This is a genomic window from Nonomuraea sp. NPDC054003, assembly GCF_055585125.1.
Genome location: NZ_JBVJKR010000002.1, coordinates 54652 through 110081 on the forward strand (window position 1 = coordinate 54652; position 55430 = coordinate 110081).

Below are 55430 nucleotides of genomic sequence, written 5' to 3' on the forward strand. Positions count from 1 at the left end.
AGTCGATCGTGCCCAGCGTCAGCATCGGCTCGATGGTGAACGTCATGCCCTGCACCAGCTCCACCCGGAGCGACGGGTCGTCGTAGTGGGGCACCATCAGGCCGGAGTGGAAGCTGGTGCCGATGCCGTGGCCGGTGAAGTCACGCACCACGCCGTAGCCGAACCGCTTGGCGTACGCCTCGATCACCCGGCCGACCACGTTGAGCTGGCGGCCCGGCGCGACGGCCTTGATGGCGCGCATCATCGCCTCGCGGGTGCGCTCGACCAGCAGCCGCGACTCCTCGTCGACCTCGCCGACCAGGAAGGTGGCGTCGGTGTCGCCGTGGACGCCGCCGATGTAGGCGGTGATGTCGACGTTGACGATGTCGCCGTCGCGCAGCACGGTGTCGTCGGGGATGCCGTGGCAGATCACCTCGTTGATCGAGGTGCACAGCGACTTGGGGTAGCCCTTGTAGCCGAGCGTGCTCGGGTAGGCGCCGTGGTCGACGAGGAACTCGTGGCCGATGCGGTCGAGCTCGTCGGTGGTGACGCCCGGCCGCACGTTCCGGCCGACCTCTTCGAGCGCCTGGGCGGCGATGCGGCCCGCGACCCGCATGCGCTCGATGATCTCGGGGGTCTTCACGTCGGACTCGCCGGTCTTGGGGCGCTTCTTGCCGACGTACTCCGGCCGCTCGATGTGGGCGGGAACCTTTCGCATGGGCGAAATTCGGCCGGGCTGGAGCAGTGTCGTCATGAAACCTGAGTCTACGGGGCAGAATCGACCTCATGACCGATGGCCAGTGGTGGTTCTGCCTCAAGCACATGCGGGTCGAGCCCGACGTGGGCTGCCCCAACAAGGACCGGATGGGCCCGTACGCGACCGAGCAGGAGGCTGCCGGGGCGCTGCAGCGCGCGGCCGAGCGCAACAAGGCGTGGGACGAGGCCGACCAGGACGACGACTGACGGGAGTGCCACGGGTTCCGGCCCGTGGCCTCCGGCTCTCAAGCTGCGATAACGTTCCCTCATGGCCTCATCCGCTCAGCCTCCGACGATCCACGACGTGGCAAGGCTGGCCAAGGTGTCCACCTCCACCGCGAGCCGCGTGCTGGGCAACTACGGCCGGTTCAGCGAGGCGACGCGGAAGCGCGTCCTCGACGCGATAGAGACCCTGGGCTACCGGCCCAACAGCGTGGCCAGGAGCATGGTGACCCGGCGCACCGACACCCTGGGCGTGGTGTGCGCCGACATCAGCAGCCCGTTCTTCTCCGGCGTGGTGCGCGGCATCACCGACGAGGCCAGGAAGTCGGGCTACAGCATCCTGCTGACCAACACCGACGAGGACGTCCGCAGCGAGCGGGAGGCCGTCAACCTGCTGATCGACAAGCAGGTCGACGGCCTGATCGTCGCCACCGCCGACGTCGGCGACGTCGAGCACCTGCGGGCGGTCCGGTCGCACGGCAAGCACGTGGTGCTCTTCGACCGGCCGAGCAGCGCCGTCGGGGCCGACGCGGTCACCGTCGACGACGTCGCGGCCATGCGGGAGGCCGTGACCTACCTCCTGAGCCACGGCCACCGCCGCATCGGCATCCTGACGGAGCTGCGCATCGAGCGCGAGGCCGACTGGGCCACGCTGCTCCGTCCAGGGCTCGACCGCCTGCGCGGGGAGATCAACGCCAGCGCCGCCCGGCTGCTCGGCTACCTGCGCGCCCACCGCGACGCCGGGGTGGAGGTGGACCCGTCGCTGGTCGGCCGGACGGGCGGCTACGACGTCGAAGGCGCGGCCGAGGCCACCCGGCGCCTGCTGGCCTCGCCGGCCCGGCCGACGGCCCTGGTCACCACCGACAACATGATGACGCTCGGCGCCTACCAGGCCGTGCGCGAGCTCGACATCGAGATGCCGCGTGACCTGTCGTTCGTGGGCTTCGACAACCTCGACTGGACCACGCTGGTCCGGCCCGCCCTCACCGTCATCGAGCAGCCGGTGCACGAGATCGGGGCCAGGGCGGCCCGCAAGCTCATCGACCGGCTCAACGGCGACGAGGGCCCGCCCGAGCTCATCGAGCTGCCCACGTCGTTCCTGGTCCGCGAGTCGGTGGCGGCCGTCTGAGAACGTGCGGGGGCCCGGCGGACATCTCCGCCGGGCCCCGTGCGCGGTCAGGCGTGCTCGCCGCCCGCCGCCCAGCTGTCGAAGCCGGGCTTGTTGGCCAGCAGTCCGAGCTCGATCCGCAGGCCGAGGTCGTTGAGCAGGTAGCGGAACCGGACGCTGTCGTCGGGCTCCAGCCCGTCGGCCTCGACGCGGTACCTGCCGGTCGCCAGGAGCCCGGCCGTGGCCTCCTCGATGTCCGCCACCCAGTAGGTGAGGTGGTGCAGCTGCTGCACCCCGCCGGTGGGGGCCCAGACGCTGCCCTCGGCCGACTCGATCATCTTGACGTGGGCGGGCCCGCTCGCGGCGGTGACGAACCGTACCGGACGCTCCTCGCGCGAGCCGTCGGGGAAGCGGACCACGGTGTCCCACTCCAGGATGTCGCTCCACCCGCCGGCCACGGGCGTGGTGGCCGCGACGGCCTCCTCCAGGTCGTCGACCACGATCCCGACGTGCGCCACGCCCAGGAACCCGGCGGCCATGTCAGCGCGTCCTCTCGTAGGCGGCCGCGCCCGCCGCGGTGATCCGGCCGTCCCTGAGGTCGGCCTCGACCAGCTCGGCCGGGCGCTCGGCCGGGTCGCCGTAACCGCCGCCGCCGCCCGCGCGCAGGCTGACGATCTCACCCGGCAGGGCCGAGCCCTGGCCCTTGGAGGGGAGCGCGGTCTCGGTGCCGTCCTCGTGGATCAGCGCCAGCGACGCGGGCATCCCCGGCCGGCCGCCGGTCAGCCCTTGCGGCGCGAACTCCGGCCGGGTCTGCTCGGCCTCCGACAGGAAGCCCAGCGGCTTGCTGGAGATGTTGCGGTAGTCGGCCCGGATGCCGAGCCCGCCCCGGTGACGGCCGGCGCCCCCCGAGTCGGGGATGAGCGCGTACCGCTCCACCCGCAGCTCGTAGGAGGACTCGATCACCTCGGCCGGGATCAGCTGGCAGTTGGCCATGTGCACGTCGAGGGCGTCGGCGCCGTCGTGGTCCACGCAGGCGCCCGCGCCGCCGGCGACGTTGGCCAGCAGGACCACGCCGTCTCCCGACTTGGGGGAGCGGGACTCGCAGATGAGCACCGGCCAGCCCACGAACCACTCCGCGGACGCGCGGTGCGGCGCCGCCGCGGCCAGCGCCCGGGTGACGATGGACGCCAGGCGCTGCGAGGCCAGGTGCCGGTCCCCGACCGCGGCGGGGAACTCGGGGTTGACCGCCGTGCCGCGGGGCGCGTGGAAGGAGACCGGATCCAGCGAGCCCTCGTTGAACGGCACGTCGGAGGGCATCAGGCACTTCACCGCATAGTGCACCACGGAGCGCAGGGTCGAGTCGGGGATGTTCATCCCGCCGCGCATCTGCGGGTCGGAGCCGGTGAAGTCGAAGTGGATCTCCTCGCCCGAGATCACCGCCTTGACCACCATCCTCACCGGGGCGTCGAGGTCGAGCCCGTCGTTGTCCAGGCAGCCCTCCGCCGTGTAGTCGCCGTCCGGAAGCTTGGCGATCTCCGCGCGGGTCCGCCGCACGGTGTAGGCGAACAGCTCCTCGAACGTGTCGAGCAGCAGGCCGGTGCCGAACTTCCCGGCCAGGCCCGCGAACCGGCCGGCGCCGGAGCGGGCCGCCGCGATCTGCGCCCGCAGGTCGCCGTGGTTCTGGGCCGGGTGACGGGTGTTGGCGGTGATGATGTCCAGCAGGCCCCGCTCGGGAACCCCCTTGACCTCCACCTTCAGCGCCGGGAGGAGCACGCCCTCCTCGTACGCCGACTCCGACCGGGCCGCGGCCGTGCCGGGGGTGCGCCCGCCCCAGTCGGCGTGGTGGGCGATGACGCCGGTGAACCCGACGAGCGTCGCGGCGGCGTCGAAGACCGGGACGAAGATGTTGATGTCGTTGGTCTGGCAGGCGCCCAGGTAGGGATGGTTGTTGATGAAGACGTCCCCGGGATGGATGTCCTCACCCCACTTGTCCAGGCAGGCGCGCAGCGCCGGTGCCATGGACGCGAGCAGGCTCGGGATGTCGAGCGCGGCGGCGAGCATCCGCCCCCGGGCGTCGAACAGCGCGCAGGAGTAGTCGCGCATGTCCTTGACCACCACGCTGAGCGCGGTGCGGCGCAGCGCGGTGCCCATCTCCTCGGCGATGGTCTCCAGCGCATGCCGGACGACCTCGGTGGTGATCGGGTCGGCGCCGTTCTCGCGCGGCGTCATCATGCCTCCTCGCCGGGCTTGTCGTAGGTGATGACCAGGTTGAGGTCGTCGTCGACCCGGAGCGTGGTGCCGGGAACGACCACCGTGGTGGCCTCCCGCTCCTCGACGATCGCCGGGCCGCGCAGCACGGTGCCCGGCGCCAGCGCGCCGCGCTCGTACACCGGGGTCCGCACCCGGCCGGGGCCCTTGAAGTAGACCTCGCGGTGGCGGGCGGGCTCGCCGCCCGCCTCGTCCGTACGGGCCGGGACGCCGGGGCCGTGGTCCAGGATCCCGTACGCCTCCAGGCCGACGGCCACCAGCTCCACCCGCTCCTCGGGGTTGCTGTGACCGAACTCGAACCGGTGCTGCTCGTGGAAGCGGTTGACCGCGTCCGCCAGCGCGCCGGCGTCGAGTTCCGGGGCGTCGATGAGCACCTCGACGTCGTTGTCCTGCCAGGCGTAGCGGAACCGGGCCAGCCGCACGTGGTCCACGCGCTTGACGCCGGTGCCGGCGAACCGCTCGGCGGCCGTCTCGACCATGCCCTGGTACAGGGCCTCGACGTCCTCCGCCGGCACGTCGCCGACGCCGGCGTCGACCACGCGGGCGAAGGTGTACTTGATGTCGGAGCCGGCCAGCCCGACCGCCGAGAACGTGCCGGGGCTCGGCGGGATCAGCACGCCGCCGACGTCCACCAGGGCGCCGACGCTGAGCGCGTGCATCGGCCCGGCGCCGCCGAACGGCAGCAGGTAGAAGTCGCGCGGGTCGTGGCCGCGGTTGACGCTGACCACGCGGACGCCGCGGGCCATGATCGCGTCGGCCACGTCGAGGATGCCGATGGCCGCGGTGTCGACGTCGACGCCGAGCGGGTCGGCCACGTGCGTCTTCACCGCCCGCCTGGCCGCCTCCACGTCCAGGGGCATCTCGCCGCCGAGGAACGCCGCCGGGTCGATCCGGCCCAGCACCAGGTGCGCGTCCGTGGTGGTGGGACGCGTCCCGCCCCGGCCGTAGCAGGCGGGGCCGGGCATCGCGCCGGCGCTCTCGGGCCCGACACGCAGCCCGCCGGCCTCGTCGACGCTCGCCAGGGAGCCGCCGCCCGAGCCGATGGTGTGGATGTCGAACTGGGGCACCAGCATGGGCCGCCCCTCGAACACGCTCTCCCGCTCGACCCTGGCCCGGCCCTCGTGGATCAGGCAGATGTCGGTGGAGGTGCCGCCCATGTCGAACGTGATCTGGTTCGGGTACGCCGACTGCCTGGCCACCTGGGTGGCGGCCAGGACCCCGGCGGCGGGCCCGGAGAGCACCATGCGGTGCGCGTTCGCGGCGGCCTCCTCCGCCTTCATCACGCCGCCGTTGGACTGCATGATGAAAGTGGGACAGGTGACCCCGGCCGGCTCCAGACCGCTCAGGATGCCGGACATGTAGCGGGCGACCAGGGGCCGCAGCGCGGCGCTCACCACGGTCGTGCAGGCGCGCGGATACTCCTTGATCTCCGGCGCGACCTCGCAGCCGACCGCCACGGAGAGCTCCGGCATCGCCTCCCTGAGCGCCGCGGCGAGCCGCCGCTCGTGCTCCTCGTTGCGGAACCCGAACAGGAAGGTGATGGCGCACGCCTCGACGTCCGCGGCCCGTACCTCCTCGACCAGGCGCGCGATCTCGGCGTCGGTCAGCGGGGTCACCACCTCGCCCAGCCGGTCCACGCGCTCGGTGGCCTCGAAGACGAGGGACCGGGGCACGTACGGGCGGGGCTTGGCGACCCGCAGGTCGAACAGGTCGCCGCGGAGCTGGGTGCCGATCTCCAGCACGTCGCGGAAGCCGCGGGTGACCACCAGCGCGGTGCGGGGCAGCTTGGACTCCAGCAGGGCGTTGGTCGCCACCGTGGAGCCGTGGCTGAAGGTGTCCAGCGCCGCGACGTCCACGCCGCGGGTGCGCCGGATCTGGGCGATGCCGTCGAGGATGCCGATCGAGGCGTCATGCGGCGTGCTCGGCACCTTCTCGACGACCCGGCGGCCGTCCTCGTGCAGGACGACGACGTCGGTGAAGGTGCCGCCGACGTCGATTCCCAGCCTGGCCATCGCTCACTTCCCTTCCGGCTTGACGTACAGGTACTGGCTGATCTCGGGGGTGTCGAGGTTGTCCTTCGTCGCCACGACGAAGTCGTAGAGCTTCTCGCCCTGCGGGCGGGTGCCGTCCTTGGTGTACGCGGTCAGCGCCTCGACCGCGTCCTTGCCCATGTCGTACGGCTTCTGCACGACCAGCGCGTCGACCAGGCCTTGGCGCAGCAGGTCGACCTGGTCGGGGGAGGCGTCCACGCCGACGACCTTGATGTCGCCGGTCTTGCCGGCCTGCTGCACCGCCTTGGCCGCGCCGATGGCGGCGTTGGTCCAGGAGGCGAAGACGGCCTTCAGGTCGGGCACCCTGGAGATCAGGGCCGAGGTCTTGGCGACGTTCTCGGAGATGTCGGCGCCGGCGTACTCCTCGCCGCTGTTCTCCAGGCCGGCGTGCTTCTTCAGCTGCTCCTGCCAGCCCTTGAGCCGGATGTCCACGCTCTGGATGCCCGGGATGTAGCCGACGTAGCCCACCTTCCCGGTGCCCGCGAGCAGCTCGTTCACGGTGTCGGCGGCCATCTCGCCGCTGACGACGCCGTCGGACTTGAAGGTCGCCAGCCGGGCGTCCTGGTCCTCCACGTCGGCGTCGACGGTGACGATCGGGATGCCCTGCTCGTTCACCTGCCGCATCGGGGCCGACATCGCCTTGGCGTCGAGGGCCGACATGATGATGCCGTCCGGCTTGGTGGCCGCGATCGACTGCAGCAACTGGGTCTGGGCGGCCACGTCGAGCGTGGTCGGAGCCTGCCAGGAGAATTCGACGCCGAGCTCCGCCGCCTTCTCCTCGGCGCCCTTGGCCAGCGTCAGGTAGTAGGGGTCGAACTGGTCGTTGAGCAGCATGACGACCCGCGGCTTGGCGCCCGCGCCGTCCGTGCCGCCCGCCTTCGCGGCGGTGTCCGGCGCCTCGGTGGCGCACGCGGCCAGGGTCAGCCCGGCCAGTGCCAGTACGGCGACCTTCTTGATATTCCGCAACATGATGGAGTTCCTCTCATTCGCCGGCTCTGGGCCAGGCAGGGGGGTTGAGCCGGGTGTTCAGGTGACGTTCATCGCCCGTCTGCGGTACTGGTCGACGAAGACGGCGAAGATGAGGACGCAGCCGACCGCGACGTTCTGCCAGAACGGCTGCAGGTTCATGATCACGAACCCGCTGGTGAGGGTCGCGGGGATGAAGGCGCCGACGACCGTGCCGGACATCTTGCCGCGGCCGCCCCACAGCGAGGTGCCGCCGATGATGACCGCGGTGATGCTCTGCAGCGCGATGTTCGCGTACCCGGAGACCGACGCGGTGGAGAAGCGCGAGATGTCGATCATCCCGACCAGCCCGGCCAGCAGGCCGACCATGCAGTAGATCGCCAGCAGGTGCCGGTCGACGTTGATGCCGGCCCTGCGGGCCGCCTCGGGGTTGGCGCCGATCGCGTACGTGCGCAGGCCGAACCGGGTACGGGCGAGCACGACCCACAGCAGGCCGGTGACCGCGGCGGCGGTCACGACCGGCCACGGGACGCCGAGCAGGGTGCCCATGCCGAAGGCGTCGGTGAGCGCCTGCGGCACCCCGCTGACGTTCATGCCGCCGGTCCAGACCTGGGCCAGGCCGAGGATGATCGTGCTGGTCGCCAGCGTCACGATGAAGGACGGGATCTTCGACTTCACCACCAGCATGCCGTTGACCAGGCCCCAGGCCGCGCCGGTGACGACCCCCGCCCCGACGCCGGCCAGGATCGGCAGCCACAGCTCCGCGCCGCCCTGGGCGGTGCTGGCCAGGCCCGAGGTCAGGCCCAGCATCAGCTTGGCGGCCAGGACCGAGGAGAAGACCACCACCGCGCCGACCGACAGGTCGAGCCCGGCCGCGATGAGCAGGAAGGTGACGCCGGCCGAGAGGATCAGCAGCTGGGACCCGGCCAGCGCGATGCTGGTCAGGTTGTAGTTCGAGAAGAACGTCCCGGACGGGGTGACCACCGTGAAGAACACGATGATCGCGACCAGCAGTCCGAAGATCGTCAGGTTGGAGAAGCGCTGGCTGGCCAGCAGCCGCGCGGTGAGCGAAGGCCCCGCTTCGACGCCGGGGCGCGTGATCGTGCTCATGTCGTCGGTCCACCCGCTGGAATTCCCGCGCCGGTCATGGCGGCGATGAGGTCGTTGGTCGACAGGGCCGAGATCTCCTCGGTCAGCACGGTCTGGCCCAGGCGCAGCACCGTGACCCGGTCGGCGACCCTGAAGACGTCCGGCATGCTGTGCGAGATGAGCAGCACCGACAGGCCCCGCTCGTCGCGCAGCTGCTCGACGAGCTTGAGCACGAACTCGGTCTGGGAGACGCCGAGCGCCGCGGTGGGCTCGTCGAGCATGATGAGGGCGCTGCCCCACAGCGAGGCGCGGGCCACCGCGACCGCCTGCTTCTGGCCGCCGGACAGCGAGCCGACCTCCGAGGCCAGCGACTGCAGCTTGGCGCCCAGCGTCGACAGCTGCCGCTCGGCCGACCGGTTCATGGCGGCGCGGTCGACGAAGCCCAGCCGGCCCAGCAGCCCCGGCTTGAGCACCTCGCGGCCCAGGTACAGGTTCTCGCCGGCGGTCAGGGTCGGCGCGAGCGCCAGGTCCTGGTAGACCGTCTCGATCCCGGCCGCCTGCGCGTCGGCGGGCCTGGCGAAGGTCACCGGGCGGCCGTCGACCGCGATGGTGCCGGAGTCGGGCGACACCGCGCCGGCGATGATCTTCATAAGGGTGGACTTGCCGGCGCCGTTGTCGCCCACCAGGGCGTGCACCTCGCGGGGCCGAACCTGGAGATCGACGCCGCGCAGCGCCTGCACGTGGCCGTAGCTCTTGGTGACGCCGGCCACGTCCAGGACAGGTGGGGGTGCGGTCATCTGGCCGCCTCCTTCCGGGAGTCGCTGATGGCGGTGGGATGGCCGAAAGCACCGAAGTGCTCGCAGACCGCGGCGGCGTACGCGGCCGCCCGCGCGGTCGCGTCCGGCAGAGCGAGCCCGTCGGACAGGCCGCACATGAGCGCGGCGAAGTAGGCGTCGCCCGCGCCCAGCGTGTCGACCGCACGGGCCGGCACGGCGGGCTGGACGACCAGCTCGCCCCGCCGCCAGACGATCGACCCGCGGGTGCCGCGGGTCACCACGACCGTGTCCGGCCCCAGGCCGCGGACCTCCTCGACGAGGCCGAGACACTCGGCTTCGGTGTCGTCGGCCCGGGAGAACATCGCAGCCGTCACGAACGGCAGGACCGGGGCCGCGACGTCGAGGCCCTGGTACGAGAAGTCGTAGGCGACGGCGGTGACCGCGTGCATCTTCGGCACCTCGGAGACCGTGAAGCTGCTGTGCCCGGTGTGGACCCAGTCGCAGCCGGACAGGTAGGCGAGATCCCGGTCGTCGAGCTCGATGCGGGTCACCGGCGGTTGGAACGTTCCGAAGAAGCGGTTGCCCTCGTCGTCGAGCGTGACGTCGGCGAAGGAGTTGGGCTCCGCCCGGTGCCGCACCCGCGTGACGTCGACGTCCTCGGCCAGCAGCGCCTTGAGCACGTGCGCCGCCGCCTCGTCGTCACCGAGGACGCCGAGGTAGCCGGCGGTCGCGCCCAGGCGCCGGGAGTGCACCGCCACGTTGGCCGCGCTGCCTCCCGGATACATCAGACCGGCGTGGAGATAACGATCGACGACGTTGTCCCCCACGCCGCACATGCGTGTCGTCATCGGGCTCAGTACTCGACCTTGTGCATGTATCGGCGGATGTCGAGATCGTGACCGGTCAGCGGCTCGAAGTGGTACGCGATGCGGGAGGCCACCGACGCCATGGCGATGTGGGCCACCTTGCCGCGGACCGCCGGGTCGATCCCGGGGAGGGTCAGCTTCGCCGGGTCCACGACGTAGTGCTCGCGGCCGTACCGGGAGAGGAAGGCGTTGACCCGCTCCGAGATCGGCCGCGTCTCGTCCTCGCTCATGAGGTGGATGACCCGCGTGCTGCGCGGGTCCACGATCTCGAACGGGCCGTGGAAGAAGTCGGCGCTGTTGAGGTGGGTGGACTTCTGCCGCTGCATCTCGACCAGGTAGCAGACCGACAGCATGTACGCCAGGCCCAGCAGCCGGCCGGTGCCCAGCACGAAGATGTTGTCGGCGTCGTAGAGCCGCGCCACGGCTTCGGCGGTGGCCCGCTCGGTCTCGTCCACGGCAGCGGCGGTGGCGTCGGGGATGAGGTCGAGGGCCGTTCGCACCTCGTCCACCCCGTCCTTGAGGCCGTGGGCCTCCAGCAGGGAGCAGGACATCTCTTCCAGGAGCTCGTACTTGCCGCCGGTGGCGGTGCTCTCGCTGCCGTAGACGAGGCTGAACTCGGCGGCCCGCGCCAGCTCGTTGTCGGCGTCCCTGGCCACGCTCACGACCAGCGCGCCGGCCTTGGCGGCGGCCTGGGCCGCGGCGACGGTCTCGGGCGTGCCGCCCGAGTGCGAGGAGGCGATCACCAGCGTGCGCCGCCCGGTGCGGCCGAGGTGGGTGAGCGGGAACTCGCCGGCGTTGACGTTCTGCACGCCGAACCCGGTGGCCTTGGCGCCGAGCGACATGGTGGCGGCGACCGACGACGCCCATGACCCGCCGACTCCGGCGAAGAGCACGGTGTCGACGTCACGGCGCACCGCCTCGGCGGCGATCTCCTGAGTGAGCGCGCGCTGGCCCACGGTGGTGCGCAGAGTCGACGCGATGTCCGACGCGATGGGGCGCAGGGGCAGGGCAGGGGAAGGCATACCTATCCTTGAGCTGGTTGTTTTGTCCTAGTTCGACCTTGCGAGAACGTTCCCGCGTTGACGTCAACGCTGCCACCCCCAGGTCAGCGTCGGCCAGAGAAATTCAATAACGTTTGGGTAACCGTCTTGACGTGAGCGGTGTCACTCGTTCAAGGCGGGAGCGGAATCGCCCGTACCGTCAGCGCGTGCCGACCGGGCCAGCCTCATCAACTTGACCAAGGCGACCACGCCGATGGAGGCCCACACCAGGTTCAGCCCCGCCGAGGGCCAGGCGTCGTTGTAGGCGCTGTTGACCATGAGGCCGACCGCGCCGCCCAGGTTGATGAGCTGATAGAGGAGCCCGTCGCCGTGCACCCGGGCGGACGAGACCAGGGCGTAACCGGTCAGGAGCAGGGCGGCGCCGAGCCAGCCGATGGCCTCAAGGAGAAGATCCATCAGGACATTCTGCGGATCCGCCGAGCTGAAGGGCAATCAACGGAAATCGCGGACACGCGTAAGGTCGGCTTCATGGACATCGACCCCCGGCGGTTACGCGTGCTGCGCGAGGTCCACCTGCGCGGCGGCGTCATGCGGGCCGCGGAGGCGCTGCATCTGACCCCCTCGGCGGTCTCCCAGCAGCTCGTGCAGCTGGAGCGGGAGGTCGGGCTGGCGCTCGTCGACCGCTCGCAGCGCCGCGTCTCGCTCACCCCCGCCGGGCGGGTCCTCGCCGGATACGCGGAGCGGGTCGAGGAGGAGCTGGCCGAGGCCAGGCGGGAGCTGACCCGCTTCACCGAGCGGCTGGCCGGGCCGGTGCGCATCGCCGCGTTCCCCACGGTGATCCAGCACATCCTGGTGCCGGCCCTGCGCGACCTCGCCGCCCGCCACCCGAGGATCGAGCCCGCCATCCACGAGGTGTTCGGGCCGCCAGCGCTGCAGGAGCTGCGGCTGGGGGAGGCGGACGTGCTCATCACCGAGCAGGACATGAGCCGGCCCGTGCTCGCCCAGCCCTCGCTGGCCACGCGCGCCCTGTTCGTCGACGAATATCGCGTCGTGGTGCCGCCTGACTGGCCGGAGCCGCCCCAGCATGTCTCCGAGCTGGCGGACGTGCCGTGGGTGGCGAGCGAGCCGCACCTCGCCTGTGGGCAGGCGCTCGACCGGCTGGCCGGGCTGCACGGGTTCGAGCCGCGCAAGCTGCACGTCATCACCGATTTCGCGCCGACCCTGGCGCTGGTGGCCGCCGGGCGCGGGGTGGCGATCGTGCCCACGCTGGCGCTGCTGGACGTGCGGGAGGGCGAGGTGCTGGTCAGCGACATCCGCGACGTGGGCGCCCGCCGGATCGACGCCGTCACGCGGGTGAGCCGGACCCGTTCGGGCGAACCCGACCCGGTGCAGGCCGTGGTCATCGCCGCCATCGAGCGCGCCACCGCCGAGCTGGAATCCTCGCTCAGCGCCCGCCTCGGCCAGCCCCGCGACGAGGTCCCCGGCTGACCACCGCGGAGCGGCGAGATGCCGCTCGCTGTCAGTCGGAGACGCGGGGGCCGCTCATCTTGTCGAGCAGGCGGGCCAGCCGCTCGCGTAGCCCGGGTCGTTGCGGGATCTCGCCCGCGGCGATGCTCACCAGGTGCTGGGCGCCGTCGAAGCTGACCGGCGCGTGCTCGGGGACGGCGATCGCGTCGTGCGCCAGCCCGGCCAGCTCAGCGTCGCCGCTCTCCAGGGCCAGGATGGTGGCGCCGACGCGGCGGGCGTCGTCGACCCGCTCCAGGAGCGGGGCCGGCGCCTGCTGCCCGGCCACCACGAACAGCGTCTCGCCGCGCGCCGTACGCTCGATCCGCTCCAGCCCCACCCGGAGGTGGGCGGGGGCGCCGGCGGGCGGTGACCAGCGGACCAGGGTGGGCGCGAGCTGCGGCAGGCTGGACAGGCGGGCCTCGTCGGTGAGGTGCGCGGTCAGGTGCCAGGGCTCGTCGCCGGGCGTGCCCACCAGCAGCAGCCCACCGGGGGAGCGGGTGGTGCGCAGCGCCCGGCCCAGCTCGCGGGTGCGCTCTACCCAGCCCGTTTCCGCGAGGACTTCCCGCAGGTGTGCGACCGCCCCTGAATCCATATCCCCATCGTGCCTGACAGGTGCGTCCGGGGTGAGAGGTTTCGCGGTGACCTTCTCCCGGCCTTGTACAGCCGGTGGCGTCCGCCGCGCCGGGGGCGTGTGTGGGCGCTGATGGCGTGCTGGCATGATGCGTCGTATGACTGACGTGAGCGGGCTGAGCATCGGCATTCTGGGCGGCACCGGTGACCAGGGGAAGGGGTTGGCGCGGCGGTTCGCGCTGGCCGGGCTCAAGGTGGTGATCGGGTCGCGGCGCGCCGAGCGGGCGCGGGAGGCGGCCGAGTCCATCGGGGCCGGAGCCACCGGGGCGGAGAACGCCGTCGTGGCCGCCGAGTGCGACCTCGTGATCGTGGCGGTGCCGTACGACGGGCACAAGGCGCTGCTGGAGTCGCTGGCCACTCAGCTCGCCGGGAAGATCGTGGTCGACTGCGTGAACCCGCTGGGCTTCGACAAGCAGGGCGCCTACGCGCTGCCCGTCGAGGAGGGCAGCGCGGCCCAGCAGGCGGCGGCGGTGCTTCCCGAGAGCCGGGTGGTGGCGGCGTTCCACCATGTGTCGGCCGTCGTGCTGATGGACCCGGCGGTGGAGAAGGTGGACCTCGACGTGCTGGTGCTGGGCGACGACCGGGAGGCGACCGACACCGTGCAGGCGCTGGCCGACCTGATCCCCGGTGTGCGCGGCGTCTACGGCGGGCGGCTGCGCAACGCCTTCCAGGTGGAGGCGCTGACCGCGAACATCATCTCGGTCAACCGCCGCTACAAGGCCCACGCCGGCATCCGCGTCACCGACATCTGACGACCTCCTCCGTACGACCGCGCCTCGGCTCGCGACCGTGAGCCGAGGCAACCGGTATCCGCCCTGAGGGACGCGCACGTCGTCGCGGACGTGGACAGATCCGGCAGCGCCGGACCAAGCGGCCGTCCAGGAGCTCACGAAGCGGAGGCACAGGTGAAGCGCGCCAACCGGCCCTGGCCCAGTGACCTCGCCCGGAGACACACGTGACGCGCGCTGACCGGCTTCGGCCCAGTGACCTTGCCCGGGAGCACGGGCTGTCCGCGCAGGCCGTGCGCAACTACGAGGATGACGGGATCCTGCCCCCGGCCCCGCGCGGTGACCAGGGGTACCGCCGCTACACGCCGGTCCACGCTCAGGCCCTGCGGGCCTTCCTGGCGCTCCGGCCGGGGTTCGGGCACCAGGGCGCGGCCGCGATCCTGCGGGCCGCCAACGCGGGCGACGAGGAGGCCGTCTTCCGACTCCTCGACCAGGGCCACGCCGAGATCCTGCGCGACCGGGCCACGCTGGACGAGGTGACCGCCGCCCTCACCGAGCTCGCTCCGGCGGGCGACGAGCCGGTACGCGGGGCGCCGTCCGTCGGCGCCCTCGCCCGCCGGCTCGGCATCCACCCGGCCACGCTCCGCAAGTGGGAGAAGGCCGGGATCCTCCACGCCGAACGCGACCCGGTGACCGGCTACCGCCGCTACCCGCCCGCCGCGGTACGCGACGCGCACCTGGCCCGCCAGCTCCGGCGCGGCGGCTACCCGCTGCGTCAGATCGCCGGGGCGATCGCGAACGTCCGGGAAGCCGGCGGGATCGGCCCGCTGGAGGAAGCGCTGAGCACCTGGCGCTCCCGCCTCCGGCGGCGCGGCCGGGCGATGCTCGACGGCACGGCCGAACTCGCCGCCTACCTCCGCCTGCGCGGCCTCTGACCCGGCTGGACAGGTCCTTTCGCAGCCGGTTCCGCATGAGACGCGGCCAATTTCCTGAATCCTCGGCCTATTTCATTCGGCCGGCGTTCATGGAAATGCGACACGGCGCCGGCAACGTTGTGCGCGCTTTGTGGCGGACTATATGCTCGGCGATCGTGAAACGACCTGCAACTGGTATTCGGAGGCGGTAGTGGGATCTCTGCAGAGAAATCTGATTCGGCTCGCCATGGTCGTGGCAATGACCGCTTCCGGCATGATGACGGCCGGATCCGGTATGTCGGCGGCCGACCCGGAACCCCAAGCGCCTTCTGAGCTGTCGCGCCTGCTGGGCGCCGACCTGGGCACGGTGTTGCACATGGTCCCCGGCGTCTTCTGCGGCAACCGGCTGGTCAACTACAACTCGCCCTCCTCCAATTCTCCCACGAAATGCGTCAACGGCGCAGAAAACAGCGGTAACTCCACCAACAGTGGGAATTATTACAGCGAGGGGGATCCCATCAACAGCGGCAACTTCTCGAACGTGAACGGCTCCACAGCGAGCAACAACGCGACCAACAGCGGGAACACGGCCAACGGATCCCAGTCTCTCGTGCGGTGACCCGGCGGCGATAAGAGCGGGAAACATTGGAGTGTGAATGCATATGACTGGTCTTGCCATCGCCGGTATCGGGCTGGCGTTGCTCGCGGCGGGGACGCCCGCCTCTCCCGCCGAGCCGGCGCTCCGGCAGAATTTCGCGATGCCCAGCGTGGCGGAGGCGGCCCACCCCCTGGACAGAGGCAATTCCCGAAACAGGGGAAACTACTGGAACAAGGGAAAGTCCATCAACAGCGGCAACTTCACCAACGTGATCCGGTCCTACGGATCCGACAACTCCTACAACGGCAGCGGCAACAACGTCAACGGTTCGCAGCACCTCATCGTGCGATCGAACAAGAGATAGCGGGCCGCGTCAGAGCCAACCGGCGTCTTCCGCGATGCGAATGGCGTCGATCTTGTTGCGGGCGCCCGTCTTGGTGATCGCGCCCGTCAGGTAGTTGCGCACCGTGCCGGGCGACAGGTGCAGGCGGGAGGCGATCTCCTCCGCCGAGGCGCCCCGGGCGGCCTCCCTGAGCACGGTCGACTCGCGCGGCGTCAGCGGGCTCTCGCCGTACTCCATCGCCGCCGACACCAGCTCGGGATCGAGCACCCGCAGCCCCGCCGCGGTGCGCCGGATGGCGTCGGCGAGCCGGTGGCCGGGCGCGTCCTTGACCAGGAACGCCCCGATCCCGGCCGCCAGCGCGCGGCGCACCTGGCCAGGCTGCCCGAGAGCGGTCAGCACGAGGATCCGGCACTCCGGGAGCCGCTCGCGCAGCTCGGCGGCGGCGGTGATGCCGTCGACGACCGGCAGGTCGATGTCCACGATCGCCACGTCGGGGCGGTGTTCCAGGGCGGTGGGCACGATCTCGTCGCCGCGCGTCACCTCGGCGACCACGTCGATGTCGGACTCCAGGCGCAGCAGCGCGGTGAGCGCGGCCCGGATCATGTGCATGTCCTCGGCCAGCATCACCCTGATGGCCGTCATGCCGGGACCTCCATCGCCAGCAGGAAGCCGCCCGTCTCGCCGCGCGCCGCGGTGAGGGTGCCGCCCGCCTGGGCGGCCCGCTCAGCCAGCCCGGTCAGCCCGCCCCCGAGGACGACAGGAGCGTCCGGGACGCCGTCGTCGGCCACCTCCAGGCGCACCCGCCCGTCACGGGCCGACGTGGTGATCGTGCAGGTGGTGGCGTGGCTGTGGCGCAGGATGTTGGTGACCGCCTCCCGCACGGCCCAGGCCAGCGCCTCGTCCGACCGCTTCGGCGGCGTCACGTCCGCCAGGTGGGCCTGGCAGCGCACCCCCGACGACTCCAGCAGCGCCACCGCCCGGTCCGTCTCGCCCGCCAGCGACAGCTCGCGGTAGCCGCGCGCCACCTGCCGCACGTCCTGCGCCGCCTCCCTGGCCACCTGGACCAGCTCCGTCACCTCGCCCCGCGCCGACGCGGGGTCGCGGTCGAGCAGCCGGGAGGCCAGGTCGCCCTTGAGCGCGATGGCGGTGAGGCTGCGGCCCAGCCCGTCGTGCAGGTCGCGGGAGATGCGCAGTCGCTCCTTCAGCACCGCCGCCTCGGCCAGCTCCGCCCTGGCCTCCTCCAGGTCGGCGGCGAGCCTGGCCAGCCGCACCAGCGTGTAGATCATGGCCCCGGTGATGGGCACGGCGAGGGTGAAGAAGAAGGACACGATGGCGAAGGGCAGGCCGAGCCAGGTCGCGGTCGCCCCGTACAGCGTCATCACCGCGACGAGCGGCCCGCCCCAGCGCAGCGGCAGGAGCACCAGCACGCTTCCCGCCAGCATCGGCGCCGCCACCGACGAGTAGCCGGACGGCAGCAGGAAGTCGGGCACGTAGGTGACCAGCGCCTGCAGCACCAGCGTGAGCGGGAACAGGGCAGGCCGCCCGCCGCGCAGCCCCGCCCGCATGTTCACGTAGTGCAGGGCCACGACCGTCAGCATCATCGCCGTCGCCATGAGCCCCAGCAGCGCGCCGAACTGGTAGTAGAGCAGCCCGAGCAGCGTGTAGGCGATGGCGACGCCGGTCAGCAGGCCGCTCGCCATGCGCCGGGCGGAGGTGGAGGTCACGACGTCAGATTATGAGCGCCTCGGCTCCCACCGGAACCAGAGCCTCAGGCTCACGACCCCGATCACGGTCCACGCCGCCAGGTTCAGCGCGGGCGCCAGCACCTCGCCGTGGCGCACCGCGGCGACCACGGCGGCGGTCGGCAGCAGGTCGAGCGCCGTCTGGACGAGGGACGGCAGCGGGATCGGCCCCATCGCCCCCGCGCCCACCCCGGCCAGCAGGAACACCGGCATGGCGAACGCGGCCGACAGCTCGGCCCGCGGGATCGCGGCCGTGTACGCGGCGGCCAGCAGCGCCATCACCGCCGAACCCGCCACGACGGCCGCGGCGAACAACAGCGGGTCGCCCGGCAGCGGCACGCCCGCCAGGACCCGCACCGCCACCGCCGACAGCGCGACGATGACCACGGTCTGGGTCACGACGCTGGCGATCTGCCCGCCCAGGATCTGCCCGTCGGTCAGCTCGGTCGTACGCAGCCGCTTGAGCACGAGCTGGTCACGGCGCATGGTGAGGGCGACGACCATGGTCATGAACGTGGTGGTCGCCAGGACGATCGCGATCATGCCGTGGAAGAGATGGGCGACGTCGGCTGCGCCCGCGCTGGTGACGTTCCGCATCAGGACCGGCAGCCCGATGGCCAGGCCCACGGGCGTGACGACCGAGCCGAAGAGCATGCCCCGGTCCTTCCAGAACAGGCGGGTGCCGAGCCGGTAGGTCGCGGCGAGACTCATCGTGCGCTCCTGGGCAGGTCGAGGAAGAGGTCTTCGAGGGTGGCGGTGCGGACCTCCAGGCCCGCCAGCCGCAGGCCGCGCCCGGCGGCCCAGGTCAGCAGCGTCTGGGCGGCCAGGTCGGGGTCGTTGGCGCGGCACACGGCCAGCTCGCCGTCGAGCGAGACCGGCAGCGGCAGGTCATCGGGCCGCACACCGGCGGGCAGCCGGAACGCCACCCGGCCGCGCAGCCTGGCCAGCGTCTCGGCCATGCCGCCCGCGGCCACGACCGCGCCCTCGTCCATGATCGCCATGGCGGCGGCCAGCCGCTGCGCCTCCTCCAGGTAGTGGGTGGTCAGCAGGACCGTGGTGCCCTGCCGGGCCAGCTCGCGCACCACCTCCCAGGTGTCCACGCGCGCCCGCGGGTCCATGCCGGCGGTCGGCTCGTCGAGGAACAGCACGTCGGGCCGGCCCAGCAGGGCCAGCGCCAGGTCGAGCCGCCGTTTCTCCCCGCCGGACAGCTGGCGCACCCTGGTCGCCGCCTTCTCCTTCAGCCCGGCCAGCTCCAGCGCCTCCTCGCGGGGACGCGGCGCGGAGGTGAAGTCGCGCCAGGTGTCGACGGTCTGCGCCACGGTCAGGTCGGGGAAGAACCCCGCCTCCTGCAACATGACGCCGGTGCGCTGCCGTACCGCCGCCCGGTCGGCCACCGGGTCGAGGCCGAGCACCCGCACCGAGCCGCCGTCAGGCCGCAGGAACCCGGCCAGCACCTCCACGGTCGTGGTCTTGCCCGCGCCGTTCCTGCCGAGCAGGGCGAAGATCTGACCGGCGGGCACCTCGAACGAGACGCCCTTCACCGCCTCGAAGGCGCCGTAGCGCTTGACGAGCTCGTTCACCAGGATCGCTGTCATGCCTGCGACTCTTCCCGGCCGGGGCGCGCGGCGGCAGTGAGGAATTCACGACCTGCGGGAGAGCTTGAGCAGCGCGTCGGTCACCGCCTCCGGGTCGACGACCGGGTGGAGGTGGCGGCCGGGGACGCGGAGCACGGGCCAGCCGCGCCGCCGCGCCTGCTCCGCCACCGTGTCGTACGGCGGCCCGAACCACAGGAAGGAGCAGCGCACGGCGTCCCACCCGGCGGGCACCGGCACCGGGTCGGTGTAGAAGCCGAGCGGCAGCCGCGGCTGCTCGGCGACCACCCGGTCGCGCACGGCCGGGTCCGCGGGGAACATGGGCGCCACGTCCTCCTCGCTCCACCAGTCGGTCCAGCGCGGCAGCACGCCGTCATCCCCGGCCAGCTCGCGCAGGAACGGCAGGAAGTCGTCCTGCCCCGGCCTGACCAGCCCGCGCTCGGGCGGCAGGTGGGCGTCGGCGAACACGCACGCCACCACCCGGTCGCCCAGCCCTTCCTTGATCACCGGCACGAACAGCCCGGCGTTGCTGTGGGCCGCCAGCACGATCCGGCCCCCGGCGGGCGTCGCGGCGCGCACCGCCTCCACGATCCGCGGCCAGTGCGGCGGGCCGCCCCCGGTGACTCCGGTCAGATCGGGCACCACCGCCTGATGGCCCCGGCGCTCCAGCGCCTGGGCCACCGGCGCCCACGTGGACGGGCCCACGCTGGGGCTGTGTACGAGCACGAAGGTCATGCTGCACACCTTGCCGTACGCGCGCGCCCGCCCGCCGCGGTGTCAGCTCCTGGCGGATCCGCTCTCGGCCGGTGTCAGACGACGAGGGTCGGCCGTGACGGCAGGCGCTCGGTGGGGTCGTAGGCGTGCCAGGCCGCGGCGAGCGCCCGCACCGCCGCCGACAGCTCCGCCTCGGGGAACAGGAAGTGCAGCCGCATCCGGTCCGCGAGGCCGCCGAGCGGGTCGAAGGAGCGGCCGGGCGGCACCGCCACCCCGTGCCTGAGCGCGACCTGGGCGAAGGAGTCGGCGTCGCCGCGCGGCAGCCGGACCCAGATCGTCTGGCCGCCCCGTGCCGGTTCGAACGACCAGGACGGCAGGTGCGCGCGCAGCTCGGCGCACAGGTGGTCGTGGCGGGCGCGCAGGACCCGTACGCGGTCGCGCCTGATGTCGTCGAGGCGGTGCAGCAGCGCGGCGGCGGCGAGCTGGCCGACCACGTCGCCGCCGAGGTCGTGCACGGCGCGGAGCCGGGCGAGCCGGGCGGCCAGCGGCGCCGGCGCCCTGATCCAGCCGACGCGCAGGCCGCCCCAGACGACCTTGCTCAGCGACGCGATCGTGACCACCTGCTCGCCGGTGGTGTAGGCGGTGAGCGGGGCCGGTGTGTCGCCGTCGAAGCAGAGCTCCGCGGAGACCTCGTCGTCGATCACCGGCAGGTCGTGCTCGGCGGCCAGCGCGGCCAGCCGGCGGCGCGCCGGCCCGTCCATGACCGACCCCGTGGGATTGCTCGCGGTCGGCACCGTGTAGAGCAGCGCGGGCCGCTCCCGCACGGCCCGGACGAGGTCGACCGGCGCGGGGCGGCGGGCGGGTGGTTCTCCGGGGGAGAGGGTTTCCCGGGGGTCGAGGGTGACCGGGCGGATCGCGGCCGCGGCGTGGCGGAAGACCTCCAGGGCCCCGGGGTACGTCGGGGACTCGGTCAGGACCCGGTCGCCGGGCGACACCAGCAGACCGGTCAGCAGGGTGAGCGCCTGTTGGGCGCCGTTGGTCACGATGATCTCCGCCGCGCTCGTCGGCACGCCGCGCCGCCGGTAGTAGGCGGCCGCCGCCTCCCGCAGATCCGGCTGGCCGGCGGGCTGGTAACCCAGGTCGCGCATGCCCGCGAGCCGCCCGGCCGCCTCCTCGTACGCCTCCGCCAGCTCCGGCGGCGGCTCGTCCGGGGCGGCGCAGGTCAGCAGCGTCACCCCGTCCGGCGGGTGCAGGATGTGCAGCAGCAGCGGGTTCGCCGTCACCCCGTCGCCGGTGCGGGTGGCCGGCAGGTCCAGTTCGGCGACGCGGGTGCCGCTGCCCTGCCGCCGCATCACCCGCCCTTCCCGCTGGAGCAGCTCGTACGCGGCCACCACGGTGCCGCGGCCGACCGCCAGCCGTCTGGCCAGCCCCCGGTCCGGCGGCAGCAGCTCTCCGGGGGGCAGCACGCCGTCGTCGACGAGTGCCCTCAGCCGGGCCGCGAGCAGCAGGTAGAGCGGCCCGCGCCCGGACGCCCAGCGGCCCAGCAGATCGACGAGATGGTCGACATTGGCCCCATTCATAGACCAATCTTGTGGGATTGGCTCTGATCTCGTGCGACTTTTCCGGACATCCTTACGTACATGACCGAATACCGTCCTGAAACCCGCGCGGTCCACGTGCCCCACCCCGTGGTCGAGGGCAGCCGCCCGATCACCGTGCCCATCTACCAGACCTCCGGGTTCACCTTCGACGACCCGGCGGTCATGGCCGACGGCATGGGGAGGCCCGACGGCCCGTACGTCTACGGCCGCTACAGCAACCCCACCGTCCGCGCCCTGGAGGAGGCCGTCTCCGGTCTGGAGGGCGGCGTCGCCGCCATCGCCACCGGCTCCGGCATGGCCGCCATCAACACCGTGCTGCTCGGCCTGCTCAAGCCGGGCGACCACCTGATCGCCCAGCGGGCCCTGTACGGCGGCACCGCGGGCATGATCAACGAGCTGGTGTCGCGGTTCGGCGTCGAGGTCAGCTACGTGCCCGAGCACGACCCCGCCGCGCTCCGCGCCGCCGTCGGGCCGCGGACGAAGCTGGTCTACCTGGAGACCATCGCCAACCCGATGTGCCAGGTCGCCGACCTGCCCGCGATGTGCGCGGCGGCCCGCGAGCTGGGCCTGGTCAGCGTGGTCGACAACACCTTCGCCACCCCTCTGCTGTGCCGCCCGATCGAGCACGGCGCCGACGTCGTCGTCCACTCCACCACCAAGTACCTGTCCGGGCACACGGACGTGGTCGGCGGCATGGCGGTGTTCGCCGACGACGCGCTCTACCGCGACGTCTGGCACTTCGCGATCGAGCTGGGGCCGTCGCCGGACCCGTTCGCCGCCTGGCTGAGCCTGCGCGGGATGCAGACGCTGGGGCTGCGCATGGAGCGCCACTGCGCCAACACCCGCCTGCTCGCGACCCGCCTGGCCGAGCACCCGTCGGTGGCGGCCGTGCACTGGCCGGGCCTGCCCTCGCACCCGTCGCACGAGGTGGCGGCCAAGCTGCTGCCCGACTTCGGCGGCCTCTTCTCGTTCGACCTGACGGGCGGGCGCGCGGCGGGGGAGAGGTTCATGCGGTCGGTACGGCTGGCGCTGGTCGCGCCGTCGCTGGGCGGCGTCGAGACGCTCATCCTGCACCCGGCCACCACCTCGCACCGCTCGCTCACCGCCGCCGAGCTGGCCAGGCACGGCATCGGTGAGGGCACGGTACGGGTCGCCGTCGGCATCGAGCACCCCGAGGATCTCTGGGCGGACTTCGAGCAGGCGTTGACTTAGTCCTTAGGCATTGAGGAAAATGCCTAAGTGCTGTCCGAGCTCCGCGCCGTGGCCAGCGAGCCGCGCCTGCTGATCCTCCACTGGCTCAAGGACCCGGTCGCGCACTTCCCGCCCCAGGTCGACGGCGACTTGGTGGCCGACGGGGTGTGCGGCCAGTCCATCGCCGGCAAGCTCGGCATGACCCAGCCCAGCGCCACCGGCCACCTCAAGATCCTGGAGCGCGCCGGCCTCATCCGCGGCAAGCGGATCAGGCAGTGGGTGTTCTACCGGCGCGACGAGGAGCGGATAGCACAGCTCAAACGGACGATCGAGGGGGAGCTGTGACGGTGACGTACGAGGACGTGGTGGCGGCGGCCGGGCGGATCGGGGCGCACGTGCTGCGCACGCCGGTCCTGGAGGTCGCGCCGGGGCTCGTGCTCAAGCTGGAGCTGCTGCAGCACTCCGGGTCGTTCAAGGTGCGCGGGGCGTTCAACCGGATGCTGGCGGCGGGCGAGCTGCCGCCGGGCGGGGTGATCGCGGCCAGTGGCGGCAACCACGGGCTGGCGGTCGCGTACGCGGCGCGGGCGCTGGGGGCGCGGGCCGAGATCTTCGTGCCGGAGGTGACCAGCCCGGTCAAGATGGCCGGGCTGCGGGCGCTCGGCGCCCGGATCAACCAGGTCGGGGCGATCTACTCCGAGGCGGCCGAGGCGGCCGCCAAGCGCGCCGCCGAGACGGGCGCGCTGAAGGTGCACGCCTACGACCAGGCCGAGGTGGTGGCCGGGCAGGGCACCACCGGGCTGGAGCTGATGGAGCAGACGGGCGGCGTCGACACCATCCTGGTCGCCGTCGGCGGCGGCGGCTTCGCCGCGGGCATCGCCCTCGGCTCCGCTGTCCCGCCTTCCTCCCAGGAGCCGCCGCTGTCCGGCTCGGAGGCGTCGCCCACGTTCGCTTCGGGTCAGGGCTACCGCCGGGGACGGCCCAGGATCGTGGCGGTGGAGCCGGAGCGGATCCCCACCTTCCACGAGGCGCTCAAGGCTGGCCGGCCGGTGCCCGTGGAGGTGGGCGGGGTGGCGGCCGACTCGCTGGGCGCCACCGCGCTGGGCGACATCGCGTACGAGATCCTCGCCTCGTCCGGCGCGCGCAGCGTGCTGGTCGCCGAGGACGCCATCGTGGCCGCCCGCCGCACCCTCTGGGAGAGGCACCGCCTGGTCACCGAGCACGGCGGCGCGACCGCGTACGCCGCGCTGCTGTCGGGCGCCTACACCCCCGCGCCCGGCGAGCGGGTGGCGGTGGTGGTCTGCGGCTCCAACACCGACCCCGCCACACTCGCCGCCGAGTGACCCGCCACGGGAACCGGGCGGCGGGTGGAACGGTCGCACGGTGATTTCGGGACGAAACAGGATGCGATGCCGGCATCGCCGGGATAGCGTCGCCCCTCATGAGCATGTCCCGGGAACGTCCCCCTTTCGTCGCCGATGAACGCACCCAGCTTGTGGGCTGGCTCGACATGCAACGCGCGATCGTCCAGTGGAAGTGCGCGGGGCTGTCGGAGGAGGACGCCGACATGCGGATCGACGGCGTCCCCCTGGTGAAGCTCCTCGACGAGTACGAGCGTCAGTGCCGGATCTCGAACGAGATCGTCGCCGCCCACTCGCTGGACGACGTGGGCAAACACCCCGACTACCGCTCGGGCGCGGCGAGCCTGCGCTGGATGCTGATCCACATGGTCGAGGAGACCGCCAGGCACGCCGGCCACCTGGACACCATCAGGGAACTGGTCGACGGCGAGAAGGGCTACTACTGACCCCCACCCGGGCTCAGCTGTACGTGTGTTCGGGGCCGGGGAAGGAGCCGCCGACGACCTCGTCGGCGAACGCCCGCGCGGCCCTGTCGAGCTCGGCGCCCAGGTCGGCGTAGCGCTTGACGAATCGGGCCGGGCTGGGGGTCAGCCCCATCATGTCCTGCCAGACGAGCACCTGGGCGTCGGTGGCGGAGCCCGCGCCGATGCCGATCGTGGGGATCGACAGCGAGGCCGTCACCCGTTCCGCGAGGTCGGCGGGCACGCATTCGAGCACGACCGAGAACGCGCCGGCCCGCTCCAGGTCCTTGGCGTCGGCCATCAGCTCGTCGCCCGCCTCCCCGCGCCCCTGGACGCGGTAGCCGCCGAGCGCGTTGACCGACTGGGGGGTCAGGCCGAGGTGGGCCATGACCGGCACGCCCGCCGAGACGAGCGCCTCCACCTGGGGCACCACCCGCCGGCCGCCCTCCAGCTTGACCGCGTGCGCGCCGGCCTCCTTCATGAACCGGGCCGCCGACTCCAGCGCCTGCCCCGGTGACGTCTGATAGGAGCCGAACGGCAGGTCGGCGACCACGAGCGCGCGAGAGGAGCCGCGCACCACGGCCGCGGTCAGCGACAGCAGGTCGTCGACGGTGACCGGCAGGGTGGAGTCGTAGCCGTACACCACCATGGCGGCCGAGTCACCCACGAGCAGGACGGGAATGCCCGCCGCGTCGAACACCCGGGCCGTCATCGCGTCGTAGGCGGTGATCATCGGCCACCGCTCCCCGCGCTCCTTGGCCGCGGCGAGGTCGCGCACGGTGACCCGGCGGCCGGAAACGCCGCCGTACAGGGTGGTTGAGGACATCAGGTCAACCTCCGAAAGCGTCTCGAGGCGCCCTGGTGGCGTCCCCGGACTCCCTCCGATGATGCCAGGCGCGGCCCCGGCAGGAAAACCCGTGGCGGAAGTGTCGGTGGGGGCTGGAACAATGGGCCTGGAGGTAAGCAATCTAGATGGCAATCGAACCTTACCGGCGTCTCTTCCGGCTGCCGGGTGTGGGCGTGCTGCTGCTGGTGGGACTGGCCGCCCGGGTCCCCACCACGGCCATGAGCATGGCGCTGACACTGCATGTCGTGGAGACGCTCAAGCTGGACTACGTCATGGCCGGGACCGTCACGGCGGCGATCACGCTCGGCATGGCCGTGGGCTCCCCGCTGGCCGGGAGGTTGGTCGACCGTTACGGGCTGCGCCCGGTGCTGATCGTCACCACGGCCGCGCAGGCGCTGTTCTGGTCGTCGGCCTGGAAGCTGCCGTTCCCGGTGCTGACGGGCGCCGCGCTGGTGGCCGGGCTGCTCGCGCTGCCGGTGTTCTCGGTGGTCCGCCAGTGCCTGGCCGCCATGGTGCCGCTGGAGCAGCGCCGCACGGCGTTCTCGTTCGACTCGATGTTCGTCGAGGTGTCCTACATGACCGGGCCCGCGCTGGCGGTGGCGGGCATCACCGTGCTCGGCAGCGGGCCGACGATGACCGCCATCGCGGTCGGCACCGCCGGCGCCGGGATCGGGCTCCTGCTGCTCAACCCGCCGACCAGGTCGGCGGCCGAGCTGGCGGAGCCGGAGGTCAGGATCCCCAGGCGGACGTGGCTCACCCCGCGCATGGTCGCGCTGCTGGGCACCGCCGCCGCCGCGACGTTCGTGCTCACCGCGACCGAGCTGGCCGTGGTCGGCACCATGAAGGACTCCGGCCACACCCAGTGGATCGGCCTGGCCGTCGGCATCTGGTGCTTCTATTCGCTGCTGGGCGGGTTCCTCTACGGGATGCTGTCGCGCGGGTTCTCGCCGCTCGTGCTCATCGGCCTGATAGGGCTGCTCACGATGCCGGTGGCGCTGGTCTCCGGCGGCTGGTGGTGGCTGGTGCTGGCGCTGCTGCCGTCGGGCCTGCTCTGCGCACCCTCGCTGTCGTCCACCGTCGAGACGCTCAGCCGCTGGGTGCCGGCGGGCGCCAGAGGAGAGGCCATGGGCCTCAACGGCACCGCGCTGCTGATCGGCGGCGCGGCCTCCGCGCCGATCGCGGGCAAGGTCATCGACCTGTACGGCGCTTCGTGGGCGTTCGTGGTCGCCGGTGCGGCAGGCGTGGTCATGGTGCTGGTGGCACTGCCGTTCTGGCGGCGCGGCAGGGAGATCGCGCCGGTCGCCGCCGATCCCGCGAAGGTGCCGGAGGAGCTCCCCGCCTGACCTGATACGAAACGATACGGTTGCGTATCGGAACGCCCTGCGATACGGTCACGTTGCGAAACTTGACCGTATCGGAATTTGGGTGTGCTCATGGACGAGAACGCGGGACATCCGCGCCGGTGGGCGATCCTCGGCGTGCTGGTGTTCAGCCTGCTGGCGGTCGTGCTCGACAACACGATCCTGAACGTGGCGATGAAGACCATCGCCGACCCGGTGGCCGGGCTGGGCGCGACCCAGAGCGAGCTGGAGTGGGCGATCAACTCCTACACGCTCGTCTTCGCCGGCCTGCTCTTCACCTTCGGCGTGATCGGCGACCGCACCGGACGCAAGCGCATGCTGTTCGTCGGCATGGTGCTGTTCGGCCTGTCGTCGCTGGCCAGCGCCTACGCCCAGGACCCCACCCAGCTGATCCTGGCGCGGGCGGCGATGGGCATCGGCGGCGCGGCGATCATGCCGGCCACGCTGGCCATCATCTCCAACGTCTTCCCGGCACGGGAGCGCGGGAAGGCGATCGGCGTGTGGGCGGCCGGCGTCGGGCTGGCCGTCGCCATCGGCCCGATCACCGGCGGGCTGCTCCTTGAGCGCTTCTGGTGGGGCTCGGTCTTCCTGATCAACGTGCCGATCGTGCTCATCAGCATGGCGCTGATCGGCCCGGTCGTGCCCGAGTCGCGCGACCCCAGGCCGTCGCGGCTCGACCCGGTGGGCGTGCTGCTGTCGATCATCGGCCTGGTCGCCGTCGTCTACGGCATCATCCGGGGCGGCGAGCTGGCCACCGTCACCTCGCCCGAGGTGTTCGTGCCGGTGCTGGCCGGCGTCGCGGTGCTGGGCGCGTTCGTCTGGTGGGAGCGGCGCATCGACAACCCGGCCTTCGACGTGCGCTACTTCGGCGACGTCCGGTTCACCTCGGCCATCGCCACGATCGGCATCGTCTTCTTCGCGATGATGGGCGGGATGTTCTTCCTCACCTTCTACCTGCAGGTGGCGCTGGGTTTCAGCCCCGTGCAGGCGGGGGCGCTCATGCTGCCGTTCGCGGTCGCGCAGCTCATCTTCGCGCCGCTGAGCCAGCGGGTGAACGAGAAGTTCGGGGCCAAGCTGTCGGCCACCGTCAGCCTCCTGGTGCTGACCGCGATCCTGCTCGGCTACACCTTCTTCGACCTGCACACGCCGGTCCCCGTGCTGCTGGCCGTGTTCTTCGTGCAGGGCGTCGCGATGGCCAACATCATGCCGCCCGCCACGACCGCCATCATGGAGGCGCTGCCCCGGGAGAAGGCCGGGGTCGGCTCGGCAATGAGCAACACCGTCCGCCAGGTCGCCGGCGCGCTCGGCGTGGCCGTGCTGGGTTCCGTGCTCTCCTCCTCCTACCGCGGCGAGATCGCGCCCGCGCTGGCGGGCCTGCCCGCGGACGTCCAGCACGCGGGCGGCGAGTCCGTCATGGCGACGGCCGCGCTGGCGCACTCACTCGGCGAGCGCGGGGAGTCGCTGCTGGGCCTGGCCAACGAGGCGTTCGTGCACAGCATGCACGTCACCTCCCTGGCCTCGGCGGGGATCGCCCTGGCCGGCGCCGCCGTGGTGGCCCGGTGGATGCCCGGCAAGCCACGCCCGGTCTCCCAGCCGGAGCAGCAGGAACCAGCGGTAGTCTGAGATCGACATGACCACCCAGCACCAGGCCCGGGCGGGCCGCCCTCGCAGCGAGAAGGCCGAGAAGGCGATCATCGAGGCCACCCTCGACCTGATAGCCGAGGGCATGGGCGTCGCCGAGCTGTCGATCGAGGCGATCGCGTCCCGCGCGGGCGTGGGCAAGACCACGATCTACCGGCGCTGGGCCAACAAGGAGGATCTGGTCGTCGACGCGCTGGCGACGCTCCGCGAGCCGCTCCCGCCGCTGGCGGGCGAGTCTGTGCGCGACGACCTCATCGCCCTGCTCGACGTCGTCCGCCGCGAGGCGGGTCAGCGGCGGGCCCGCTGTGTGATGAACGTGGCGATGGGCGAGACCGACCGGTCCAAGCGCGTCAGCGAGCGGTTCTTCAAGCTGGCGCTGGAGCCGAGGCGGGTGGCCATGAGGCGGGTGCTCGGCCGCGGCGTCGCCAACGGTGAGCTCCGCCCCGACCTGGACGTGGAGCTGGGCATGGCGCTGCTGTCGGGCGCCATGATCTGGTTCAGCAAGTGGGGCCCCGAGGGCGACCTGCCCGAAGACCTGGCCGAGCGCGTCGTCGACCACGCCCTGGAAGGGCTCGTCTCACGCCGCTAGGGGTAGGCACAAGGTGAGCCTTGCTCTACTCTCGCGATCATGCGTCCCTTACGCAGGATCACGGTGCTCGCCGCGCTCGCCCTGGCCCTGCTGGCGCCCGCCGGCGCGGCGCTGGCGCACGAGGAACGGCCGGTCACGTTCCCCGACGGGTCCGGCAGCGTCCCCGTGCTGCGCACCGAGGATCCCGACCTGCTGGTCTGCAAGACCGACCGGGCCGACTTCGAGCGGCGCGTCGCGGGCTTCCCCGCGGACCTGAGGGAACGCAACCTCCGCCTGTTCGCCGACTGCCAGGAGAGCGGGGTCAGGCACCTCCAGGAGGCGGTCGACCGGGTCGACGAGCCGGGCATGACGATCGCGATCCTGCCCGGCCTCTACCGTGAGGAGCCGAGCCAGGCCCCGCCCACCGGCGAGTGCGCCCGGCTCCCCGCCCGCTGGTCGGACTGGGGCTACCAGATCCTCTCCTACGAGCAGCAGGTCCTGTGCCCGCACAACCAGAACCTCGTCGCCATCCTCGGCAAGGAGAACCTGCAGATCGAGGGCACCGGCGCCGGCCCCCTCGACGTGATCGTCGACGCCGAGTACCGCAAGCTGAACGCCATCAGGGCCGACCGCACGAACGGGATCTACTTCCGCAACCTCACCGCCCAGCGCACCACCTTCAACTCCCTGTACGTGCTCGAAACCGACGGGTTCGTCATCGACCGCGTCCTCACCCGCTGGAACGACGAGTACGGCTTCCTCACCTTCGCCAGCGACCACGGCCTCTACACCGACTGCGAGTCGTACGGCAACGGCGACGGCGGCCTCTACCCCGGCAGCGCCTCGAACATCAACGACGGCCGCGGCCACGACGTCCCCCGCTACGCCATCGAGATCCGCCGCTGCAAGAGCCACGACAACGCCCTCGGCTACTCCGGCACCGCGGGCGACTCCGTATGGGCGCACGACAACGAGTTCTACGACAACATGGTCGGCGCCACGATGGACAGCCTCTGGCCCGACCACCCCGGCCTGCCGCAGAACCACGCGCTGTTCGAGAACAACAAGATCTACGACAACAACCGCGACTACTACCGCTTCACCCGCGACGGCACCTGCTCCCGCCCGCCCGCCGAACGCGGCTACGAGCAGGGCGTCGTCTGCCCCCAGGTGGGCGTCCCGCCCGGCACCGGCGTCATCGTCGCGGGCGGCAACCACAACGTGTTCAGGAACAACCACCTGTGGAACAACCGCGGCGCCGCCTTCCAGCTCTTCGGCGTCCCCGCGTTCATCCGCGGCGAGGGCGACCTGGCCAAACAGGCCGACACCTCCAACCACAACCGGTTCGAGGCCAACGTGCTCGGCGTCGCGCCCACCGGCGAGCGGCGGCCCAACGGCAGGGACGTGTGGTGGGACGGTCAGGGCACCGGCAACTGCTGGCAGCCCGGCGTCGCGCTGACCACCCCCGCCGCGCTGCCCCGCTGCGGCGCACGGGCGCCCGAGCTGTCGGGCGGCTCCGACCGGCTGCTCGCCGAACCCGTCAAGATCGCCAAGCTGTTCCTCTGCTCCGACTTCAACGCCGCCCAGGCCCGCCTGCCGGCCGGCTGCGACTGGTTCGGCGCCTCCGGACTCGGCCGGGTGGAGACCCAGCTCGCCCTGGGCGGCTCGCTCGTCCTCGGGCTGGTCGCGGTCCTGTTCTGGGTACGGGCGCACCGCGCGGCCAGACGGCGCCGCGGCACCCCCGGAGGGAACGGGGTGCCGCCGGGCGTGGGCGAGGCGGGGGAGCGGCGGCTGCGCCTCATCTCGGCCGGGTCGGTCGTGGGGCTGGCCGGGCTGGCGCTGGACGTGGTCGCGGCCGCCATGGACGACCCGTACCTGACGGGGGTGGCGCTGCTGCTCGTGGCCGGTTGGTCGATCTGCCTGGGCGCGGCGCTGCGGCCGGGGGCGTTCGCCTGGTTCACGATCGTGCTGGGCCTGCTGACCGTGGCGGACGCCTACGACCGGATGGTCGGGCTCATCCCCCTCATCCCGCTCGGACCGGGCTGGATCCGCGGCTTGCTGACGGGCGTCTGGGTCCTCTGGGCCGTGGTCCACCTCGCCCCGCGCCGCACCCGTACGGAGGAGAAGACCCCCGGCGACGCGGAGGCCGTCGCGTGAGGGGCCGCGGTGTCTGTGCGGTCCTGATCGCCGTGGTCGCGACGGCGGGATGCGGGCCGCTCTCGGACACCCATCACAGGCCAGGGAACAGTCACGAGGTCGCCACCGCCGCGCCCGCGCCGGGGGAGGCGCACGCCGAGATCACCGTCGAGGCGGGCCGCGTCCGGCCCCCGTCCGGCTGGCTGGAGGCGGCCCGCGGCCAGACCGTCAGCATCACCGTCACCAGCGACGTCCCCGACGAGCTGCACGTGCACGGCTACGACGTCGAAGCGGCCCTGCGACCCGGCGAACCGGCCACGGTGCGGTTCGTGGCGGACGTGACCGGGGTGTTCGAGGTGGAGACCCACAACAGCCACCTGGTCCTCGTCCAGGTGGCGGTCCGATGACGGCGCTCCCGCACGGGGCGGCGCCTTGGGCGGCGGGGTATCCGGACGTCGCCCGGCGAGGGGAGGCGCTGCTCGCGCACGGCATCGGCGACCGCGCCGACCTGCCGATCCCGCTCTTCTACGCCTACGCCGGGGCGCTCGCCGCCCTCGTCGTGTCCTTCCTGGCGCTCGGCCTGCTCTGGGCCGACTCCCGCTTCCGCGGCGACCGCGCCGGCGTGACCCTGAACCTCCGCCTCCCCGCCCGCCCGCTCCGCGTCCTCACCCTGGTCGCCGCCGCCTACACCGTCGGCTGGCTGCTGCTCGGCCCCGAAGCCGGGAACGCCGGCGCGTACCTGGTCTATGTGCTCTTCTGGGTCGGCCTGATCCCCGCGTCGTTGCTGTTCGGCCCGGTGTGGCGGCTGCTCAACCCGTTCCGCCTGCTGCCCGACCGCCCCCGCCGCCCGCTCCCGCCGCGCCTCGGCTACTGGCCCGCCGCCCTCGGGCTGCTCGCCTTCACCTGGATGGAGCTCGTCGCCCCCGAACCCGCCGCCCCGCCCACCCTCCTCGCCTTCCTCACCCTGTACGCGGCCGCGCAGACGACCGGAACCCTCGTGTACGGGCACGGATGGCTGGAACGCGGCGACCCGTTCGAGGTGTACTCCACCCTGGCCGGCCAGCTCGCCCCCATCGGCCGTCGCGCCGACGGCACCCTCGTGCTGCGCGGCCCCTTCGACGGCCTCGACGCCATCCGGCCCGCCCCCGGCCTGGTCGCCACCGTGTGCGTGCTCCTCGGCAGCACCGGCTATGACGGCTTCTCCACCACCCCCGCCTGGGTGGACGCCCTCCAGTCAGGCCCGCTCGGCCGCGCCGGCCTCGGCACCGCCGGCCTGCTCGCCGCCATCGCCGCCGTCGCCCTCCTGTACGGAGCGTGCCTGTGGCTGGCCGGCCGGATCGGCGGCGCCCGCGACCTGGCCCCGCGCTTCGCCCACTCCCTGGTCCCGATCGCCATCGGCTACCTGATCGCGCACTACTTCTCGCTCCTGGTCATCGAGGGCCAGCGCGCGGTCATCCTGTCACTGGGGCTGGACGCGGAGGTGAACCCGGACCTGGTGTCGCCCCCGGTGATCGCCACCGTGCAGGTGCTGGCCATCATCGCCGGTCACGTGGCGGGCGTGGTCGCGGCCCACGACCGCTCGGTCCGGCTGCTTCCCCCGGCCAAGGCGGTGGCGGGCCAGATCCCGCTGTTCGTCCTCATGCTCTGCTACACCCTCGGCGGCCTCACCCTCCTCCTGGCCTGACAGCCGGGAGGACATGTGCGAACCGTCACATCAGGGGCAACATGGCCGGCACGGCCCTGGCCGCGACGACCACGCTGGTGGCGGGCGCGGCCCCGGCCGGCGCCGCCGGACCCTGCGGCAGCAGCTACTCCCGGGTCGGCGTCTACGCGGTCTCCAAGAACGGCACCCGCACGGGCACGCTGGAGGTGTACTACAGCTCCAGCACCGGAAAGAACTGCGCCCTGACCTACGGCTACGGTCAGTACGACGGCACCACCAGCTGGAAGCACGTCACGATCTCGAGAGGTGACGGCAGCGGGGCGGACACCGACGCGGGTAACTACAAGTACTACGCCGGCCTGGTGTACGTCTCGGAGCCCGGCCAGTGCATCGACGTCAGCGCGACCGTCCTCGCCTGGACGATCCTCGAGCTCAACAACGTGCACTGCGGCTGATCCCCTGACCAGGAGAAGGGCCCGCCGCGCGGCGGGCCTTTCCGTAGGGGAGAAGGCCTACGTGCTCTCGCGCCAGCGGTTGGTGATGGGGAGACGCCGGTCGCGGCCGAAGTTCTTCGGGGTGATCTTGGGGCCCGGCGGATACTGGCGGCGCTTGTACTCGGCCAGGTCCACCAGCCGGATGACGCGGGCGACCAGCGCCGGATCGTGCCCGGCGGCGATGAGCTCCCGGGAGCCCATGTCCTTCTCGACGTAGTCGTCCAGCAGCTTGTCCAGGACCTCGTACGGCGGAAGGGAGTCGGTGTCGCGCTGGTCGGGGCGGAGTTCGGCGCTGGGCTCCTTGGTGATGGAGTTCGGCGGGATCGGCTCGTCCACCTGGAGCCGGAACGACGGGTCGCCACCGCCGTTGCGCCACCTCGACAGCTCCCACACCATGAGCTTCGGCACGTCCTTGATCGGCGCGAACCCGCCCGCCGAGTCGCCGTAGAGCGTGGAGTAGCCGGTGGCCAGCTCGCTCTTGTTCCCGGTGGTGAGCACCAGGTGGCCGTGCTGGTTCGACAGGCCCATGAGGATCATGCCGCGCACCCGGGCCTGGAGGTTCTCGGAGGCCAGGCCGGACAGCTCGATCTCCTTCTCGAACGAGGTCACGATCTCCGCGATGGGCACCACCTGCGCCCGCAGGCCCTGCCGCCGTACCAGGTCCTGGGCGTCCGACAGCGAGTGCTCGGAGGAGTAGCGGGAGGGCATGAGCACCACGTGCACCCGAGACGGGCCGATGGCGTCGGCGGCGATGGTGGCCGTCAGGGCGGAGTCGATGCCGCCCGACAGCCCGAGGATGACCGACTCGAACCCGTTCTTGGCCACGTAGTCGCGCACCGACAGCACCAGCGCCTCGTAGACCTCGGCGACCGTGTCCAGCGGCTCGGCCACGCTCGGGGGCTCCGGCTCGTACGCGGGAAGCGGGTCGTCCGACAGCACCAGCCGGTCCACGGTGATGGTGGTGCCGTCGCCGGCGTCGTACGGGAAGGACCCGGGCTCGGCGGACGAGACCGGCAGGTCGAGGTCGCAGACCAGCAGTTCCTCACGGAACTGGGCGGCCCGCGCGACCAGCTCGCCGCGGGCGTCCACCACCAGCGAGTCGCCGTCGAAGACCAGCTCGTCCTGCCCGCCGACCTGGTTGACGTAGACGAGCGCGCTGCCGGCCTCGCGCGCCCTGCGCGCGCACAGCTCCAGGCGGATGTCGTCCTTCTCCTTCTCGTACGGGGAGGCGTTCGGCACCACGAGCAGGCCCGCTCCCGCCTGGCCGACCACGGCGACCGGGCCGCCGTCCTGCCAGAGGTCCTCACAGACCGCCACGGCGACGTCGACGCCGTGCAGCCGGAAGATCGGCAGCCGGTCGCCGCGGACGAAGTAGCGGTACTCGTCGAACACCCCGTAGTTCGGCAGGTGGTGCTTGGCGGTGCGGGCCACCACCCGGCCGCGGTGGAGCAGGGCGGCGGCGTCGAGCGGGGCGCCCTTGGGCTGGCCGACCCGGGGGGCCAGGCCGGCCCGGTCGACGTAGCCGACCACCACCGGCAGGTCGCCGAGGCCCTCGCGGTCGAGCCGGAGCGCCACCTCCTCGATCGCGGCGATGCTGGCGTCCACGAAGGAGGTGCGCAGCACGAGGTCCTCGACGGGGTAGCCGGTGAGGAACATCTCGGTGAACACGGCCAGGTGCGCGCCGCGGTCGGCGGCCCGGCGGGTCCACGCCACGAGCTTGTCGGCGTTGCCGGCCAGGTCGCCTACGGTCGGGTTCGTCTGGGCCAGGGCGATACGCAGTTGTGCCACGGCCCCAGCCTAGTACGGGGTTATTTTTAGCCTCAAAATGACGATAAATCGGCTTACTTCGCTGCGATGCTTCCCGGGGTCACCAGGCCGGACTCGTAGGCCGCGACCACGAGCTGCGCCCGCTCGAACAACCCCAGGTTGTCGAGCAGCGTCCGCACCGTCCCCTGCACCTCCGGCTCCGGCATGGCCAGCGTCTGGCCGATCTGCCGGTTCGTGAGCCCGCGTGCCACCAGCTTCAGCACGTCGAGCTGGGCGTCGGTGAGCCCGGCCAGCGCGGGCGGCGAGGCCGGGTCGGTGCGCCCGGCGAAGGCGGAGATCAGCCGGGTGGTGACCGCCGGGTCGATGAGCGCGTCGCCCGCGGCGGCGGCCCGGATGGCGGCGACGAGCTGCTCGGGCGGCGAGGTCTTGAGCATGAACCCGCTGACGCCCGCGCGCAGCGCCGCGTAGAGGTTCTCGTCGCTGCCGAAGGTGGTCATCATGATCACTTTGGGCGGATCGGCGGCGGTGAGGATGCGGCGGGCGGCGGCCAGGCCGTCCAGGTTCGGCATCTGGATGTCGAGCAGCACGACGTCGGGGCGCAGGGCGCGGGCGGCGGCGATGGCCTCCTCGCCGTCCCCGGCCTCCCCGGCCGCCTCCAGCCCCGCCTCCGCGGCCAGCACGACCTTGAGCCCGGCACGTACCAGCGCCTGGTCGTCGGCGACGAGCACCCGCAGGGGCGGGCCGCCGGGGGAGGCCGCGGGCTCCGCGTCGGCGGCGGGCCGGTCCGCCACGGGGGCCTGCGGGATGTCCGGCAGGGTCTGGGAGAGCATGTCGTGCTCCAGTCGCTGCAACCCCGCCGTGAGGTCCAGGCCCAGTTCGTCCCGCCAGACCGCGCGGGCGCGGCGCAGCGCGGCGAGCGCGTCGCCCTGCCGGCCGGTGCGGTAGAGGGCCAGCGCCAGCAGGCGCCAGGCCTCCTCGCGCAGCGGATGCGCGGCGGCGTGCGCCTCCAGGTCCGCGACCAGCGCCGTCGGGCTCCCGAGCGCCAGCCCGGCCGCCCCCCGCCGCTCGATCGCGACGAGCCGCAACTCCTCCAGCCTGGCCGCCTCGGTCGCCGCCCACGTCAGGTCGGCGAACTCGGCCAGCGCGGGCCCGCGCCACAGCGCCAGCGCGCCGTCCATGGCCGCCCACACCTCGCCGGGCGGCCCGTCGGACTTGGCCAGGCGCTCGAACCGCCAGGTGTCCACCTGCTCGGGCCGGGCCCGCAGCGCGTAGCCCGGCGGGGCCGACACCAGGACGGACGCCTCCTCGCGGGGCGCCCGGCCCGGTTCGAGCACGCGGCGCAGCCGGGAGACGTACCCCTGGATGGTCGAGAGCGCCTGCGCGGGCGGATCGCCGGGCCAGAGCTCGTCGATGAGCGTGTTCACGGGAACGGCCCGGCCCCCGGCCACGATCAGCCGGGCGAGCACCGCCCGCTGTCGCTGACCGCCGAGGTCGAGGGGGACGCCGTCCGCCCAGGCCTGGAACGGTCCGAGCGCAGTGAAAGTCAACATTGTGGGCATAAGCCTACGGCCATCCAGATGTGCCGGTAAATGGGAACTCATGGCGTGGGCAGATCCGCGCTCACCACGGTTCCGCCGTCTTCGGCGGCCCGTACCACGCAGGTGCCGCCCAGCTCGGCGGCGCGCTCGCGCATGGACCCCAGCCCGACGCCCGCGCGGGCGTCCGGCGGCAGGCCGATCCCGTCGTCGGCCACCGTGACGCGCAGCACCCGGTTGCCGCGCTCCAGCCGGACCGTCACGCGGGAGGCGGCCGCGTGCTTGCGCGCGTTCGTGAGCGCCTCCTGGACGATCCGGTACGCCGCCACCTCCACCGCCGCGGGCAGGCCGTCCAGGTCGCCGTCGGTCTCCACCGAGGTCGCCGGCTCCTCGGGCGTGCGGGCCAGCTCTCCGATCGCGCCGGCCAGGCCGAGCTCGTCGATCGCCGGGGGACGCAGCCCGTACACGAGCTGCCTGATGTCGCCGCTGATCGCGTCCATGCCCGCGCGCAGGTCGGCCAGCAGCCGTTCGGCCTGCTCGGGGGAGCGGCGCAGGGAGACACGGGCCGCGTTGATCACCATCGCCATCCCGGTGAGCGACTGGCCCAGCCCGTCGTGCAGGTCGCGGCGCAGGCGCCGCCGCTCCTCCTCGCGCGCGGTCAGGATCCGCTCGCGCGACCGCCGCACGGCCGCGGTCATGCGCACCGCGTGCGCGGCGTCGGCGAGGTACGGGAGGAGCGTGGCGATCACCCGCTCGTCGTGCGCGGCGGGGAAGCGGCGCCGGCCCGCCGGGCCGATGAGCAGCAGCCCGACCGGCTCGCCGTGCCAGACCAGCGGGACGGTACGGGCGACGGGCTCGGGCGAGCCGGTCACCGTGGTCGCGCCGTCCACCTCGACCGCCGCCCCGGTCACCGACAGCCCTTCGCGCAGCACCTCCAGCGCGGCCAGCAGCCCGTGGCCCGGGTCGACGCGCTGCAGCCGGTGCTTGAGCCGCTCGGCCAGCTCGGCGGGCACGCCGATGCCGCCGTAGAGCAGGCGGTCCACACCGCGCTGCAGCGCGTGCCGCATCGGCTGGAAGAACACCCCGGCGAACAGCGCGGCCGCCAGCCCGGCGACCGGGTCCACCTCGGCCAGGAACAGGCTGGAGGCGGCGCCCACCGCCAGGTAGACGGCGGTGATGACCAGGGCGAGCCCGGTGCCGACCATGGCCCGGCTGATCAGCGTGTCGATGCCGAACAGCCGGTAGCACAGCACCGCCACCGCGATCGCCGCCGGGATGAGCGGGATGCCGAGCGTGGCCAGCCACCAGAACGGCCCGCCGAGCATCCACGGGATCAGCAGCCCCGGCAGGGTGACGAGCACCCACAGGATCTGCCGCCGCTCGACCGGGTCGCCCCGGGTGAACCGCACGGCCAGCGAGGCGAAGGCCAGCGCCATGCCCGCGGCGACGAGCACGTGGGCGGCGTCCCTCAGCTCCCTTTCCATGATCACGATCGCGGTCCAGTCGAGCAGGTGACCCGCCACCGCCGGCAGGAGCGCCCACCGCCAGCGCGGCGACGGCATCCGGCCCGCCGGGTAGAGCAGGGGCAGCAGCACGCCGAGCGAGAGCTGGCAGGCCTGCCAGGTGGCCTGCACCACGATCCAGCCCCACCCCGGCTCCCCGTACAGGGCGATGAGGTTGGCGGACAGGATGTTGGCGGCGGCACTCACGCCGCCCGCGCACAGCAGCCACCCGATGGCCAGCCGCGGCCTGCGCACCACCAGGATGGCGCCGAACACCGGGAACGCGGTGCCGGCCACGTCCTCCGGCGCGAACGGGAGCGGCGTGTAGGAGGCGGGCGGCAGCTGGGCGGTCACCCAGGCGTTGGCGAGCTCCAAGGCGATCGCGAGCGTGGCGAGCCCGATCGCCACACCGCGCGCCGCCCCTGCGTGGCGCATGAAATCCGTCCTCCCAGCCCTCTGGCAGGGAGGAAATTATCGGGCCTGGGCCAACGATGAATCAAGATCCGTTCAACGGCGCCTGATCGCTGGGCCGATCGCGAGCATCCCCGCCGCGGAGACGAGGCCGATCCCGCCCGTCGTGAACCAGAGCGCCGGCTGCCCGCCGATCTCCAGCAGGGCGCTGCCCATCAGCGGCGTCAGCATCCCGGCCGCCGACCAGGCGAACCCGAACAGTCCCGCGTACCGGCCGCGCAGGTGGGCCGGGGCGAGCCTGGCCAGGATGGTCCCGGCGATGCCCGCGGTGACGATCTCGCCGGCGGTCCACACGGCGATGGTGACCGCCAGCATGGCCGTGCTGGTGACGAAGGCCGTCAGCGTGAACCCCACCCCCATCACCGCCAGCCCCGCCGCCAGCGTCCTGGGCGCGTCCCTGCGGCCCAGCCAGCCGGACACGAGCGGCTGCACGATCACGATGAGCACCCCGTTCAGCGCCATCGCCGCGCCGAACTGGGCGGTCGTCAGCCCGGCCAGCTTCGTCATCGCCACCGGCAGCATCGTGTACGTCTGCGCGTACATCAGCGCGTTCCCGAGCGTCACCAGCGTGAACGCGACCATCAGCCGGTCGCGCAGCACCATCCCGAACCCGCCGGGCCCGGACTCGCCCGTGGGCCGGGTCTCCGGCACCGCCCGCCACACCAGCGCCGCGAAGACCAGGCAGCTCGCCGCGTTCAGCCAGAACAGCAGGAGGAAGCCCTGCTGCGCCAGCCACCCGCCCGCCGTCATGCCGACCGAGTAGCCCAGGTTGATCGCCCAGAACAGCAGCCCGAACGCCCGCGGCCGGTGCTCTGGCGAGACCAGGTCGGCGACCAGCGCGTTCGAGGCCGGCCGGTAGGCGTCCACGACCAGGCCGAGCGCCAGCATCGAGGCCAGGATCGCGGGCAGCGTCGTGCTGTAGCCGAGCGCCATCAGCGCCGCCGCGGTGGCCACCATGCCGCCGGCCAGCGTGGCCCGGCGCCCGATCCGGTCGGCCAGTGTCCCGGCCAGCAGCTGCGACAGCAGCGACCCCGCCCCGAAGACGGCCATGACCAGACCGGCGGCGGCCACGGACAGGCCGCGCGCCTGGGTGAGGAACACGCCGGTGAACGGCAGCACCATGGCGCCCAGGCGGTTCACCAGGGTGCCGCCCCACAGGGCCCAGAAGGGGCGGGGCAGCCCGCCGAACGCGGCGCGCAGGAAGGGCGGTTTTTCGGGAGCGGTGGTCGTCACCCCGCCAGGTTCCGGCCCTCGGATCGCCGGGTCGAACGATTTAGGGCACACTAAAAGCATGCCGGTGACGTGGGAGCTGAAGCCTGAGGACGTGGCCCGGATCCGGTTCGCCTTCTCCCCGCTGTGGGAGCTGGTCGCGAGCCTGCGCACCCTCCAGGACCCGGCCAGGCAGGCCCTGCATCTGCCGTGGCTCACCTGCGTGCGGCCCCGCCTGGCCGGGCTCGACCTGGCCGAGCTGCTCGCGCTCGTGCCCCCGAGCGGCTATCTCGCCGACTTCCTCACCCCGCCGCCCGACACGCCCATGCCCGACTTCGCCGCCGAGCTGGAGCGCGTCCGGCGCACCTCGCCGGAGCGGGCGCTGCACGAGGCGCGGGAGGTGCGCTCCGCCGATCCGGCCGCGCTCGGCCGGTTCGTCGCCGACCCGGCGGGCGGGATCCAGCGGGTCGCCGACGCCCTTGAGGCGTACTGGCGGACGTGTCTCGCCGAGTTCTGGCCGCGCGTCCACGCGCTGCTCGAACGCGACGTGCTGCGCCGCTCGCGGCAGCTCGCCAGGGGCGGCGCCCGCGAGCTGTTCGACGGGCTCGACCCGGCCGTCACCTGGGCCGGTGGCCGGCTCCTCGTCGACCGGCCCTGGTGCAACGACGACCCGGCGCTGCACGGCGACGGCCTGGTGCTGGTGCCGAGCGCGTTCTACTGGCCGTCGGTCGCCGTCATGTCCGCCCCGTACCAGTCGATGCTCGTCTATCCGGTGCTCGGCGTCGGCACGCTGTGGGAGCAGGGCCCGCCGCCCGCGCCCGGCGCGCTCGCCGCGCTCATCGGCCGCAGCCGCGCCCGCATCCTGCTCGCGCTGGCCGAGCCGGCCACCACCACGGCGCTGGCCGGCCGCATGGCGCTGACGCCCGGCGCGGTCAGCCAGCACCTGACCGTGCTCAGCGGCAGCGGCCTGACCGTCGGCATGCGGGTCGGCAAGCAGGTCGTCTACCGCCGCACCGCCACCGGCGACGCGCTCGCCGCCGCCCCTCACGCGTAGCGGGACGACTCCAGCAGCCAGTCGAGGTGGGCCCGCGGCGCCGCGAGGTAGGCGCACGCCACCTTGCTCACGTCCCTGGCGGTGCCCGGCGCGAGATCGTCCAGCGGCAGCCGACGCGCGGCCCCGCTCATGTCGCGGCACCGCTCGGCGATCCGGTCGAGCACCCAGCCGACCGCCTCCCGCTCGCCCAGGCCCAGCTCGCGCATCGCGATCACGACCAGGTTGTGGCCGTCGCCGCGCTCCTTGGGCCGCGAGGCCACGTCGTTGCACCAGGCGGTGATGTCGCTGCAGGAGTTCACCAGCTCCTGCCACGGCTCCGACCGGTGCACCCAGGCCGGCACCTCCACCCGCAGGCACGGCTCCACCAGGTCGTACAGGTAGGGACCGACCGTGCCCCTGCGCAGCATCGGGTAGTCGGCCAGCGTCGGCGCCTGGCCCGCCGCCCTGTTGTCGGCCTCGGTGCGGCAGGCGTAGTGCTGGCGCTGCAGGTTGACCGCGAACCGGCGGCGCCACTGGTCGCTCATCCGCGCGCTCGTCACCCGCCACAGGTCGGCGAAGGCCGCCTCCAGCGGATGGCCGCCGGCGCCCTCCAGCATCCCCTGGAACACCTCCAGCGGGCACGGCCCCTCGTCCAGCTCGTCGTCCAGGTGGAACAGCCACGTCAGCCACTGCGCGAACAGCGCCGCCGCGGCCGCGTCGAACTCGGCGAACGCCCGCCCCGCCATCCGGTGGAAGCCGACCCCCGGGTCGGCGCGCAGGCCCGTACGGCGCGCCCAGTCGATGACGGCCGCCTCGATCGCGTACACGGCGGGATGCATCCGGCACGGCGCCGCCATCCCGGGCACCCGCTCGACCAGCGGCAGCAGCGCGGCCGCGGCCCTGCTGCCCCGGCGGGGCAGCGGCAGCAGGGGCTTCCAGTGCAGGACGGATCGGAGCGCGGACCGTACGGAAGCCATCACGGTCGTGCTCACCGCGGTGTTCACAGGGGCCCGAAGAGCCAGTTGCCGGGCGCCTCGGGGTCCTCGCCCGTGTAGAAGTCGCGGGCGGCGCGCACCAGCTCGTCCACCGTCAGCACGCCCCGGCCCGTGGTGTCGAGCCGGTCGAACGCCGCGTCGGCGTCGTCGTGGCCGGTGCCGAAGGCGGCCAGCAGCGTGCGGAACTCCTCCGGCCCCGCGTAGCCGTCGCCGCCGCGGTCGCACAGCCCGGCCACCGCCGCGGCCGCCGGGCCGAAGACCGGGTCGTACCTGTCGCCCTTGACGAACGCGGCGGTCATGGCGAGCGCGAAGTCCTCGCGGGACATGTCGACGTCCTCGTCGCGGCCGAGCGCGGCCGACAGCTCCGCCCAGACACGGTCGAAGCCGTCGACGAGGGCGCTGCCGGTCACGGACGTGGGGGACTCCCCGAAACCGACCAGGATGCGGGCCCCCAGGCCCAGCAGGTCCTCGCGGTCCACGACGCCCCTGCCGGCCGCGTCGATGTGGTCGAAGGCCCGATCGAGCTTGTGATTGAGCAGGTCGATAGCCACCAATGCCTCCCCCGAGACTGACTGCGTGATCACATTAAGACCGGGCACGCCCTTTGTCAGTGAGGCTCGCACCGGCACCCCTCGTAACCTGTGCGAAACACGGACACGGCATGCTGATAAGTGACCTGTACCATCTGCACGAGGGGATGCCGTGGACCGCCAGCAGGAGTTCGTGCTCCGCACGCTCGAGGAACGCGACATCCGGTTCATCCGGCTCTGGTTCACCGACGTGCTGGGCTTCCTCAAGTCCGTCGCGATAGCGCCGGCCGAGCTGGAAGGCGCGTTCGCCGAAGGCATCGGCTTCGACGGCTCCGCCATCGAGGGGTTCGCCCGGGTCTACGAGTCCGACATGCTCGCCAAGCCCGACCCGTCGACGTTCCAGATCCTGCCGTGGCGCAGCGAGACGCCCGGTGCCGGGCGCATCTTCTGCGACATCCTCATGCCCGACGGTTCCCCGTCCCACGCCGACCCGCGCTGGGTGCTCAAGCGCACGCTCGCCAAGTGCGCCGACATGGGGTTCACCTTCTACACCCACCCGGAGATCGAGTTCTTCCTGCTGAAGAACCGGCCGGGCGAAAGCCTGCGGCCCGAGCCGATCGACTCCGGCAGCTACTTCGACCACACCCCCCACAGCTCCGGCCACGACTTCCGCCGTCAGGCGATCATGATGCTGGAGTCGATGGGCATCTCGGTGGAATACAGCCACCACGAGGGCGCCCCCGGCCAGCAGGAGATCGACCTGCGCTACGCCGACGCGCTCACCACGGCCGACAACATCATGACCTTCCGCCTGGTCATGAAGGAGGTCGCGCTGGAGCAGGGCGTCTGGGCCTCGTTCATGCCCAAGCCGTTCACCGAGCACCCCGGGTCCGGCATGCACACCCACATGTCGCTGTTCGAGGGCGACCGCAACGCCTTCCACGAGCCCGGCGCCGACTACCAGCTGTCCAAGGTGGGCCGCTCGTTCATCGCCGGCCTGCTCAGGCACGCCGCCGAGATCACCGCCATCACCAACCAGTGGGTCAACTCCTACAAGCGGCTGTGGGGCGGCGCCGAGGCCATCGCCGGGCAGGGCGGCGAGGCCCCCTCCTACATCTGCTGGGGCCACAACAACCGCTCGGCCCTGGTGCGGGTGCCCATGTACAAGCCGCACAAGGGCGGCTCGACCCGCATCGAGTTCCGGTCGCTCGACTCGGCCTGCAACCCGTACCTCGCCTTCGCGCTCGTCCTGGCCGCGGGGCTCAAGGGCATCGAGGAGAGCTACGAGCTGCCGCCGGCGGCCGAGGACAACGTGTGGACCCTCACCAGCGCCGAACGACGCGCCCTGGGCATCCAGCCGCTGCCGCAGTCGCTCGACGAGGCCATAAGCGTCATGGAGCGCAGCGAGCTGGTGGCCGAGACGCTCGGCGAGCACGTGTTCGACTTCTTCCTGCGCAACAAGCGGGCGGAGTGGCGCGACTACCGGCGCACGGTCACCGAGTTCGAGCTCGGGCGTTACCTGCCCGTCCTCTGACGCCTATACGCCGATTTGGGTCTTAGTTTGGGCGCTTTGTCGCGTTCTCGGGTAGGCCGTGCACTGGAAGGGTCACTTCCTCGGCGCATCAGCCGTTCCCGACGGGCGGGGAGGAGCGCGGACATGACCGATGACGTGCCGGAGGCCGCCGGCGAGCATCCGGACCTGCTCTACTCCGAACCGGAGCGGAGGCCGTCCGGCTCCGCCGACCCGGATGTCCTGCTGGACGTGCCGACGGTCAAGGTCGACAAGATCAGCCTCGATGTGGAGGACCTGCGGGCGCGGGTCTCCCTCCAGGCCGACGTGCTCGACCTGCTCAACCTGCACGTCGGTGTGGACGTCGTGCTCGGCAAGGTGAACCTGGAGATCGACGGCGTGGACGCGCAGGCGATGCTCAAGGTGCGGCTCGACAACGTCGCGTTGATCGTCGGTGACGTCCTGCGGACGATCGACCGCAACCCCGAGATCGTCACCGGCGCCGTCGACAGCGTGGCGACCGCCGTCCGGGACGTGGGCGACGCGCTGCCGGAGGTCGAGCGGCCGATCGCGGACCTGGGCCGCGACGCCGAACTCCTCGGCGAACACGAGGAGCCGTACGCACCCGGCGACGCGACACTCGAAGAGCCGGAACCCGAACCCGAACCCGAACCTGAGCCCGAGCCGACGCCCAAGTCCACTCGGCCCGAGTCCGGGACCGGGGAGGAAGGGCCGCATCTGGGGGACTCGCTGCGGGATCTCGGCAGGGCCGTGGGGCGGGTGGGCGCGCGGCAGCTTCTGGAACTGTCCAAACGCGTCCGCCGCTAGACCCCAGGAGCCGTGATGAACGACGACCGTCCCAGCCGCCGGCTCATCGAGGACGCCGACATCGTGTTCACCGCCACGGTGCGCGCGGACCGCATGCGGTTCGCGGAGGTGCCCGAGACGTCGGTGCGGTTCGCCGGCGAACCGGGGGAGGAGTCCGGCTCCGGCAGCCGCCGGGACCGGCTGCCCGACCGGGTCCGCGAGGGCGAGGAGTACCGGAACGTCCGGATCGAGTACGTGATCGCGTCCAGGATCGCCCTCCCCGGCGCCGAGGACGGCCGGGAGGAGCCGGACCGGCGAACGTGAGCAACATCACTTCCACCCGGAAGTCACCTGCTCGCAACGTCGGCACCGTATCTTTTACTGATTCCGGAGGTTCCCTCCTGGAGATCTCGGGCAGCGGCAGGGCTCCGCGGTGGGCGGGACATCACCTGGTGTGGGCCCGAGTATGGGCTGATCAGCAGGTCCAGTAGTATCGGCCCATCTCAAACGACGTTTCAGGACTTCGCCGATTTATGGCGATATTGGAGGGTGTTGCATGACGACGGCTGCCCTGCAGACCGTACTGACCGTTCCCGACCGCTTCCGGGGGCCCGCGCGATCCGCCAACGGCGGCTGGCTGGCCGGCACCCTCGCGGGCGTGCTGAACGGCGGGCGATCGGCGGTCGAGGTCACGCTGCGCGCCCCGACACCGCTCGGCACCGAGTTGAAGCTGGAGCATCTGGCCAACTCCGTCTCCCTCTACGACGGCGGGAAACCGCTGGTCGAGGCCATCCCGGTGGCCGAGGACGTGCAGGCGCCGCCGTTCGTGTCCTTCACCGAGGCCGCACGGGCGGAGGCCGGGTTCGCCGGTCGGCGCGCGCACGCCTTCCCGGAGTGCTTCGCGTGCGGGTTCCGCGAGCCGGGTGACGGCCTGCGCATCTTCCCGGGCCCGGTCGAGGGCAGCGACGACCTGGTCGCGGCCGGGTGGCGGGTGCCGTTCACGGTGGCCGACGAGGACGGCGTGCCGCCCGCGGTCGTGGGCGCCGCGCTCGACTGCGTCACCGGCTGGGCCCACTTCCGGCCGGGCCAGTCGGCGCTGCTCGGACGGCTCGCGGTGCAGTTCCACCGCAAGGTGACCCCCGGCGGGGTCTACTCCGTCGTGGCCCGCGAGACCGGCCACGAGGGCCGCAAGATGTTCGGCCAGAGCGCGATCTACGAGGTGGACGGCACGCTGGTGGCCGCGGCGAACGCCACTTGGATCGCTCCTCGCTGACCCACGGCGCCGGACGGCCCCTGTGCGGGGCCGTCCGCCGTGTCAGGAGGTGAGCCGCTCGACGATGGTCGCCACGCACCGCTCGTCGAACAGGATCGTGTAGTGGTTGCAGTCCGGCACCACCTCGTCCCTCAGCTCCGGCAGCCGGACCAGCCAGGGAGCGGTCAGGTCGTCCGGGAACATGCCGACGTCCTGGTTCAGCAGCCCGCGCGGAGCGCGCAGCAGGTGCAGCGGCGCCTCGATGTTCTGCAGCGCGTCGCCGATCCTCGCCCCTTCGCGCAGCAGCCAGTGCCCGTCCTCGGCCACGGCCTCCGGCACCGCCCGCGAGCGCAGCGCGCCCTCCGGCCCGGTCAGGTCGTAGCGCACGTACTCCTCCACCTCGGCGCTCCAGAACCCGTCGAAGGCGGGATGCGCCCGGAAGAACTCCAGGTACGCCTCCGCCGAGGGGAACGTCTGGCGCAGCCGGGCCAGCGCCGGGCCGAGCGTGGCGACCATGGCCTCGTCCGCGTCCATGCCCGGCGGCAGCGGCAGCGGCAGGCCGCCGTCGATCAGCACCACCCGGGCGAACTCCCGCCGCGCCGCCGCCAGCGCCGCCACGTACCCGCCCATCGAGTGGCCGGTCAGCACCGCGTCCGGCCCGGCGCCCACGTGGTCCGCCACCCGCAGCACGTCCTCGGCGTGCCGGTCCAGCCCGTACGGACCGGGCAGGCCGGCGCTGTGGCCGCGGCCGCGCAGGTCCATGGCGACCATCGACCATCCGTCCGGGAGCCGCCGCCCGACCGCCTCCCAGGCCTTCGACGAGGCGGTGATCCCGTGCACCGCCACGATCACCCGCGGCCCGGCGCCGTAGGTGGCGATCCGCAGGCCGTCGACATCCTCGATCCTCATGCTGGGAGTTTAGGGACAAAGCGGGCTTTACATTAGGTGCTATGCGCATCACGGTGATCGAGAACGAGGCCGACGCTCCGCTCGGCTACCTGGCCGGCTGGCTGGGGCTGCCCTGCGACGTCGTCCGGCCGTACCTCGGGGAGGAGATCCCCGAGCGGGCGGCGGACGGGCTGATCGTGCTCGGTGGCGAGGCCGCCGCGTGGGAGGACGAGCGCTGCCCCTGGCAGCCGGCCACCCGCGCGCTGCTGCGCCGGGCCGTCGAGGACGGCACGCCCACGCTGGCCGTCTGCCTCGGCGCCCAGCTGCTGACCATGGCCTGCGGCGGCACCGTGGAGCGGGGCGGCGACGGGCTGGAGGCCGGCGCGTGCGAGGTCGTCGCGCTGCCCGCCGCGGCCGCCGACCCGCTGCTGGCGGGCGTCGGGCGCGCGGTCGCCGTCCAGTATCACCGGGACGCCATGACGCGGCTGCCCGACGGCGCGGTGCCGCTGATGACCGGCGACCGCTACCCGAACCAGGCCTACCGGCTGGGCGCGGCCTGGGCGGTCCAGTTCCACCCCGAGGCCACGCCGGACATCTTCGCCTCGTGGACCGCGGGGACCGGCCTGGAACATCTCGACGACCAGGTGCGGGCCGCGGCGCCCGCCCTGGAGTCCACCTGGCGCCCGATGGCGCGGGCCTTCGCGGCCCGCGTCCGCGCCCACGCGGCACCCCTCACGCCGCAGGGCGCCTGATCCTGCGGCGGGTGAGGGCGTGGGCGAGGCCGTGGACGGCGCCGGCCAGCACAGGGAAGGCGGCGAGAGAAGCTGAGGGTCCGGCGTCCACCGGCACGCCCGCCGCCTTGAGCCGCCGCCACGCCCACACCGAGAACGGGATCACCACCAGCGGCGAGGTCACCACGCCCGGCGTGTAACCACGGGTGAGCGCCGCCTGCGCCAGATGAACGACGCCGTGCGCGCCGAAACCCGCCAGCGCCGCCTGGAACAGCGGGCTGCGCCCGCCGGTGCGGGCGCCCTCGGCCGACGCCGCCGCCATCACCGCGCCCATCAGCCCGATCGCCACGGTGACGTGCGCCTGCGAGACCTCCAGCCGCTCCCACGGCACCGAGGGGAACAGCCGCTCCAGCCGCGGCCGGGCCGAGCGTGACCACCGGGCCATGGTCGCCAGCTCCTCCGCGTCGTGCGCCACCCACGCCGCGAACAGCCCCCACGTCACCGTCGCCGGCACCCGCTCCATCACAAAACCTCCCCAAACGCAACGCACCGTTGCGTTTTATCCTAGGCCGCCGCCCGTCGGGCCTGTCAAACTGGAGGGGTGCCCAGGATCGAGTCCACCGCCGCCCGCCTCGCCAGACTCGGATTCGCCGACGCCGCCACCGCGGCCCGCCTGGTGGAGCGGGCCGGAGTGGAGCTGGGCGACCTGCTCGACGCCCTCGCCGGCGTCGCCGACCCCGACCTCGCGCTGGCCTCGCTGACCAGGCTCGCCGAGCGCGAGCCCGCCGTCCTCGACCGGCTGCGCGCCGACGGCGCGCTCAGGGAACGGGTGCTCGCCGTGCTCGGCGTCAGCGCCGCCCTGGGCGAGCACCTGGTACGCCACCCCGCCCAGCTCGACACGCTGGCCCTGCCCGGACTCGGAGAGGCGAGGGCGGAGCTGCTGCGCGCCGTCGGCGCCGACCCCGGCGACCCCGAGCCGCGCGCCGCCGGCTCCGGCGCGCTCGCCGCCCTCCGGATCGCCTACCGTGGCCGGCTCGCCCACCTCGCCGCCCGCGACCTCACCGGCCAGGCCGGTTTCCAGGAGGTCACCGCCGAGCTCTCGGACCTCGCGGGCGCCGCCCTGGAAGCCGCGCTGGCGATCGCCCGTACCGAGGTCGACACCGACGACGCGCGGCTCGCCGTGATCGGCATGGGCAAGTGCGGCGCCAGAGAGCTCAACTACATCAGCGACGTGGACGTCGTCTTCGTCGCCGAGCCGCGCGAGGGCGCCGACGAGACCAAGGCGCTGCGCACCGCCACCCGGCTCGCCCAGGCCATGATGCGCGCCTGCTCGGCCGCCACCGCCGAGGGGTCGCTGTGGGAGGTGGACGCCGGGCTGCGCCCCGAGGGCCGCTCGGGCCCGCTGGTGCGCACCCTCGCCAGCCACCTCGCCTACTACCGGCGCTGGGCCAAGACGTGGGAGTTCCAGGCGCTGCTCAAGGCCCGGCCCGTGGCCGGCGACCTGGAGCTGGGGCAGGAGTACGTCGGCGCGGTCAACGAGCTCGTCTGGTCGGCCGCCACCCGCGACAACTTCGTCGAGGACGTCCAGGCCATGCGCCGCCGCGTGGAGGCGCACGTGGTGGCCGAGGGGGAGCGGCAGATCAAGCTGGGCCCCGGCGGGCTCCGCGACATCGAGTTCGCGGTGCAGCTGCTGCAGCTCGTGCACGGCCGGCTCGACCCGCTGCTGCGCCGCCGCGCCACGCTGCCCGCGCTGGCCGCCCTGTCGCGGGGCGGGTACGTCGGGCGCGACGACTCGCGCGGCCTGGCCGAGGCGTACACGTTCCTGCGCCAGGTGGAGCACCTGCTCCAGCTCCACCGGCTGCGCCGCACCCACGTGCTGCCCGAGGACCCCGCCGACCTGCGCAGGCTCGGCCGGGCGCTGGGCATGCAGGCCGATCCGGTCGGCGAGTTCACCACCCGATGGAGGCGGCACGCCAGCCAGGCCCGCCGCCTGCACGAGAAGCTGTTCTACCGGCCGCTGCTGCAGGCCGTGGCCCGCCTGCCGGAGACCGAGGCGCGGCTGTCGACCTCCGCCGCCGAGGCCCGCCTCGGCGCGCTCGGCTACGTCGACCCGGAGGGCGCGCTGCGCCACATCGCCGCCCTGGCCGGCGGCGTGTCCCGGCGGGCGGCGATCCAGCGGACGCTGCTGCCGGTCATGCTCGGCTGGTTCGCCGACACGCCCGACCCCGACGCCGCGCTGCTCGGCTTCCGCCAGGTGAGCGACAAGCTCGGCGCCACGCCGTGGTACCTGCGGCTGCTGCGCGACGAGACCGCCGTCGCCCAGCGCCTGGCGCGCGTCCTCGGCACCAGCCGGTACGCCACCCAGCTGCTCACGCACGCCCCCGAGGCGGTCGCGTTGCTCGGCCGCGACGAGGACCTGGCCGTCCGCCCGCCCGAGGCGCTGCTCGGCGAGGCGTCCGCCGCCGTGTCCCGCTACACCGACGAGGCGGAGACCGCGGTGGCCGCCGTCCGGGCGCTGCGCCGCCGCGAGCTGTTCCGCACCGCCGTGGCGGACGTCGCCGGGCTGGTCGACATCGAGCGGGTCGGCGTGGCGCTGTCCGCGCTGAACGACGTCACCCTCCAGTCCGCGCTCGACGCGGCCATCGGCAAGGTGTCGGCCGAGCGGCGCGGCGAGCTGCCCACCCGGTTCGCGATCATCGCCATGGGCCGGCTCGGCGGCATGGAGTCCTCCTACGCCAGCGACGCCGACGTGATGTTCGTCCACCGGCCGCTGGAGGGCGCCGCCGAGCGCGACGCCACCGACGCCGCCTTCGCCGTGGCCAACGAGGTGCGCCGGCTGCTCGCCCTGCCCGCGCCCGACCCGCCGCTGCTCATCGACCCCGACCTGCGCCCCGAGGGCAGGCAGGGGCCGCTGGTCCGCACCCTCGCCTCCTACCGCGCCTACTACGCCCGCTGGTCGTCGCCGTGGGAGTCGCAGGCGCTGCTGCGCGCCCGGTTCTCCGCCGGTGACGCCGAGCTCGGCGCCGCGTTCATCGCCATGGTCGACGAGCTGCGCTACCCCGCCGGCGGCATCACCGACGACGCCGTACGGCAGATCAGAAGGCTCAAGGCGCGGATGGAGGCGGAGCGGCTGCCGCGCGGCGCCGACCCCGCCCTGCACACCAAGCTGGGCCCCGGCGGCCTGTCCGACGTGGAGTGGGTGGCCCAGCTCCTGCAGCTCCGCCACGCCGGCGCGCTGCCCTCCCTGCGCACCACCCGCACGCTTGAGGCGCTGCGCGCCGCCGTGGCCGAAGGGCTGCTCGACGCGGCCGACGAGACGGTCCTGGCCGAGGCGTGGCGGTGCGCCTCCGGCGTCAGGGACGCGATCATGCTGGTGAAGGGGCGGCCCGGCGACAGCGTCCCGGCGAGCGCCCGCGAGCGCCGCCACCTCGCCCGCGCCCTCGGCTACCCGGCCGACGGGTCGGAGGACTTCCTCGACGACTACCGCCGCGTCACCCGCCGCGCCCGCCAGGTCGTCGAGCGCGTCTTCTACGGAGACTGAGCCTTTCCGCTGCCTTTCCGTTGCGACCTCACGGGCGCAGGGTGTATCAAGGCGCGGGGTGATCGGCTTGTTATCCGCTTACATCGATCTGGCGCTCGGCCTCGTGCTGGCCTTCCTCCTGCTGTCGCTGCTCGTCAGCGGGCTGAACGAGGCCATCGTGCGGCTGCTGGCGATCCGCAGCAAGTTCCTCTGGGCCTACCTGCGCGACACGCTCGACGACGACGCGCCGAAGGGCCGCTCGTGGCTGCCGTCGGGCCTGCGCGAGGTGTTCGCGGCGCTGCCGTTCGCCCGCGACCCGCGGCCCGAGCACGAAAGCCGGCCCGCCCCGGCGGTGCCCGCCGCCGTGCCGGCCGGCGCGCCCGCCGGCGCGGACGGGTTCACTGGTCTGCTGTACGAGCGCGTACGGGAGATCGACCACCCCACCCGGGGCCGCACCAGCATCGCCGACCTGCCGCCGGGGCGGTTCTCGATGGCCATGATGGAGCTGGCCGCGAGCGAGCCGGGCGGCGTCGAAGGGCTCCTGGAGAAGCTCAGGGCCACGGGAAGCCCGCTCTACGGCCATCTCCAGGGTGTGTGGGAGTCCGCCCAGCGCGACCTCGACCGGTTCCGCCAGGGCGTCGAACGCTGGTTCGACAGTGAGATGCAGCGGCTGTCGATGCTCTACAAGCGGTACGTCAAGTGGGTGCTCGCCCTGCTCGCGCTGGTGGTGACGCTGCTGTTCACCGTGGACGGGCTGGAGTACGGCAAGACGCTGCTGCGTGACAACGCCTATCGCGCCACCGTCACGGCCGTCACCGAAGCGGGTCCTGACGCGTACAGCGAGTTGAAGGCGCAGTGCGAGCAGTCGGACCCGGTGCCGTGCGTCACCGAGACGCTCAGCCAGCCCGCGCTGGTCAAGGTGCTCGACAACGCGATCGTCAGCATGGCGGTCCCCGCCGAGGGCGAGCCGTCCTTCCACTGGAACGGCGGCGCCTGGTGGGACCGCCTCACCACCCCCAGCCACTGGCCCGGCTTCCTGCTGACGTACGTGGCGCTGCTGTTCGGCGCCCCCTTCTGGTGGGACGTCCTGCGCCGCATCACCGGCATCCGCTCCCGTCGCTAGGGTGTCGGGGATGGAGACCGAGCGGCTGATCATGCGCAGGTGGCGGGAGAGCGACCGGGAGCCGTTCGCGGCGCTCAACGCCGACCCGCGGGTGATGGAACACTTCCCCGCCCCGATGACCCGGGCCGAGAGCGACGCCCTCGTGGACCGGATCGAGCAGCGGTTCGACGAGCACGGGTACGGGTTGTGGGCGCTGGAGGTGCGGGAGACGGGGGAGTTCATCGGGTTCGCCGGGCTTGCCCTGCAGACGTTCGAGGCGCCGTTCACGCCCGCCGTCGAGGTGGGCTGGCGGCTGGCCCGCTCGGCGTGGGGACACGGCTACGCCACCGAGGCCGGCCGGCGGGCGCTCGCTCACGGGTTCGGCGAGGCCGGGCTGGAGGAGATCGTGTCGATCACGGCCGTCCTGAACGTGCGCTCCCAGGCGGTGATGCGGCGGCTCGGCATGACCCGCGACCCGGCCGACGACTTCGACCACAGCATGATCCCGGAAGGCCATCCGCTCCGCCCGCACGTTCTCTACCGGATCAGCGCTGCTGGGGTCGTTCGTCCCACCCCTTGACCATAAGCATGATTCCGTGTCAGAAGTGGCGCGACGGGCATGTGGGAGCTTTCCGCCACTGTCCGGCAGTCGATTGCGGGCACCCGGCCGACCCACTTCCATAGGGCCATGACCGTGACCCGCAGGGAGATCGTCGCCGTGCTGACGCGCTATCTCGGCGCTCACCCCGGCCGCGCCGCCGACGCCGTCATGCTGGCGCAGGCGCTCGACCGCGAGCAGGACCTCGCCTCGCGCGAGACCCTGCCCCTGCACGTCACCACCAGCGCCGTCGCGATCGACGGCTCCGGCCGGGTGCTGATGATCCGCCACAGCGCGCAGGACCGCTGGCTCCTGCCCGGCGGCCACGTGGAGCCCTCGGACGACAGCCTGTGCGACGCCGCCCTGCGCGAGCTGGAAGCGGGGACGGGTGTTCCCCGGGCGGAGGTCGTCGTCCCGGCCGAGGCCGTCCCTGTGGACATCGAGGTCCACGAGATCCCCGCCGACCCCGCCAGGGGTGTGCCCTCGCACCAGCACGCCGACTTCCGCTTCGCCTTCCGGACGCTGCATGCCCGGATCACGCCGCAGGCCGGGTCCCTCGCCTGGCGCGATCCCGCCGGACTGCTCACCGACCGCCTCGTACGCGGCATCGCGGCGATCCTGTCTTCGACACCTCCGCGAGTCGCACAGGGCGAAAGCACGAATGAGCCCTGAGCCGAGACGCGACAAGGCGGGCATCCCCCACGGGCGGCCGGCGGCTACGACGTGCCGGATCGGCACCCGCGCGCCCATCGGGCAACGCGCCGACCACCCACCGCGTCGGCCTCGCGCCGCAGGCGGCAGCGGCCGGCGCGGCGCCCCAGATCGGCCAGGAGCACTCCGGCACCCAGGCACCCCATTCGGCGAAGGCGAACCGGCCTGCGATCGTCCACCGGATGTCACCCTCGCCTCGCCGCTGGAAGGGCTGTCCGCGTGCGTGTTCTGGGGGCCGGGCGCGCTCCTCGCCGCCGCTGTCGGGGGCTACCTGCGTTCTCGATGTACGGCAGCCGCGCCGTGACCGCCCCGCGTTATCGTTTCCGGCGTGACGGACGGGACGCTCACGTACAGGGATCAGATCTTCATCAACTTCAGCGCGTTCTACTTCGAGGACCACGCGTTCCGCTGGATCGACGTCAAGCGGTTCGGCCTGTCCCGCCGGGACGTCGCCGGCGACCGTCTCCTGGCTGACCTGGTCGGGCATGAGCAGTACCGGGACGACTACGCCGGGGGAGGAGTCGAGGTCGCAGGGCTCCGGCACGGCCCCTACTGGCTGCGGAACCTGAGCCCGGCCGCGTACGAGCAGGTCGACGGGGCGGCCGCGCACGCCGTTCTGCGCGGCTGGGCGGGCCAGTTCGGGCCGCTTCCGGCGGCTCTGTCCGCCCGGCTGGAGGACGAGGTCCACCCGCTGCTCGCGGACGCCACCGAGTTGTACCGGTTGAAGGACCTCGGCCGTGGGGCGTTCCACGACTGGGGCGGGGTCCAGATCGACTTCCACGAGCTGGTCCTCGTCGATCGGACCGCCGGGACCTTGTCACTCCTGGTCGCCGCCGACGACTGACATCCGGGCGTCATGACGGCACGCCGTCGGCGAGTTCCAGACGGGAGCCGGTGAACCCGGCCCGCAGGCGCCGATCGTGCGTCACGACCACCAGCGCGCCGGGGAACGATTCCAGCGCCTCCTCCATCTGCTCCACCAGCATCGGCGACAGGTGGTTGGTCGGCTCGTCGAGCAGCAGCAGGTCCACGGGCTCGCTCACCAGCCGCGCCAGCTCGACCCTGCGCCGCTGCCCATACGACAGCTCTCCCAGACGCAGCCCCAGGTCGGCCGGCCCGAACAGCCCCAGAGCCAGCAGCGCGTCCGCGTGCTCATCCAGACTCCCGGCCCGCCCGTGCGCATAGGCCCGCAACACGGTCCATTCGGCCCTCACCAGCACATCCCTGGTCCGCCGCGCGTCACGCCTGTCCGGCTCGTCCTCCCCGAGGAACGCGACCCGTCGGCTCCGCCGCGTGTCACCGTCGTCCGGAATGTGCTCGCGGAAGGACCCGAACCGTTCTGTCCGCCGTGCGTCTGTGTCCGGGTCGTCCTGGCGGAAGAGTCCGGTGCGGCCGCTCCGCCGTACCTCGCCCGCGTCGGGCAGCAGTTCGCCGGCGAGCACGCGCATCAGCGTGGTCTTGCCGGCCCCGTTCGGGCCGGTGACGAGCAGGCGCTCGCCGGCCCTGATGGTCAGGGAGTCGAGCTGGAGCCGTCCCGCCACCACCACGCCGTCGAGCGCGGCCACCTCCGCACCCTCGCGGGCACCCCCGGCGGCGAGGGTGGGGGTGAAGCGCAGCGGTTCGGGCGGCGGCGGCGCCGGGTGGTCGGTGAGCCGGCGCAGCCGCTGCTGGGACTGGCGGATGCGCCGGGAGGCCCCGTGGGTACGCGAGCGCGCACGCCACGCCCCGGTGCCCATGCCCGCCTTGGGCGTCTTGCGCGGGATCACGGCCAACCGGCCCGCGTTGGCCGCCACCAGACCGGCATGCCGGTCCAGCTCCGTCTTCCACTCCTCGTGGGCCCGCGCCTGCGCGGCGCGTTCGGCGGCCTTGGCCGAGAGATATCCGGCGTACCCGTCGCCGTAGCGGCGCACCTGCCCGCCGGAGACCTCCAGGATGGCGGTGGTCACCCGCTCCAGGAACACCCGGTCGTGCGTGATCGCCACGACCGTGCCCCGATGGGCGCGCAGGCGCTGTTCGAGCCAGGACACGGCCCGGTCGTCCAGGTCGTTGGTCGGCTCGTCGAGCAGCAGCAACTCGGGGTCGGACGCCAGCGTGGCGGC

The 55430-nt window shown here is 72.7% G+C and carries 56 protein-coding genes (2 of these 56 only partly in view); 29 read left to right on the forward strand and 27 right to left on the reverse strand.

Annotated features, from left to right (window positions below; genetic code table 11):
* Positions 1-733: the 5' portion of a type I methionyl aminopeptidase gene (gene map / locus ACZ6YG_RS04400; RefSeq protein ID WP_148032898.1), read on the reverse strand. 116 nt of this gene lie to the left of the window's left edge; only the first 733 of its 849 coding nucleotides appear in the window; the start codon lies at positions 731-733; its stop codon lies off the left edge, out of view.
* A gap of 32 nt (positions 734-765) precedes the next feature.
* On the opposite strand from map, the gene ACZ6YG_RS04405 reads away from it, so the two are divergent.
* Together ACZ6YG_RS04405 and ACZ6YG_RS04410 are read left to right on the forward strand one after the other, a co-directional pair.
* On the forward strand, positions 766-942 hold the full coding sequence (locus tag ACZ6YG_RS04405) for a hypothetical protein (RefSeq protein WP_187281273.1): 177 nt from the start codon (positions 766-768) through the stop codon (positions 940-942).
* A 61-nt stretch (positions 943-1003) separates the two neighbouring features.
* Positions 1004-2086 (forward strand): LacI family DNA-binding transcriptional regulator, encoded by a 1083-nt coding sequence (locus ACZ6YG_RS04410; protein WP_148032897.1) that lies wholly within the window; start codon positions 1004-1006, stop codon positions 2084-2086.
* A gap of 47 nt (positions 2087-2133) precedes the next feature.
* Here ACZ6YG_RS04410 and ACZ6YG_RS04415 read toward each other — a convergent pair whose 3' ends face one another.
* The 9 genes from ACZ6YG_RS04415 to ACZ6YG_RS04455 all read right to left on the reverse strand — a co-directional run bounded on the left by ACZ6YG_RS04415 (position 2134) and on the right by ACZ6YG_RS04455 (position 11538).
* The gene (locus tag ACZ6YG_RS04415) at positions 2134-2604 is read right to left on the reverse strand and encodes a VOC family protein (protein WP_271276341.1); all 471 of its coding nucleotides are present in this window, start codon (positions 2602-2604) and stop codon (positions 2134-2136) included.
* A gap of 1 nt (position 2605) precedes the next feature.
* Complete coding sequence (locus ACZ6YG_RS04420) at positions 2606-4297, reverse strand: hydantoinase B/oxoprolinase family protein (protein WP_364226842.1); 1692 nt, start codon at positions 4295-4297, stop codon at positions 2606-2608.
* On the reverse strand, positions 4294-6345 hold the full coding sequence (locus tag ACZ6YG_RS04425) for a hydantoinase/oxoprolinase family protein (RefSeq protein WP_466017198.1): 2052 nt from the start codon (positions 6343-6345) through the stop codon (positions 4294-4296). The genes ACZ6YG_RS04420 and ACZ6YG_RS04425 overlap by 4 nt, the downstream gene beginning before the upstream one ends.
* A gap of 3 nt (positions 6346-6348) precedes the next feature.
* Positions 6349-7353, reverse strand: a complete 1005-nt coding sequence (locus tag ACZ6YG_RS04430; protein ID WP_148032893.1) for a substrate-binding domain-containing protein — start codon at positions 7351-7353, stop codon at positions 6349-6351.
* A 57-nt stretch (positions 7354-7410) separates the two neighbouring features.
* Complete coding sequence (locus ACZ6YG_RS04435) at positions 7411-8460, reverse strand: ABC transporter permease (protein ID WP_466017199.1); 1050 nt, start codon at positions 8458-8460, stop codon at positions 7411-7413.
* Positions 8457-9236 (reverse strand): ATP-binding cassette domain-containing protein, encoded by a 780-nt coding sequence (locus tag ACZ6YG_RS04440; RefSeq protein ID WP_148032891.1) that lies wholly within the window; start codon positions 9234-9236, stop codon positions 8457-8459. The genes ACZ6YG_RS04435 and ACZ6YG_RS04440 overlap by 4 nt, the downstream gene beginning before the upstream one ends.
* Entirely contained in the window at positions 9233-10063 is an 831-nt protein-coding gene (locus ACZ6YG_RS04445; RefSeq protein ID WP_148032890.1) for a PfkB family carbohydrate kinase, read from the reverse strand. Before ACZ6YG_RS04445 ends, ACZ6YG_RS04440 begins: the two co-directional genes overlap by 4 nt.
* A gap of 5 nt (positions 10064-10068) precedes the next feature.
* Positions 10069-11103: an SIS domain-containing protein gene (locus tag ACZ6YG_RS04450; protein ID WP_466017200.1), complete on the reverse strand. Its 1035-nt coding sequence runs from the start codon at positions 11101-11103 to the stop codon at positions 10069-10071.
* Between the two features lie 141 nt (positions 11104-11244).
* Complete coding sequence (locus tag ACZ6YG_RS04455) at positions 11245-11538, reverse strand: CBU_0592 family membrane protein (RefSeq protein ID WP_148032888.1); 294 nt, start codon at positions 11536-11538, stop codon at positions 11245-11247.
* 72 nt (positions 11539-11610) lie between these two features.
* On the opposite strand from ACZ6YG_RS04455, the gene ACZ6YG_RS04460 reads away from it, so the two are divergent.
* Positions 11611-12570: a LysR family transcriptional regulator gene (locus tag ACZ6YG_RS04460; RefSeq protein WP_466017201.1), complete on the forward strand. Its 960-nt coding sequence runs from the start codon at positions 11611-11613 to the stop codon at positions 12568-12570.
* A 31-nt stretch (positions 12571-12601) separates the two neighbouring features.
* Here the strand turns inward: ACZ6YG_RS04460 and ACZ6YG_RS04465 are convergent, their stop codons facing one another.
* Complete coding sequence (locus ACZ6YG_RS04465; RefSeq protein ID WP_466017202.1) at positions 12602-13180, reverse strand: hypothetical protein; 579 nt, start codon at positions 13178-13180, stop codon at positions 12602-12604.
* Between the two features lie 136 nt (positions 13181-13316).
* Between ACZ6YG_RS04465 and npdG the strand changes: the two genes are divergently transcribed.
* The 4 genes from npdG to ACZ6YG_RS04485 all read left to right on the forward strand — a co-directional run bounded on the left by npdG (position 13317) and on the right by ACZ6YG_RS04485 (position 15822).
* A complete protein-coding gene (gene npdG / locus ACZ6YG_RS04470) occupies positions 13317-13970 on the forward strand; it encodes an NADPH-dependent F420 reductase (RefSeq protein WP_148032885.1) in 654 nt (217 codons plus the stop codon).
* A 203-nt stretch (positions 13971-14173) separates the two neighbouring features.
* On the forward strand, positions 14174-14881 hold the full coding sequence (locus ACZ6YG_RS04475; RefSeq protein ID WP_271276334.1) for a MerR family transcriptional regulator: 708 nt from the start codon (positions 14174-14176) through the stop codon (positions 14879-14881).
* A 142-nt stretch (positions 14882-15023) separates the two neighbouring features.
* The gene (locus ACZ6YG_RS04480; RefSeq protein WP_397197222.1) at positions 15024-15479 is read left to right on the forward strand and encodes a hypothetical protein; all 456 of its coding nucleotides are present in this window, start codon (positions 15024-15026) and stop codon (positions 15477-15479) included.
* Between the two features lie 43 nt (positions 15480-15522).
* A complete protein-coding gene (locus tag ACZ6YG_RS04485; RefSeq protein WP_397197221.1) occupies positions 15523-15822 on the forward strand; it encodes a hypothetical protein in 300 nt (99 codons plus the stop codon).
* Positions 15823-15831: 9 nt separating this feature from the next.
* Here the strand turns inward: ACZ6YG_RS04485 and ACZ6YG_RS04490 are convergent, their stop codons facing one another.
* The 6 genes from ACZ6YG_RS04490 to ACZ6YG_RS04515 form a co-directional block, all read right to left on the reverse strand.
* A complete protein-coding gene (locus tag ACZ6YG_RS04490) occupies positions 15832-16443 on the reverse strand; it encodes a response regulator transcription factor (RefSeq protein WP_466017203.1) in 612 nt (203 codons plus the stop codon).
* On the reverse strand, positions 16440-17525 hold the full coding sequence (locus tag ACZ6YG_RS04495; RefSeq protein WP_148032881.1) for a sensor histidine kinase: 1086 nt from the start codon (positions 17523-17525) through the stop codon (positions 16440-16442). The genes ACZ6YG_RS04490 and ACZ6YG_RS04495 overlap by 4 nt, the downstream gene beginning before the upstream one ends.
* Before the next feature lie 9 nt (positions 17526-17534).
* Positions 17535-18254 (reverse strand): ABC transporter permease, encoded by a 720-nt coding sequence (locus ACZ6YG_RS04500; RefSeq protein ID WP_466017204.1) that lies wholly within the window; start codon positions 18252-18254, stop codon positions 17535-17537.
* Entirely contained in the window at positions 18251-19138 is an 888-nt protein-coding gene (locus ACZ6YG_RS04505; protein ID WP_466017205.1) for an ABC transporter ATP-binding protein, read from the reverse strand. Before ACZ6YG_RS04505 ends, ACZ6YG_RS04500 begins: the two co-directional genes overlap by 4 nt.
* 45 nt (positions 19139-19183) lie before the next feature.
* Positions 19184-19870 (reverse strand): alpha/beta hydrolase, encoded by a 687-nt coding sequence (locus tag ACZ6YG_RS04510; RefSeq protein WP_148032878.1) that lies wholly within the window; start codon positions 19868-19870, stop codon positions 19184-19186.
* A 74-nt stretch (positions 19871-19944) separates the two neighbouring features.
* Complete coding sequence (locus ACZ6YG_RS04515) at positions 19945-21429, reverse strand: aminotransferase-like domain-containing protein (protein ID WP_466017206.1); 1485 nt, start codon at positions 21427-21429, stop codon at positions 19945-19947.
* Positions 21430-21489: 60 nt separating this feature from the next.
* Here ACZ6YG_RS04515 and ACZ6YG_RS04520 point away from each other — a divergent pair, with 60 nt between their 5' ends.
* The 4 genes from ACZ6YG_RS04520 (at position 21490) to ACZ6YG_RS04535 (ending at position 24445) form a co-directional block, all read left to right on the forward strand.
* Positions 21490-22662, forward strand: a complete 1173-nt coding sequence (locus tag ACZ6YG_RS04520; protein WP_148032876.1) for a trans-sulfuration enzyme family protein — start codon at positions 21490-21492, stop codon at positions 22660-22662.
* 27 nt (positions 22663-22689) lie between these two features.
* On the forward strand, positions 22690-22986 hold the full coding sequence (locus ACZ6YG_RS04525; protein ID WP_466017207.1) for an ArsR/SmtB family transcription factor: 297 nt from the start codon (positions 22690-22692) through the stop codon (positions 22984-22986).
* A 2-nt stretch (positions 22987-22988) separates the two neighbouring features.
* A complete protein-coding gene (locus ACZ6YG_RS04530) occupies positions 22989-23981 on the forward strand; it encodes a threonine/serine dehydratase (protein WP_466017208.1) in 993 nt (330 codons plus the stop codon).
* A gap of 98 nt (positions 23982-24079) precedes the next feature.
* Positions 24080-24445: a mycothiol transferase gene (locus tag ACZ6YG_RS04535; RefSeq protein WP_466017209.1), complete on the forward strand. Its 366-nt coding sequence runs from the start codon at positions 24080-24082 to the stop codon at positions 24443-24445.
* A 13-nt stretch (positions 24446-24458) separates the two neighbouring features.
* Here the strand turns inward: ACZ6YG_RS04535 and panB are convergent, their stop codons facing one another.
* Positions 24459-25286, reverse strand: a complete 828-nt coding sequence (gene panB / locus ACZ6YG_RS04540; RefSeq protein ID WP_219544724.1) for a 3-methyl-2-oxobutanoate hydroxymethyltransferase — start codon at positions 25284-25286, stop codon at positions 24459-24461.
* A gap of 146 nt (positions 25287-25432) precedes the next feature.
* On the opposite strand from panB, the gene ACZ6YG_RS04545 reads away from it, so the two are divergent.
* The 7 genes from ACZ6YG_RS04545 to ACZ6YG_RS04575 all read left to right on the forward strand — a co-directional run bounded on the left by ACZ6YG_RS04545 (position 25433) and on the right by ACZ6YG_RS04575 (position 33131).
* Positions 25433-26650 carry an MFS transporter gene (locus ACZ6YG_RS04545; protein WP_148032872.1) on the forward strand — a complete coding sequence of 406 codons (1218 nt, stop codon included), beginning with the start codon at positions 25433-25435 and terminating at the stop codon, positions 26648-26650.
* Between the two features lie 90 nt (positions 26651-26740).
* Positions 26741-28291 carry an MFS transporter gene (locus tag ACZ6YG_RS04550; RefSeq protein ID WP_397197215.1) on the forward strand — a complete coding sequence of 517 codons (1551 nt, stop codon included), beginning with the start codon at positions 26741-26743 and terminating at the stop codon, positions 28289-28291.
* A 7-nt stretch (positions 28292-28298) separates the two neighbouring features.
* Complete coding sequence (locus ACZ6YG_RS04555) at positions 28299-28898, forward strand: TetR/AcrR family transcriptional regulator (protein ID WP_148032871.1); 600 nt, start codon at positions 28299-28301, stop codon at positions 28896-28898.
* A 39-nt stretch (positions 28899-28937) separates the two neighbouring features.
* Positions 28938-31034, forward strand: coding sequence for a right-handed parallel beta-helix repeat-containing protein (locus tag ACZ6YG_RS04560; RefSeq protein ID WP_466017210.1), 2097 nt, complete (start codon positions 28938-28940; stop codon positions 31032-31034).
* Positions 31031-31420: a cupredoxin domain-containing protein gene (locus tag ACZ6YG_RS04565; RefSeq protein WP_466017211.1), complete on the forward strand. Its 390-nt coding sequence runs from the start codon at positions 31031-31033 to the stop codon at positions 31418-31420. The genes ACZ6YG_RS04560 and ACZ6YG_RS04565 overlap by 4 nt, the downstream gene beginning before the upstream one ends.
* Positions 31417-32697, forward strand: a complete 1281-nt coding sequence (locus tag ACZ6YG_RS04570) for a hypothetical protein (RefSeq protein WP_271278759.1) — start codon at positions 31417-31419, stop codon at positions 32695-32697. The genes ACZ6YG_RS04565 and ACZ6YG_RS04570 overlap by 4 nt, the downstream gene beginning before the upstream one ends.
* A 41-nt stretch (positions 32698-32738) precedes the next feature.
* Entirely contained in the window at positions 32739-33131 is a 393-nt protein-coding gene (locus tag ACZ6YG_RS04575; RefSeq protein WP_466017212.1) for a hypothetical protein, read from the forward strand.
* 57 nt (positions 33132-33188) lie between these two features.
* Here the strand turns inward: ACZ6YG_RS04575 and ACZ6YG_RS04580 are convergent, their stop codons facing one another.
* The 4 genes from ACZ6YG_RS04580 to ACZ6YG_RS04595 all read right to left on the reverse strand — a co-directional run bounded on the left by ACZ6YG_RS04580 (position 33189) and on the right by ACZ6YG_RS04595 (position 39678).
* Entirely contained in the window at positions 33189-34958 is a 1770-nt protein-coding gene (locus tag ACZ6YG_RS04580; protein WP_466017213.1) for an NAD+ synthase, read from the reverse strand.
* A gap of 53 nt (positions 34959-35011) precedes the next feature.
* A complete protein-coding gene (locus tag ACZ6YG_RS04585; protein ID WP_466017214.1) occupies positions 35012-36487 on the reverse strand; it encodes a BTAD domain-containing putative transcriptional regulator in 1476 nt (491 codons plus the stop codon).
* Positions 36488-36534: 47 nt separating this feature from the next.
* Entirely contained in the window at positions 36535-38409 is a 1875-nt protein-coding gene (locus tag ACZ6YG_RS04590) for a sensor histidine kinase (protein WP_466017215.1), read from the reverse strand.
* A gap of 72 nt (positions 38410-38481) precedes the next feature.
* Entirely contained in the window at positions 38482-39678 is a 1197-nt protein-coding gene (locus ACZ6YG_RS04595) for an MDR family MFS transporter (RefSeq protein ID WP_466017216.1), read from the reverse strand.
* A 58-nt stretch (positions 39679-39736) separates the two neighbouring features.
* On the opposite strand from ACZ6YG_RS04595, the gene ACZ6YG_RS04600 reads away from it, so the two are divergent.
* Positions 39737-40708 (forward strand): DUF5937 family protein, encoded by a 972-nt coding sequence (locus ACZ6YG_RS04600; RefSeq protein WP_148032864.1) that lies wholly within the window; start codon positions 39737-39739, stop codon positions 40706-40708.
* Here ACZ6YG_RS04600 and ACZ6YG_RS04605 read toward each other — a convergent pair.
* Both ACZ6YG_RS04605 and ACZ6YG_RS04610 read right to left on the reverse strand, forming a co-directional pair.
* A complete protein-coding gene (locus ACZ6YG_RS04605) occupies positions 40699-41679 on the reverse strand; it encodes a terpene synthase family protein (RefSeq protein WP_261808693.1) in 981 nt (326 codons plus the stop codon). The two genes, ACZ6YG_RS04600 and ACZ6YG_RS04605, sit on opposite strands and share 10 nt — an antisense overlap.
* A gap of 8 nt (positions 41680-41687) precedes the next feature.
* Positions 41688-42233, reverse strand: a complete 546-nt coding sequence (locus ACZ6YG_RS04610) for an EF-hand domain-containing protein (protein ID WP_148032863.1) — start codon at positions 42231-42233, stop codon at positions 41688-41690.
* 151 nt (positions 42234-42384) lie between these two features.
* Between ACZ6YG_RS04610 and glnA the strand changes: the two genes are divergently transcribed.
* From glnA to ACZ6YG_RS04630, 4 genes are all read left to right on the forward strand, one after another.
* Positions 42385-43746, forward strand: coding sequence for a type I glutamate--ammonia ligase (gene glnA / locus ACZ6YG_RS04615; RefSeq protein ID WP_148032862.1), 1362 nt, complete (start codon positions 42385-42387; stop codon positions 43744-43746).
* A 123-nt stretch (positions 43747-43869) separates the two neighbouring features.
* A complete protein-coding gene (locus tag ACZ6YG_RS04620) occupies positions 43870-44550 on the forward strand; it encodes a hypothetical protein (protein WP_466017217.1) in 681 nt (226 codons plus the stop codon).
* A gap of 15 nt (positions 44551-44565) precedes the next feature.
* Complete coding sequence (locus ACZ6YG_RS04625; RefSeq protein WP_466017218.1) at positions 44566-44853, forward strand: hypothetical protein; 288 nt, start codon at positions 44566-44568, stop codon at positions 44851-44853.
* Between the two features lie 232 nt (positions 44854-45085).
* Complete coding sequence (locus ACZ6YG_RS04630; protein WP_466017219.1) at positions 45086-45802, forward strand: PaaI family thioesterase; 717 nt, start codon at positions 45086-45088, stop codon at positions 45800-45802.
* Positions 45803-45844: 42 nt separating this feature from the next.
* Here the strand turns inward: ACZ6YG_RS04630 and ACZ6YG_RS04635 are convergent, their stop codons facing one another.
* A complete protein-coding gene (locus ACZ6YG_RS04635) occupies positions 45845-46690 on the reverse strand; it encodes an alpha/beta fold hydrolase (protein WP_148032859.1) in 846 nt (281 codons plus the stop codon).
* 41 nt (positions 46691-46731) lie between these two features.
* Between ACZ6YG_RS04635 and ACZ6YG_RS04640 the strand changes: the two genes are divergently transcribed.
* Positions 46732-47421: a type 1 glutamine amidotransferase gene (locus tag ACZ6YG_RS04640; protein ID WP_466017220.1), complete on the forward strand. Its 690-nt coding sequence runs from the start codon at positions 46732-46734 to the stop codon at positions 47419-47421.
* On the opposite strand, the gene ACZ6YG_RS04645 is transcribed toward ACZ6YG_RS04640, so the two are convergent.
* Positions 47402-47923 carry an HXXEE domain-containing protein gene (locus ACZ6YG_RS04645; protein WP_466017221.1) on the reverse strand — a complete coding sequence of 174 codons (522 nt, stop codon included), beginning with the start codon at positions 47921-47923 and terminating at the stop codon, positions 47402-47404. The genes ACZ6YG_RS04640 and ACZ6YG_RS04645 overlap by 20 nt on opposite strands.
* Before the next feature lie 78 nt (positions 47924-48001).
* On the opposite strand from ACZ6YG_RS04645, the gene ACZ6YG_RS04650 reads away from it, so the two are divergent.
* From ACZ6YG_RS04650 to ACZ6YG_RS04670, 5 genes are all read left to right on the forward strand, one after another.
* Positions 48002-50941, forward strand: coding sequence for a bifunctional [glutamine synthetase] adenylyltransferase/[glutamine synthetase]-adenylyl-L-tyrosine phosphorylase (locus ACZ6YG_RS04650; protein ID WP_466017222.1), 2940 nt, complete (start codon positions 48002-48004; stop codon positions 50939-50941).
* 58 nt (positions 50942-50999) lie between these two features.
* Positions 51000-52043 (forward strand): hypothetical protein, encoded by a 1044-nt coding sequence (locus ACZ6YG_RS04655; protein WP_261808692.1) that lies wholly within the window; start codon positions 51000-51002, stop codon positions 52041-52043.
* Between the two features lie 10 nt (positions 52044-52053).
* Complete coding sequence (locus ACZ6YG_RS04660; protein WP_397197206.1) at positions 52054-52602, forward strand: GNAT family N-acetyltransferase; 549 nt, start codon at positions 52054-52056, stop codon at positions 52600-52602.
* A 108-nt stretch (positions 52603-52710) separates the two neighbouring features.
* Positions 52711-53292 (forward strand): NUDIX domain-containing protein, encoded by a 582-nt coding sequence (locus ACZ6YG_RS04665; protein WP_466017223.1) that lies wholly within the window; start codon positions 52711-52713, stop codon positions 53290-53292.
* 367 nt (positions 53293-53659) lie between these two features.
* Entirely contained in the window at positions 53660-54175 is a 516-nt protein-coding gene (locus ACZ6YG_RS04670) for a hypothetical protein (RefSeq protein WP_466017224.1), read from the forward strand.
* A 10-nt stretch (positions 54176-54185) separates the two neighbouring features.
* Here ACZ6YG_RS04670 and ACZ6YG_RS04675 read toward each other — a convergent pair whose 3' ends face one another.
* Positions 54186-55430 carry the 3' portion of an ABC-F family ATP-binding cassette domain-containing protein gene (locus ACZ6YG_RS04675; protein ID WP_466017469.1) on the reverse strand. The gene runs 516 nt beyond the window's last position, so 1245 of the gene's 1761 nt are visible here — the last part of the coding sequence; the start codon falls outside the window, past its right edge; the stop codon is at positions 54186-54188.

Coding starts and splice junctions, on each gene's coding strand:
- ACZ6YG_RS04430 (WP_148032893.1), bottom strand. CDS start 7,353: ATGTTGCGGAATATCAAGAAGGTCGCCGTACTGGCACTGGCCGGGCTG.
- ACZ6YG_RS04500 (WP_466017204.1), bottom strand. CDS start 18,254: ATGAGTCTCGCCGCGACCTACCGGCTCGGCACCCGCCTGTTCTGGAAG.
- ACZ6YG_RS04455 (WP_148032888.1), bottom strand. CDS start 11,538: ATGGATCTTCTCCTTGAGGCCATCGGCTGGCTCGGCGCCGCCCTGCTC.
- ACZ6YG_RS04575 (WP_466017212.1), top strand. CDS start 32,739: ATGGCCGGCACGGCCCTGGCCGCGACGACCACGCTGGTGGCGGGCGCG.
- ACZ6YG_RS04460 (WP_466017201.1), top strand. CDS start 11,611: ATGGACATCGACCCCCGGCGGTTACGCGTGCTGCGCGAGGTCCACCTG.
- ACZ6YG_RS04510 (WP_148032878.1), bottom strand. CDS start 19,870: ATGACCTTCGTGCTCGTACACAGCCCCAGCGTGGGCCCGTCCACGTGG.
- ACZ6YG_RS04545 (WP_148032872.1), top strand. CDS start 25,433: ATGGCAATCGAACCTTACCGGCGTCTCTTCCGGCTGCCGGGTGTGGGC.
- ACZ6YG_RS04435 (WP_466017199.1), bottom strand. CDS start 8,460: ATGAGCACGATCACGCGCCCCGGCGTCGAAGCGGGGCCTTCGCTCACC.
- ACZ6YG_RS04590 (WP_466017215.1), bottom strand. CDS start 38,409: ATGCGCCACGCAGGGGCGGCGCGCGGTGTGGCGATCGGGCTCGCCACG.
- ACZ6YG_RS04645 (WP_466017221.1), bottom strand. CDS start 47,923: ATGGAGCGGGTGCCGGCGACGGTGACGTGGGGGCTGTTCGCGGCGTGG.
- ACZ6YG_RS04535 (WP_466017209.1), top strand. CDS start 24,080: ATGAGCATGTCCCGGGAACGTCCCCCTTTCGTCGCCGATGAACGCACC.
- ACZ6YG_RS04480 (WP_397197222.1), top strand. CDS start 15,024: ATGCTCGGCGATCGTGAAACGACCTGCAACTGGTATTCGGAGGCGGTA.
- ACZ6YG_RS04425 (WP_466017198.1), bottom strand. CDS start 6,345: ATGGCCAGGCTGGGAATCGACGTCGGCGGCACCTTCACCGACGTCGTC.
- ACZ6YG_RS04630 (WP_466017219.1), top strand. CDS start 45,086: ATGACGACGGCTGCCCTGCAGACCGTACTGACCGTTCCCGACCGCTTC.
- ACZ6YG_RS04640 (WP_466017220.1), top strand. CDS start 46,732: ATGCGCATCACGGTGATCGAGAACGAGGCCGACGCTCCGCTCGGCTAC.
- npdG (WP_148032885.1), top strand. CDS start 13,317: ATGACTGACGTGAGCGGGCTGAGCATCGGCATTCTGGGCGGCACCGGT.
- ACZ6YG_RS04450 (WP_466017200.1), bottom strand. CDS start 11,103: ATGCCTTCCCCTGCCCTGCCCCTGCGCCCCATCGCGTCGGACATCGCG.
- ACZ6YG_RS04560 (WP_466017210.1), top strand. CDS start 28,938: ATGCGTCCCTTACGCAGGATCACGGTGCTCGCCGCGCTCGCCCTGGCC.
- ACZ6YG_RS04555 (WP_148032871.1), top strand. CDS start 28,299: ATGACCACCCAGCACCAGGCCCGGGCGGGCCGCCCTCGCAGCGAGAAG.
- ACZ6YG_RS04620 (WP_466017217.1), top strand. CDS start 43,870: ATGACCGATGACGTGCCGGAGGCCGCCGGCGAGCATCCGGACCTGCTC.
- ACZ6YG_RS04600 (WP_148032864.1), top strand. CDS start 39,737: ATGCCGGTGACGTGGGAGCTGAAGCCTGAGGACGTGGCCCGGATCCGG.
- ACZ6YG_RS04550 (WP_397197215.1), top strand. CDS start 26,741: ATGGACGAGAACGCGGGACATCCGCGCCGGTGGGCGATCCTCGGCGTG.
- ACZ6YG_RS04625 (WP_466017218.1), top strand. CDS start 44,566: ATGAACGACGACCGTCCCAGCCGCCGGCTCATCGAGGACGCCGACATC.
- ACZ6YG_RS04465 (WP_466017202.1), bottom strand. CDS start 13,180: ATGGATTCAGGGGCGGTCGCACACCTGCGGGAAGTCCTCGCGGAAACG.
- ACZ6YG_RS04515 (WP_466017206.1), bottom strand. CDS start 21,429: ATGAATGGGGCCAATGTCGACCATCTCGTCGATCTGCTGGGCCGCTGG.
- ACZ6YG_RS04635 (WP_148032859.1), bottom strand. CDS start 46,690: ATGAGGATCGAGGATGTCGACGGCCTGCGGATCGCCACCTACGGCGCC.
- ACZ6YG_RS04570 (WP_271278759.1), top strand. CDS start 31,417: ATGACGGCGCTCCCGCACGGGGCGGCGCCTTGGGCGGCGGGGTATCCG.
- ACZ6YG_RS04660 (WP_397197206.1), top strand. CDS start 52,054: ATGGAGACCGAGCGGCTGATCATGCGCAGGTGGCGGGAGAGCGACCGG.
- ACZ6YG_RS04520 (WP_148032876.1), top strand. CDS start 21,490: ATGACCGAATACCGTCCTGAAACCCGCGCGGTCCACGTGCCCCACCCC.
- ACZ6YG_RS04410 (WP_148032897.1), top strand. CDS start 1,004: ATGGCCTCATCCGCTCAGCCTCCGACGATCCACGACGTGGCAAGGCTG.
- ACZ6YG_RS04445 (WP_148032890.1), bottom strand. CDS start 10,063: ATGACGACACGCATGTGCGGCGTGGGGGACAACGTCGTCGATCGTTAT.
- ACZ6YG_RS04405 (WP_187281273.1), top strand. CDS start 766: ATGACCGATGGCCAGTGGTGGTTCTGCCTCAAGCACATGCGGGTCGAG.
- ACZ6YG_RS04440 (WP_148032891.1), bottom strand. CDS start 9,236: ATGACCGCACCCCCACCTGTCCTGGACGTGGCCGGCGTCACCAAGAGC.
- ACZ6YG_RS04485 (WP_397197221.1), top strand. CDS start 15,523: ATGACTGGTCTTGCCATCGCCGGTATCGGGCTGGCGTTGCTCGCGGCG.
- ACZ6YG_RS04665 (WP_466017223.1), top strand. CDS start 52,711: ATGACCGTGACCCGCAGGGAGATCGTCGCCGTGCTGACGCGCTATCTC.
- ACZ6YG_RS04505 (WP_466017205.1), bottom strand. CDS start 19,138: ATGACAGCGATCCTGGTGAACGAGCTCGTCAAGCGCTACGGCGCCTTC.
- panB (WP_219544724.1), bottom strand. CDS start 25,286: ATGTCCTCAACCACCCTGTACGGCGGCGTTTCCGGCCGCCGGGTCACC.
- ACZ6YG_RS04420 (WP_364226842.1), bottom strand. CDS start 4,297: ATGATGACGCCGCGCGAGAACGGCGCCGACCCGATCACCACCGAGGTC.
- ACZ6YG_RS04585 (WP_466017214.1), bottom strand. CDS start 36,487: ATGTTGACTTTCACTGCGCTCGGACCGTTCCAGGCCTGGGCGGACGGC.
- ACZ6YG_RS04415 (WP_271276341.1), bottom strand. CDS start 2,604: ATGGCCGCCGGGTTCCTGGGCGTGGCGCACGTCGGGATCGTGGTCGAC.
- ACZ6YG_RS04490 (WP_466017203.1), bottom strand. CDS start 16,443: ATGACGGCCATCAGGGTGATGCTGGCCGAGGACATGCACATGATCCGG.